26 protein-coding genes and 1 pseudogene are annotated in these 43,328 nt (G+C 70.7%); 17 read left to right on the top strand and 10 right to left on the bottom strand.

The window, feature by feature from the left end:
- Positions 1–696 precede the first annotated feature (696 nt).
- The 3 genes from AC07FA_RS33760 (at position 697) to AC07FA_RS33750 (ending at position 7,082) form a co-directional block, all read left to right on the top strand.
- The gene (locus AC07FA_RS33760) at positions 697–4,581 is read left to right on the top strand and encodes a GDSL-type esterase/lipase family protein (RefSeq protein WP_479080165.1); all 3,885 of its coding nucleotides are present in this window, start codon (positions 697–699) and stop codon (positions 4,579–4,581) included.
- Positions 4,582–4,680: 99 nt separating this feature from the next.
- A complete protein-coding gene (locus tag AC07FA_RS33755) occupies positions 4,681–5,100 on the top strand; it encodes a hypothetical protein (RefSeq protein WP_479080164.1) in 420 nt (139 codons plus the stop codon).
- Between the two features lie 167 nt (positions 5,101–5,267).
- The gene (locus tag AC07FA_RS33750) at positions 5,268–7,082 is read left to right on the top strand and encodes an ABC transporter ATP-binding protein (protein ID WP_479080163.1); all 1,815 of its coding nucleotides are present in this window, start codon (positions 5,268–5,270) and stop codon (positions 7,080–7,082) included.
- A 47-nt stretch (positions 7,083–7,129) separates the two neighbouring features.
- On the opposite strand, the gene AC07FA_RS33745 is transcribed toward AC07FA_RS33750, so the two are convergent.
- From AC07FA_RS33745 to AC07FA_RS33735, 3 genes are all read right to left on the bottom strand, one after another.
- Positions 7,130–7,897: a hypothetical protein gene (locus tag AC07FA_RS33745; protein ID WP_479080162.1), complete on the bottom strand. Its 768-nt coding sequence runs from the start codon at positions 7,895–7,897 to the stop codon at positions 7,130–7,132.
- A 169-nt stretch (positions 7,898–8,066) separates the two neighbouring features.
- The gene (locus AC07FA_RS33740; RefSeq protein WP_479080166.1) at positions 8,067–9,212 is read right to left on the bottom strand and encodes an RNA polymerase sigma factor; all 1,146 of its coding nucleotides are present in this window, start codon (positions 9,210–9,212) and stop codon (positions 8,067–8,069) included.
- 8 nt (positions 9,213–9,220) lie between these two features.
- Positions 9,221–9,628: a YciI family protein gene (locus AC07FA_RS33735; RefSeq protein ID WP_479080161.1), complete on the bottom strand. Its 408-nt coding sequence runs from the start codon at positions 9,626–9,628 to the stop codon at positions 9,221–9,223.
- Between the two features lie 137 nt (positions 9,629–9,765).
- Here AC07FA_RS33735 and AC07FA_RS33730 point away from each other — a divergent pair.
- Positions 9,766–10,191: pseudogene (locus tag AC07FA_RS33730) on the top strand (transposase family protein); the annotation flags it as partial.
- A 98-nt stretch (positions 10,192–10,289) separates the two neighbouring features.
- Here AC07FA_RS33730 and AC07FA_RS33725 read toward each other — a convergent pair.
- The 3 genes from AC07FA_RS33725 to AC07FA_RS33715 form a co-directional block, all read right to left on the bottom strand.
- Entirely contained in the window at positions 10,290–10,673 is a 384-nt protein-coding gene (locus AC07FA_RS33725; protein ID WP_479080160.1) for an SH3 domain-containing protein, read from the bottom strand.
- Positions 10,674–10,953: 280 nt separating this feature from the next.
- Entirely contained in the window at positions 10,954–12,336 is a 1,383-nt protein-coding gene (locus tag AC07FA_RS33720) for a cellulase family glycosylhydrolase (protein WP_479080159.1), read from the bottom strand.
- Between the two features lie 55 nt (positions 12,337–12,391).
- The gene (locus AC07FA_RS33715; RefSeq protein ID WP_479080158.1) at positions 12,392–14,980 is read right to left on the bottom strand and encodes a glycoside hydrolase family 9 protein; all 2,589 of its coding nucleotides are present in this window, start codon (positions 14,978–14,980) and stop codon (positions 12,392–12,394) included.
- A 364-nt stretch (positions 14,981–15,344) separates the two neighbouring features.
- Between AC07FA_RS33715 and AC07FA_RS33710 the strand changes: the two genes are divergently transcribed.
- The 11 genes from AC07FA_RS33710 to AC07FA_RS33660 all read left to right on the top strand — a co-directional run bounded on the left by AC07FA_RS33710 (position 15,345) and on the right by AC07FA_RS33660 (position 28,169).
- A complete protein-coding gene (locus AC07FA_RS33710) occupies positions 15,345–16,367 on the top strand; it encodes a LacI family DNA-binding transcriptional regulator (protein ID WP_479080157.1) in 1,023 nt (340 codons plus the stop codon).
- Positions 16,368–16,829: 462 nt separating this feature from the next.
- Entirely contained in the window at positions 16,830–17,930 is a 1,101-nt protein-coding gene (locus AC07FA_RS33705) for a lytic polysaccharide monooxygenase (protein ID WP_479080156.1), read from the top strand.
- 386 nt (positions 17,931–18,316) lie between these two features.
- Positions 18,317–18,571 carry an acyl carrier protein gene (locus AC07FA_RS33700; protein WP_479080155.1) on the top strand — a complete coding sequence of 85 codons (255 nt, stop codon included), beginning with the start codon at positions 18,317–18,319 and terminating at the stop codon, positions 18,569–18,571.
- Entirely contained in the window at positions 18,568–19,770 is a 1,203-nt protein-coding gene (locus AC07FA_RS33695) for a beta-ketoacyl-[acyl-carrier-protein] synthase family protein (protein ID WP_479080154.1), read from the top strand. The genes AC07FA_RS33700 and AC07FA_RS33695 overlap by 4 nt, the downstream gene beginning before the upstream one ends.
- 35 nt (positions 19,771–19,805) lie before the next feature.
- Positions 19,806–20,840: an AfsA-related hotdog domain-containing protein gene (locus AC07FA_RS33690; protein WP_479080153.1), complete on the top strand. Its 1,035-nt coding sequence runs from the start codon at positions 19,806–19,808 to the stop codon at positions 20,838–20,840.
- A gap of 31 nt (positions 20,841–20,871) precedes the next feature.
- Positions 20,872–22,374 carry a coproporphyrinogen-III oxidase family protein gene (locus AC07FA_RS33685; RefSeq protein ID WP_479080152.1) on the top strand — a complete coding sequence of 501 codons (1,503 nt, stop codon included), beginning with the start codon at positions 20,872–20,874 and terminating at the stop codon, positions 22,372–22,374.
- 99 nt (positions 22,375–22,473) lie between these two features.
- Positions 22,474–23,511, top strand: coding sequence for an alpha/beta hydrolase family protein (locus AC07FA_RS33680; RefSeq protein ID WP_479080151.1), 1,038 nt, complete (start codon positions 22,474–22,476; stop codon positions 23,509–23,511).
- Position 23,512: 1 nt separating this feature from the next.
- Positions 23,513–24,880: a protoporphyrinogen/coproporphyrinogen oxidase gene (locus AC07FA_RS33675; RefSeq protein WP_479080150.1), complete on the top strand. Its 1,368-nt coding sequence runs from the start codon at positions 23,513–23,515 to the stop codon at positions 24,878–24,880.
- Entirely contained in the window at positions 24,880–25,677 is a 798-nt protein-coding gene (locus AC07FA_RS33670) for an enoyl-CoA hydratase/isomerase family protein (RefSeq protein WP_479080149.1), read from the top strand. The genes AC07FA_RS33675 and AC07FA_RS33670 overlap by 1 nt, the downstream gene beginning before the upstream one ends.
- 25 nt (positions 25,678–25,702) lie before the next feature.
- On the top strand, positions 25,703–26,431 hold the full coding sequence (locus AC07FA_RS33665) for a 4'-phosphopantetheinyl transferase family protein (RefSeq protein WP_479080148.1): 729 nt from the start codon (positions 25,703–25,705) through the stop codon (positions 26,429–26,431).
- Positions 26,415–28,169: a beta-ketoacyl synthase N-terminal-like domain-containing protein gene (locus AC07FA_RS33660; protein ID WP_479080147.1), complete on the top strand. Its 1,755-nt coding sequence runs from the start codon at positions 26,415–26,417 to the stop codon at positions 28,167–28,169. Before AC07FA_RS33665 ends, AC07FA_RS33660 begins: the two co-directional genes overlap by 17 nt.
- A gap of 102 nt (positions 28,170–28,271) precedes the next feature.
- Here the strand turns inward: AC07FA_RS33660 and AC07FA_RS33655 are convergent, their stop codons facing one another.
- Complete coding sequence (locus AC07FA_RS33655) at positions 28,272–34,301, bottom strand: type I polyketide synthase (RefSeq protein ID WP_479080146.1); 6,030 nt, start codon at positions 34,299–34,301, stop codon at positions 28,272–28,274.
- A gap of 215 nt (positions 34,302–34,516) precedes the next feature.
- On the opposite strand from AC07FA_RS33655, the gene AC07FA_RS33650 reads away from it, so the two are divergent.
- Positions 34,517–36,124 (top strand): succinic semialdehyde dehydrogenase, encoded by a 1,608-nt coding sequence (locus AC07FA_RS33650; protein WP_479080145.1) that lies wholly within the window; start codon positions 34,517–34,519, stop codon positions 36,122–36,124.
- A gap of 23 nt (positions 36,125–36,147) precedes the next feature.
- Here AC07FA_RS33650 and AC07FA_RS33645 read toward each other — a convergent pair whose 3' ends face one another.
- Both AC07FA_RS33645 and AC07FA_RS33640 read right to left on the bottom strand, forming a co-directional pair.
- Positions 36,148–37,341, bottom strand: coding sequence for a cytochrome P450 family protein (locus AC07FA_RS33645; RefSeq protein WP_479080144.1), 1,194 nt, complete (start codon positions 37,339–37,341; stop codon positions 36,148–36,150).
- A gap of 128 nt (positions 37,342–37,469) precedes the next feature.
- Positions 37,470–38,228 (bottom strand): AfsR/SARP family transcriptional regulator, encoded by a 759-nt coding sequence (locus AC07FA_RS33640; RefSeq protein ID WP_479080143.1) that lies wholly within the window; start codon positions 38,226–38,228, stop codon positions 37,470–37,472.
- Between the two features lie 518 nt (positions 38,229–38,746).
- On the opposite strand from AC07FA_RS33640, the gene AC07FA_RS33635 reads away from it, so the two are divergent.
- Complete coding sequence (locus AC07FA_RS33635) at positions 38,747–41,404, top strand: helix-turn-helix transcriptional regulator (RefSeq protein WP_479080142.1); 2,658 nt, start codon at positions 38,747–38,749, stop codon at positions 41,402–41,404.
- 44 nt (positions 41,405–41,448) lie between these two features.
- Here AC07FA_RS33635 and AC07FA_RS33630 read toward each other — a convergent pair whose 3' ends face one another.
- The gene (locus tag AC07FA_RS33630; protein WP_479080141.1) at positions 41,449–43,194 is read right to left on the bottom strand and encodes a 3-hydroxyacyl-CoA dehydrogenase family protein; all 1,746 of its coding nucleotides are present in this window, start codon (positions 43,192–43,194) and stop codon (positions 41,449–41,451) included.
- Positions 43,195–43,328 lie beyond the last annotated feature (134 nt).

Raw genomic sequence — 43,328 nt, 5'->3', positions numbered from 1 at the left:
CCCCCCCCCCCCCCCCCCCCCCCCCCTCCCCCCCCCCCCCCCCCCCCCCCCCCCCGCCCCCCCCCCCCCCCCCCCTTTTTTCCCCCCCCCCCGCCCTGGGGCGGGATGCGAACAGGGCCGTGCTGTGAACTGGTTCAGGCCAAAGAATCAGTCGCGATCCGTCCTTGTGTCGTGGATCACAGACACCGCATTCCTGTGTGAATACTTTGTGGATCAACCGAGAGGCGTCCAGGATTCCTGACGCTTCCTCGCGCACGGGGGATCAGGGGGGTCATTCCGCATGTCCAAAAAGGGCTATGAAGCGTGTCGGCCGGTGCCGCATCCGATGAGAACTGCTTGCCGGTCAGGCCTGCCGTCTTTGTCGTGAAGGCCGTCCGCGGTCAGCTTCTCATCCGTGGTCCAGTGCCCCGACCCACCCTTTCCGGGCGCTAATTCTCTCGTTCCCTCTCCTGCGCGCGTGGGGCGAGCTGGGTCTCCGTTGTGGCCACGCTCGAACATTCCGATGCCCCATCCCATATATATGGAGGCAACATCTTGAAACGGGCCAACAGATTAAAGTCTGTTCGTCTTGCGGTCAGTTGTGCCGTCGTCACCGCGATATCCGTAGGTTCCGTGACGCAGGCGCAATCCGTACAGCAACAACCGTCGCCACCTCCCAATGCGGCCGAAGGCTGGTCCGACCCCTCCGCTGCCCGCGTGCGCGCGGACAAGGAGGGTCACAAGGACCGTGTTCCGGCCAAGGAACGCAGCGAGGTCCTCGGCGCCGGCTATACCAAGTCGTCCGATACCGCCTGGACCACCATCGGTGACGCCACCGGCTTCCACCTGATGACCGCCGACGAGGCCGACGGCTACCGTTGGAAGACCGCCGCGACCCTCATCGAGCCGGGCTTCTTCGACACCGACACCTGGATCGGCAACGCCTGCGTCACCGCCTCGGGTGACCGGGCCGTCGTCGCCTACGCGCCCCGTACCTTCACCAACAAGCCCGACATGATGGCCCGGGGCGCGTTCACGGCCGCCGTCGACCTGAACACGGGCAAGGTCACCAAGCTGCCGTACCAGGCGAGCCTCGCCTACTTCTCGCCCGGCTGCGGCGACGGCGAGCAGGCCGTTCTGTCGCAGTTCACCGATGAGAGAACATCGAGCAAGAACGAGACGCGTCTCATCACCGTCGACGCCCGTACAGGCAAGACGGGTACCCCGGTCACGGTGAAGGGGCAGATCACCTCCGCCGTTCCGACCCGCAAGGGTATCGCCGCCGCGCAAGGCAACGCGATCGTACGGATCGGCGCGGACGGCAAGTCCAAGCTGATCACTCGTACGGACAACACCCCCTTCAACCTGTCCGTGACGAAGGACGGCGGCCTCGCCTTCCTGGATCACCGGAGCGGTGCCAAGGCGGCCAGGGCCGCCAAGGGCGTGAAGCCCGGCACCGCCGTCGAGGCCGCGTCCGCGGGCCAGACGTCCAAGGTCAAGTACCTGACCGGCGGGCAGCTCAGGAGCAAGGGAGCAAAGGCCCGGACCGTCGCCGAGGGCAGCCTCACCGGTCTCGACCTCGTCCGCGCCGCCGACGGAACCGCCGTCATCACCGGTGGAGCCAAGAGCCTCGGTGCCCTTCCCAAGAACGTGCGGAACCCGGGCGGGCTCGACAAGGACGCCACTGTCTCCACCAAGGCCCGCGCCTTCGTGAACGTCGCGTGGGCCGACGGCAAGGACACCCGTATCCGCGCCTCGGAGTACGACACGGCGCGCACGGCCCGTATCGAGATGCGGCACCTGCCCTCCGGCAGCACTCCCGTCTTCGAGGCCAACCCGGCCGCCTCCCCGGTCAGTCGTGACACGGCTCAGGGACAGGACCGCTCGCCGGCCCTCGGCACCGTTCCCGCCGGGAGTGGTAGCAGTGCGGGCAGCGGCAAGGTGACGACGATGCTGAACATCGCCGAGCCGGAGTCGGAGCGCACCTGTTCCGTGGAGCGGGGCAACCCGCAGAAGCAGGCGTTCCAGCCGAAGCCGCGCCAGGTCGAGTGGGCCGTGGACCGTGCCATCGAAGGCACCATGGACGGTCATGTGTCCCGGCCCGCCAACTGGAAGAACATGGGCATGGGTGCCTACACGCCCCAGTCCCTGGTCGGCGGCCTCACTCCCCTCGCCGGCGGCGGGCGTATCCCGGCACAGGTGTTCCTCGGCATCACCGCCCAGGAGTCCAACATGTGGCAGGCCACCCGCTTCGCCGCACCGGGCACCACCGCCAACAGCCTCATCGGCAATTACTACGGTCTCAAGCACGATGAGCACGGCCAGGTCAATGACCCCTGGGCCATCAACTGGAAGGCCGCGGACTGCGGTTACGGGATCACCCAGGTGACCGACGGCATGCGGCTGCCCAACAAGCCGTACGAGGACGGGGAGATCCGGCCGTCCAAGCCGCGCCTGTACCAGGAGGCTGTCGCGCTGGACTACACCGCGAACGTCGCGGCAGGCGTGAACATCCTCGCCGAGAAGTGGAACCAGACCCGCAACGACGGCCTCACCGTCAACAACGGTGACCCGAAGGGTATCGAGAACTGGTTCTTCGCCCTGTGGGCCTACAACTCCGGCTTCTACCCCAAGGCGGCCGCGGGCACGAACGGCGGCAAGTGGGGCGTGGGCTGGGCCAACAACCCCGCCAACCCCACCTACAAGCCCAACCGCACCCCGTTCCTGGAGAACGCGCTCGGCGGGGACGACTACTCGCACGCCGCCAACCCGCAGTTCTGGCCCTACCCGGAGAAGGTCATCGGCTGGGCCGCGCGCCCGCTGGAGGCCCTTGAGGAGCCGGGCAAGCTCGTCCACGGCTACCGGCCCGCATGGTGGACCGAGCCCATCTACCGCACCATGGCCAAGCCGCCGGTCAACCTGTTCTGCAACAGCTCCAACGAGTGCGACCCGTCGAAGATCAAGGAAGGCGCGTCGAACGACTCCCCCCAGCTCGGCCCGTGCCAGCGTACGGACTGGAAGTGCTGGTGGAACGGCAAGGTCGAGTGGAAGCGGTGCGAGAGCTCGCAGTGCGGATTCGAGCTCTTCCGCTTCAACAACACCTATCCGGAAGAGGCGGACGGCAACTCGCACCCGCCCCGGTGCAACTCCGGACTCCCGATCGGCACGCCGATCGTGGACAACGTGAACACCGGCCAGCGCATCGCGGGCGCCGATTTCAGGCGATGCTCGGACACCGCGCAGTCGTCGGGATCGTTCAAGTTCGACTTCGCCTCGCCTTCCGCCAAGATGGACACCCATCAGCTCGGCGTGGGATACGGAAACCACGTCTGGTTCGCCACTACCCACAAGGCGGCCTCTGCCGAGGCTCCGCGTCTGAAGGTCACGGGCACCTGGACCGCCGCCAGCACCGTCAAGGGCTGGACCCGTGTTCTGGTCCACATGCCGAACGTGGCAGCCAGGTCCCAGCAGGCCAAGTACACCGTGTCGGGCAGCGACGCCGGCACTGCTCCGTTCCGTGTCTCGCCGCAGCGCATCCGGAGCAACGAGTGGCGTTCGCTCGGCGTCTTCAACTTCACCGGAACCGCGTCGGTCGCCCTTTCCAACATCACCGAAGAGGGAGTGGGGGTGGACATCGCCTGGGACGCCGTCGCTTTCCAGAAGCTGGCCGCCAAGCCCACGCAGGTCGTCGCCATGGGCGACTCCTTCGCCTCCGGTGAAGGCGCCGACGCCGGGGACGGAAAGGACTACTTCCGCGAGTCGGACTACAAGGAGGACATCGGCAAGGAACAGGTGGTCAACAAGTGCCACCGCTCCAAGTACGCCTGGATCCGTCAGGCGACCCTGCCGGGCAAGACGAAATCCATCGGTGAGATCTCCGACACCTACGGGGATGTCGATCTGAGCTTCCTCGCCTGTTCGGGCGCCCGGACGTTCAACATCTGGACAGGCGGCTCCAAACAGGAAAATCAGCTTCCGCAGATGGATCTCGGCTACCTCGACAAGAACACGGATCTCGTCACCATCGCCATCGGCGGCAATGACTCCCTGTTCACCGATGTGATCGAGGAGTGCATCTACAAGGCGGGCCTGAAACTCTGTCAGGACGCCGAGTTCGAGAAGCGGGACCCGGACACGGGGAACAAGACCGGTGAAATGACCGGCCCGCTCAAGGACTTCATTCCGAAGTGGATCACTGAGCAGACCAAGCCGCGTATCGTCAAGGTCCTCAGCCAGATCAAGACCCGTGCTCCCTCGGCCAAGATCGTGCTCGTCGGCTACCCCAAGCTCCTCACCGGAAGCGGGGGTTGCATCCCGGGCATCGGCACCGAGGAGGCGCCGTGGCTGAACGACGTGGTCGCCACTCACCTGGCCAAGGAGATGGGCGCCGCCGCCGCGTCGGTGGGGGCCACGTTCGTCGACCCCGAGCCTGACTTCGCGGGCAAGGCGATCTGTGGTGACCCCGAGTCGATCAACGGGATCGTCCTCAGCGGCTACGCCGAGGCGGACAACGCCTCACCGCAGCCCTCGATGAAGTCGTTCCACCCGAAGATCACGGGCGCCCGGCTCTACGCCAACGCTCTGGAGCGCGCCCTGAAGTAACTTCGGGCGCACCACTCGGTAGTCATCGTCCACACATGGCCGGTGGGCCCCAACGAACCTGTTGGGGCCCACCGGCGTGTCCAGGGAAGGGTCCTGCACATGAAGCACGTACGTCACGCCAAAGGAGCTCTCGCGGTCGTCGTCGCCACCGCTGCCTGCCACACCCTCATGTCCGCCGGCTACGGGTGGGCCCGGGATTCCGAATCGAGCAGCGGCGACACGATGTTCGCCGGAACGGTCGAGTTCCTCCTCACCACAGCCGCCTCCTGGGCCCTCATGCCGCTCCTGCTGTGGGCCGGGATGCGCCTGATGCGGGAATCCGGCAACACCCTCCTCGTTCTCGCCGGCGGGTTCGCCTGGATCATGCTCTCCGGGTACTTCATCGACGACATCGACCGCGAGGGCGGCCACATGCCGGTCCCCGCCCTCATCGCGTACGTCCTTCTCGGTACGGCGTTGGCAGGCATCGGGCCCGGAAGCCGACGCGGCCGGGGAACCGCCGGGGGCGGTCTGGCGTGACGCGGAGGCTGACGCGATCACGGTGTTGCCGTTGGCCGAGAAAAACGCGTGGACCGCCTGGACGCCGTCGCAGGACACTGTGCTTCCTGACCTCTCGTACGCGCGTGGGCACGGCGCCTCCCCGGAGACGCGTGAGCGGGCTCGCCGCACGACCACACGGGGTGGAAATGGGATTGTCCGAAGCACACAGGGAACCACCGGGCAAGGGGTCGGTGCTCCTGGCCTTGCGTTACTACGGACGGGAGCTGGTCCGGCTCCGGTGGCTGACGGCGCCCGCCATGCTGTCGCCGGCGCTGGGCAACATCGGCATCAACTACATCGCCCCGCTGATCGTCGCCAAGCTCGTCGGCCACATCGCCGACGGCGGGGACACCACGCTCGGTTCGATGATGCCCTACGTGCTCGGCTTCGCCGGTGTCCTGCTGCTCGCGGAGGCGCTGTGGCGCATCGGCCTGCACTTCCTGAACCGCCTCGACGCGCGGGGCATCGAGCACCTGTACGTGATCGGCATGGACGAGCTGTTCGCCAAGGACGCCACGTTCTTCCACGACAACTTCGCCGGGTCGCTGACCAAGAGAGTCCTGAGTTTCGCCTCCCGCTTCGAGGAGTGCGTCGACACCCTGACCTTCTCGGTCGTGGGCAGCTTCGTGCCGCTGCTGTTCGGGTCGATCGTGCTGTGGAGTTACGAACCACTCCTGGTCGTAGGTCTCCTGGCGATGATCGCACTGACCGCGCTGTGTGTGATGCCCCTCATCCGCCGCCGCCAGGCACTCGTCGACCAGCGCGAAGAGGCGATCGCCAAGGTGTCGGGCCACGTCGCCGACAGCCTGATGAACATGGACACGGTCCGGGCGTTCGGCGCCGAGGCACGCGAGGCCGCCGAGCACCGGTCGCGCGTCGCGGAGTCGCGGCGCCTCACGCTCCGGTCCTGGGACTACGGGAATCTGCGCATCGACACGCTGGTCGCTCCGATGTCCGTGCTGACCAACGCCATGGGCCTGCTGCTCGCGGTCACGCTCGGCGGGGGCGGGCACGGCGTGGAGGCGGTCGTCGTCGCCTTCACGTACTACACCAACGCGACGCGGATCATGTTCGAGTTCAACCAGATCTACCGCCGCCTGGAAAGCTCGATGACGGAGGCCGCGCAGTTCACCGAACTGCTGCTGACACAGCCGACCGTGCTCGACCCGGCGTCGCCGGAGCCGCTGTCGTCCAAGGCGGCCGACGTCCGCTTCGAGCAGGTGACCTTCGCCCACGCGGGCGGGAAGCCGCTCTTCGAGTGCCTGGACCTCGACGTGAGCAGTGGCGCGAAGATCGGGCTCGTCGGCCGGTCCGGCGGCGGGAAGACCACGCTCAGCCGACTGCTGCTGCGGATGACGGACATCGACGCCGGCCGGATCCTGATCGGCGGGCAGGACATCAGCAAGCTGCGCCAGGCCGATCTGCGCAGCCTGATCGCGTACGTACCGCAGGACCCGGCGATGTTCCACCGCACGCTGCGGGACAACATCGCGTTCGCCCGGCCCGACGCCACCGACGCCGAGATCCGCCGCGCGGCGGATGCCGCCCATGTCACGGAGTTCGCCGACGGGCTGACGGACGGCTTCGACACCATGGTGGGGGAGCGGGGCGTCAAGCTGTCCGGCGGACAGCGCCAGCGGGTCGCCCTCGCCCGGGCGATTCTGCGCGACGCGCCCATCCTGCTGCTCGACGAGGCGACCAGCGCCCTGGACTCCGAGAGCGAGGTCCTCGTCCAGAAGGCGTTGTGGCACCTCATGGAGGGGCGGACGGCACTGGTGGTGGCCCATCGGCTCAGCACCGTCGCCACCATGGACCGGCTCGTCGTCCTGGACCGCGGGCGGATCGTCGAACAGGGCACGCACCACCAACTGCTCGCAGCGGAGGGCGCCTACGCGAAGTTGTGGCAGCACCAGTCAGGTGGCTTCCTGAACGAAACCCCCGCGCGGGCCGACCTGGCCTGAACCGGACGGCCGGAGCCGCGGAACCGACGGAGCCGCGGGGGAGGGCGTCAGCCCGGCGGCGCTTGCGAGGCGCCGCCCGGCGGCGCTTCCGAGGAGCGCCAAGCGGTCGCGAGTCCTTCCAGCCAGGCCGGGGGCAGTTCCGCGTGCTCCCATTCCGCCCGGAGCGCTGACGGAGCGGCGGTGAGACGTTCGAGTACGGCGATGCTCGTGGGGGAGTGGAGGAGGGAGTAGCGGCTGTGGACGGCGATGCGGCTGCGGGGCCCGTACTGGGCGTACAACCGAGTCAGCCGCTCACGGTGGGACTCGGTGAACTGCTCCAGTTGTCCCGCGTACCCGACCCGCCCCACGACGCTCATCGTGCCGAGTACCGCCGTGAGGACCTCGCCCGACTCCTCGGGGTCGAGGTCCGAGGCGTCACTGAAGGCGAGATAGAGCGGCATCACGGCGACCTTCGCACGCTCCACGTCCACCCTCCCGACGTGATGGCCTTGAACGGTGTCCCCCGAGCCGGACGTCGCCGGGCCGATGGCGCGCTCAAGGGCGCGCTCGGCGATGCGCAGGAGCTCGTCACCGACGGCCCGGGCGCCGTCGTGCCAGCCGATGCCGTACGGCCCCCCGTGCTCGTCCGGGACGCGCTCCGCCTTCCCGGCCTCGCTGTGCGCGTCCGCGATCGCACCGGCCTCGACGAGCGCGATCAGCTCTTCGGCCTCGCCCCGGAACACTCCCGCGCGGCCCAGAAGCTCCAAGAGGGTCTTCTTCGCGTTCATGACGCTGGCGGAGTCCAGCGGGTGCCTGTCCGTCTCGGCGGTGCTCATGGTGTCCTCCTCGTCGGCCTTGGTCTGGTGCGTCCGCAGCTGCTCCAGCAGGACGTGAGTCTCTCGCCCCCAGCTTCCAAGTCTCCACGACACGACGGGCCGTCGCCGCGCCCGGGGCTTTTCCGGTCCTCCCGGACGAGCCCCGGGTGACTCGCCCCGAGGTGACCGGTCAGCGGGAGCGGCGGGCGTTCAGCCGGGCGGCCTGGCGTATCAGATGGTCGCGCTCGGCGAGATCGGGTGCCTTCCGGGCCGCCTCGGCGTACAGCCGTGCCGCCGTCGCGAGGTCCCCGTCCCGCTCGTGGAGGTACGCCGCCACCGCGGCGTGGCGGGGCAGCGAGTCGTCCAGTTCCCCGAGCGCCGCCAGGCCGGCACGCGGTCCGTCGGCCTCGCCGACGGCCACCGCGCGGTTGAGCCGCACGACCGGGCTGTCGGTCAGGAGCGCGAGCTCGTCGTACCACTCGACGATCTGCACCCAGTCGGTCTCCTCGGCGGTGGGCGCGTCGGCGTGGAGTGCCGCGATGGCGGCCTGGGCCTGGAACTCGCCCAGCCGGTCGCGGGCGAGGGCCGCCTGCAGAATCTCCACGCCCTCCGCGATCGACTCGGTGTCCCACCGGCCGCGGTCCTGCTCGGCGAGCGGCACCAGGCTGCCCTCGGGCGTGGTCCGGGAGGCGCGCCGGGCGTGGTGGAGCAGCATGAGGGCGAGCAGCCCCGCCACCTCGGGGTGGTCGATCGCGGCGGCGAGCTGCCGGGTGAGCCGGATGGCCTCCGCGACGAGGTCGACGTCGCCGGAGTAGCCCTCGTTGAAGACCAGGTAGAGGACGCGCAGCACGGTGGCGACGTCGCCCGGCCGGTCGAACCTCACGGCGGAGACAGTGCGCTTGGCCCGGCTGATGCGCTGCGCCATGGTCGCCTCGGGTACCAGGTACGCCTGGGCGATCTGGCGGGTGGTCAGCCCGCCCACGGCGCGCAGCGTGAGCGCGACCGCGGACGACGGCGTCAGCGAAGGGTGGGCACACAGGAAGTAGAGCTGGAGCGTGTCGTCCACCGCGGACGCGGGCCCGGGCGCGGGCTCCTCGTCGACGAGGTCCTCGCGCCGGCGACGTGAGGTGTCCGCCCGGGTCGCGTCGAGGAACTTGCGCCAGGCTACGGTGACCAGCCAGCCCTTCGGGTCCCGCGGAGGGTCGGCCGGCCAGACGCGGACCGCCTCGACCAGCGCGTCCTGGACGGCGTCCTCGGCCGCCGCGAAGTCGGCTCCGCGGCGGACGAGGATACCGAGCACGCTCGGTGTGAGGCTCCGGAGCAGGACCTCGTTCACCTGTGAGGTCACTCCGTGATGGTGTGCGCCGCGGTCAGGAACGGCCGCACTTCGAGCCACTCGTGGATCGGCTTCCCGCCCGCCCCGGGGGCGGCCGACAGTTCCCCGGCCAGCTCGATGGCACGCTCGTAGCTGTCGACGTCGATCACCATCCAGCCGGCGATGAGGTCCTTGGTCTCGGCGAACGGGCCGTCGGTGACCGGCGCGCGGCCCTCGCCGTCGTACCGCACGAACGTCCCCTCGGGGGCGAGCGCCTGGCTGCCGACGAACTCACCGGTCTCCTCGAGCCGGGCCGCGAAGTCGTTCATGTACTGCACGTGGGCCGAGATCTCCTCCGGCGTCCACTCGCCCATGGGCACGTCGTTGACCGATGCCGGGGCGCCGCGGTAGTGCTTGAGCAGCAGGTACTTGGCCATCGTGGTTCTCCTCGGTGTGCTGGTGCGACCCATTCTGGCCGCGTTCACTGCGGGGACGGAGCCGGACACGGGTTCTCGACATCCCCATCCGCGAACCCGGCCCGGTCAGCCGGACGAGCCGGCCCGCCCGGCCCGGGCTCGCCGCGCGTGCGCCGGGTCTGCTGAGGACGCTGCGCGAGCATGATCCCGACTTCGTCCTGCTCGACGGAACCCACGCCGAGTGCGACCGGGTCGGCGACGGCCGGGCCGACCACTCCCACAAGCACCGGCGCCACGGCGTGAACGTGCAGGTCGTCACCGATCCCGGCGGCCGGCTGCTGTGACTCTCGCCCGCCCTGCCGGGCCGCACTCACGACCTGACCGCCGCCCGCACCCACCGGATCATCCGCATCTGCGGACCCCCACTGAGAAGACCCGCAACCGTGCCCTGGCCGCCACACGGGCACCCGTCGAACGCGGCGTCGCCCACCTGAAGTCCTGCGGATCTTCCGCAGGTCCCGATGCAGTCCCCACCGCATGACGTCAATCGCCAAGGCCGCCTCACACTGGAGCTGCAACGCTGAAGAAGCTCAGTGATGAGTTCGGAGGCCGGTCGGAGGCAGCGGACAGGCCGCCGGCCCGTTGAAGGGCTGGGGAACGGTGTCCTCGGCGCGGGTCCCTGTCACTCGCAGGGATAGCTGGTGATGCGGACGAGGTACGCCGCGGAGACCCAGCGGTTGGTGCCCACCTTGCGGAAGCCGTTGGTGGTGGATGCCGACGCGAGGATCGTGGAGCCGTTGGGGTAGGACCCGACGACCGGGTAGCTGGTGCCGGGACCGCTGCGGACCAGCAGACCGCCGCTGGCGTTGACCCTGTAGTAGCACTGGGTGGCGAGCACAGCGGCCGGCGCGAGCTCCACGGCCGCGCCCGTCGTGCGGGCGAGTGCGGCGGCCTGGGCTGTGAGACCGCCGCCGAGGAGCGCGGCGGCGGACAGGGCCGCCACGGCCGCCGTGCGGGCGGCGGAGCGACGCGGTGACATGGTGCGGCGTGCTGCTGTGACGGTCATGGAATCGATTCCCCTTGCGTCGTCGGTTCTGGGTGCGGAACACGTACGTAGGAGCAGCCCGGGCCGGCCGAGCCGTGTCACCGCTCAAAGACACCGGAGCCGCGCACGACGTTAGCGCCATCAGGCGAAATCAGCCGCCTGAAACACGAGAACTCCCCAACCGGAACGGGGGGAGTGGCCCGTTCCGGTTGGGGAGTCCGTAAGACGCTGCGGAAGAACGGACGGGGCTCCGGCGGTGCGCCCGAACCCCGTCCCTGGTCAGCGGTCAGCGGTCAGCCGCTCAACTGGTGGGGAAGCTGTCGGGGGTGCTGATGCGGCTCTTGAGCAGCGCACCCGATTCGGTCAGCACGCCGCCGCTGCTGTAGTCGCTGCCGTTGCAGGTGCCGGGCTTGAACGCCGCGCTGCTCTCATTGGCGTCGGAGTAGGTCCAGTTCGCGTAGCCGATCTTGAACTGGTCGAGCAGGTCCAGCCAGGCAGTGGTGCTCGCCCGGTCCATCGCTCCCCCGCCGGTGGCGCTCACCGTGCCGAACTCGGTGACGAACAGCGGTAGCTTCGAGGCCGCCCGGCTCAGCGTGGCGCGGTAGGAGTCCTTGTGGCTCGCGGCGTAGAAGTGGAACGCGTACATGATGTTGGCGGCATTGACGGGGTTGTTGACGACCTCGCTCTCGTTGGAGCCGTCCGAGACTCCCAGCGAGGACCAGCCACGGGTGCCGACGATGACGACGGCGTCCGGGTCGGCGGCCCGGATCACCGGGATGACCTGCTCGGCGTAGCTCTTGATGGCCGTCCAGCTCACGCCGTTGGGCTCGTTGGCGATCTCGTAGATCACGTGCTTCTTGTCCGCGTTGCGGGCCGCGACGGACGCGAAGAACGTCTTCGCGCGCTCCAGGTTGTAGTTCGGGTCACCGGGCGTCAGGGTGTGGAAATCGATCAGCGCGTACATGCCGCGCGCCTCGGCCATGTCGACGAGGCTGTTCACACGGCTGGTGAAGCCCGCCGGGTCGGTCTCGTAACCGCTCTCCTGCACGTACATGGCGACGCGCAGCAGGTCAGACTTCCAGTCCTTGGCCAGCGCGTCCACGGACGCGGCGTTGTAGCACTTGCTGAACCACTGGATGCCGTGCGTGCTCATCCCCCGCAGCTGTACGGGTCGGTTGTACTGGTTGCACAGGTGCACGCCACAGACGTGGAGCTTTCCGTTGATGTCCACGGGGGTGCCGGTGCCCGGGACGGGCGGGTCGACGGGCGGGGGCTCTTCTACGGAGCCCGTACAGGCGACGCCGTTGAGCGTGAACGCCGTGGGCTTCGGGTTGGCGCCCGTGAAGGAACCCACCATCCCCAGATCGGCCGACGCGCCGGTGGCCAGTGTGCGGTTCCAGTCGAGGTTGACGGCGGCGGCCGTGGAACCGGACTGGGACCAGGTGGCGTTCCAGCCCTGGACGACCTTCTGCCCCGCGTCGGGCATCGTGAACTTCAACGTCCATCCGTTGACGGGTTCACCCAGGTTGGTGACCTTCACTCCGGCCTGGAAGCCACCCTGCCACTGGCTGGTGACCGTGTAGTCGACCTTGCATCCGGTGGCGGCCATCGCCGGGGGACTGGACAGGGCCGAGAGGCCGAGGACCGTCGCGCCGGTCGCCAGTAAGGCCAAAAAGCGTTTCACGGCATTCCTCCTGGTACGAGTACGGAGTGGGAACGACACGGGGGAAGCCGGCCGCTCATCGTCGCGAGGCCGTCCCGCAGACCTGGTCGTTCAGCCTGAAGACCTGAGGGTCGTGCACGAGACCGGTGGGCCGGCCGTTGAAGCCGAACCGCACGGTGCCGCCGGGCGCGAGCGTGGCATTCCAGCTCAGGGCCTCCGCGGTGACCCTCGGGCCGGCCTGCCGGATGGCGGCGCCCCAGGTGTCGGTCACCCGCTGCTGGTCGGCGAACGTCCAGTCGAGCCGCCAGGGCTGGACGGGCTGGGGACCGGTGTTCTTCACCACGACCTGCGTGGTGAAGCCGCCGCTCCAGCGCTGCGAGGTGTACGTGACCTCGCACCGCGTCTTCACGGGCGCGCCGCTGCCCAGATCGTCCACGTAGGACGCGACCCAGGCGAGCGGGGCGTTCCAGTTGATGGTGATCTCGTTCGTGGCCCAGGACTCGATGTCGTCGATGTAGCACATCGCCGGTGCGCAGCCCTTCAGCTTGGCCTGCGCGACCGGGTCCTGGATGGAGGCGTTCGGACCACCGGCCAGGGAGCCGGGTGCGGGGTTCGGCAGGGCCGGGTCGAGCTGGTCGGCCCAGAACCGGTGGTGCTGGTTGTGCGAGTCCCGCTCGCCGTATCCGGTGACGTAGGACTGGTTCAGCGCGTTGCGGCCCAGCAGGTAGTCCAGTCCGCGCAGTACGGCGTCACGGTAGGCGGTCTTTCCGGTCAGGTCGTGCGCCGAGCCCAGGACGACCATGTTGTTGGCCACCTGGCTGTTCGAACCCCACACGAAGTGCCCGTTGTCGGGCGCGTACGGAAGGCCGTACGCGCCCCCGGCCGAGTCGGCCGCGTACCCGTCGGCGGCTTCGGTCACCATGCCCCGCACCGTGGCGAGCAGGTCGGTGGAGAGCTTGCTCGGCACGGCCGCGAGGTTCAGGGCGCCGAGACCGGCGACCGACCCCCAGGACATGCCGCCGCGCGGGAAGACGGCGTCGGTGTCGCCGTGGAGCGGGGAGCGCAGGACTTCCTGGAGATACGCGTCCTCGCCGGTGGTGAGGAAGAGTTCCGCCGCCGCCCAGTAGAACTCGTCGCGCACGTCGTTGTCGCTGTAGGCGCCGCCACCCGTGCCGTCCTGGGGATCGGCGAGGATGTCCGGGTGGGCCTTTGCCGCCGTCCATGCCGTCCGCGCGGCTTCCCCGCACCGGGCGGCGAAGTCCGCGTCGTAGACCCGGAAGAGGCGGGCGCACTGGGCCGCGGTGGCCGCCAGGTTGAGGGTGGCCGCCGTGGTCGGCGGGTGCAGTTCCCGGGGCTGGGGGTCACGGTCCGGCCGGGTCGGCAGTCCGGTCCACGCCTTGTCGTGCAGCTTGTGATGGGCCATGCCGGCCAGCGGCTCCCCTGCGGGCACCTGCATCCTCATGAGGAACTCCAGCTCCCAGCGGGCCTCGTCGAGGATGTCGGGAGTCGCGTTCCCGTGCTCGGGCAGCCGGAGCGCGCCGTCACCGAGTGGCCCGGCGTCCGCCGTCTCCTCGGTCAGGGTCCGCTCGAAGGTGGACATCAACTGGGCGACGGAGATGCCACCGTTGACGACGTACTTGCCGTGGTCACCGGCGTCGTACCAGCCGCCCGCCGCGTCCAGGCGGTAGTCGCATACGCCGGGCTGGCAGGGCACGTCGTTGTCGCCCTGATTGGGGCTCACTCCCACATGACCGGCCGGCCGCGCGTACTGCTCGCCCACGATGTCCGCGTCGATCTCGATGCCGCTGCGGTTGTGGTAGAAGTACGCGAGCGCGTCAGTGCGCAGTGAGTCGTAGAGGTCGTCGCCGATGGCGAAGGGCTCACTCCTCTCTCCCGCGACCGTGACGGTGTACCCCTCCCCGGCGGTGGTCACCGCGCTGAAGTCGAAGGTGTGGACGTGTCGCCGCGAGGCGGTGTCCACGCCCGCCGGAGTGGTGGTGCCCCCGGCCAGGCGTGTCCCGTCCGCCGAGTCGAGCGTCCAGGGCAGCTCGTCGGTCACGTCGGTGACGACGGTTCCGCCCTTGGGGCCGTGGGTGAGGTATCCGACCTGGTTGACCCGGACCGGGGACCCGGTGTCCGGTTCGTACGGCGGCGGCGCGGTGCCGCCCCGCAGCGATACGTCGTCGACGCAGAAGGTGAACGCCTGGGCGCTGCCCCCGATCTGGAAGGCGAGTTGGGCGGCCTCGTGGTCGGCTCCGGCGGTGAAGGTCTCGGTGACGCGTTCGGCGGTGGTGCCGACCGGCTGCGCGGTGGAGAGTTCCGTGCTCCACGGTTCGGTCGCCATCTGCACGTTTGTGCGGATGGTGACCGGCACGGTGGAGGTCGCCGTGTAGCTCAGGATGTATCCCTCGCCGGCGGTGAGTGCGAGCCCGTTCTGCCCGACGATGGCGTCCCACGGGTTGGCCGTGCCCGCGGGGACGTCGGCGCAGAGGCGTCCGTCCGAGACGGCGACGGGGCTGTTGGCCGTCGACCACCAGGGGGCGGTGCCCGCGGAGAAGTCCCCGTTGACGATGACCTCGAGTGCCTCGGAGGCTTCATCGACGGGTTCGGCCGCACCGGCGGGTGCGACGAGGCTGACCGCCAGCAGCCCGGCGGTGGCCGTCACGCCCGCTAACACGCTGACCAGTCCGGAGCGGCCCGGTCGGCGGAACGTACGGGACGGGAGGGAAGGGAGAGGCTGATGTCGCGGCACACTGAAGTCCTTACGGGAGGGGGGAAAGGCACGCAGTGACTGGAGCACCGACATTGCGTCCGGTGGGGGCGCAACAGAAGTGGGAGCGCTCCCAATCTCGTGGGTCACGAGACGCGCCGTCAAGCCGTTGGACAGGATTCGCCGCCGCCGCGGCGCCAAGGGGCTACGGCCGGGGCGCACAGCGGCACTCCGCGACCGCGCGCTTCCTGACGGCCCATCGGAACCCTCGGCCGGGCACCCGCCGGGCCGTAGGATCGGGGGCTCTTGGGGGTGGGACATGTTGAAGCGAAGTTCCGGCACACCGACGCTGGAGGAAGTGGCCGCCCTTGCCGGAGTGGGGCGGGGCACGGTCTCCCGGGTGATCAACAACGCGACGGGCGTCAAGGCGTCCACGCGCCGCGCCGTGCAGCGCGCCATCGAGGAACTCGACTACGTGCCCAATCTGGCCGCCCGTTCACTGGCCGGGCGGCGCGCGGGCGCCGTCGCGCTGGTGATGACGAAGACGGACTGGCGGCTGTTCGGGGAGCCCTTCTTCTCGGAGATCGTGCGGGCGGTCGGGGACGCCCTGACCGAGGCGGACGTGCAGCTGCTGCTCACCCTCGTGCGCACCGACGCCGAGCGGAAGCGGCTCGTGGAGTACGTGCGCGGCGGCCGGGTCGACGGAGCACTGCTGATGTCCGTGCGGGCCGAGGACCGGCTGCCGGACATGCTCGCCGACGCCGGGCTGCCCACGGTGCTGCTGGGCAGGCGCTCGGGTGACGAGCGGGTGACCTACGTGGACGCGGACAACGTGGGCGGCGCGCGGGCCGCGGTCGCCCATCTGGTGGCTGGCGGACGGAAGGCCATCGCCGCGATCACGGGCCCGCCCGACATGTACGTCGCCCAGTGCAGGCTGCGCGGTTACCGGGAGGCGCTAGGCGACGCCGGGCTCGACGTGGTGCCGTCCCTGGTCGTACAGGGCGACTTCACCGAGACCAGCGGACGGCGGGCGATGGACGGGCTCATCGCGCGGCACCCGGAGGTCGACGCCGTCTTCGCCGCGTCGGACAGCATGGCCGCCGGGGCACTGGACGCCCTGCACGCGGCGGGGCGGCGGGTACCGCAGGACGTGGCGGTGGTCGGCTTCGACGACTTCGAGCTGGCCGAGCGGACCGAGCCGCCGCTCACGACCGTCCGCCAGCCGATGGAGGAGATAGGCCGGACCATGGTGCGGCTGCTGCTGGAGGAGATGGAACAGCCGGAGGTGGCCTGGCGCCATGTGATCCTGCGAACGCGTCTGGTGGTACGCGAGTCGGCCTGACGCTGTTCGTACGCCGCGCCGGCCGCCGTGACAGCCGGGCCACCGCCGGCGCGCACCGGTGCGCCGCCGCATCCCCGCACCGTCCCTGACCCACGCCTCCGAGATCCACTCGACCTGTTTCGTCCCGATGGGTTGTCAGGACTCGGCGACGCTCCTACAGTCCCCTACGAACCAGCTACTGGGAGCGCTCCCATAGATGGGACGGTCGCACAGCCCCGATTCCGCGCCCGCCCTGCCAGCTCCCACGTTCAGGACGCGGGCCGCGCGCCCCCGCCCGCGCCGCATTTTCCCACTCCTCCGGCCCCCACCCGGAAAGGCGCCACCGCCACGAGCCCGAACCTCGCCCCATCGCGCCTCGCCCCGTCGCGCCACCGCCTGGCGAACGACGCCGCGCCGCGCAACGGACCGCAGGAGAGAACGACCCCGACCGGAAGCCATCCCCACATAGGCACAGGAGACATCATGGCTCGACGCAAGAAACAACTTGCCTCTCTGGCGGCGGTGCTCGCGACGCTGCTCGCCGGAATCGGCCTGACGTTAATGGGCCAGGGCAACGCGCAGGCGCACGGCGTCACGATGACGCCGGGATCGCGTACCTACCTCTGCTGGGTCGACGCCAAGACCAGCACCGGCGCCCTGGACCCGACCAACCCCGCGTGCAAGGCCGCGCTCGCCGAGAGCGGCGCGACCGCGCTGTACAACTGGTTCGCCGTACTCGACTCCAACGCCGGCGGCCGGGGCGCGGGTTACGTGCCGGACGGAAAGCTGTGCAGCGCCGGTGACCGGTCGCCGTACAACTTCACCGGGTACAACGCCGCCCGCTCCGACTGGCCCCGGACGCACCTGACGTCCGGGAGGACGATCCAGGTCAAACACAGCAACTGGGCGGCGCACCCGGGTTCGTTCAAGGTGTACCTGTCCAAGCCCGGCTACTCACCCAGCACCGAACTGGGCTGGGACGACCTGGAGCTGGTCGAGACCGTCACCAACCCGCCGCAGACGGGCTCACCGGGCACGGACGGCGGACACTACTACTGGAATCTGGACCTGCCCTCGGGCCGCTCGGGTGACGCGGTGATGTTCATCCAGTGGGTGCGCTCGGACAGCCAGGAGAACTTCTTCTCCTGCTCCGACGTCGTCTTCGACGGCGGCAACGGCGAGGTGACCGGCATCCGGGGCTCGGGCGGCACTCCGACGCCGACACCCACGCCGACTCCGACTCCGACTCCGACTCCGACGCCCACCGACCCGCACTCCGGGTGCATGGCCGTCTACAACGTGACCAACTCCTGGAACGGCGGCTTCCAGGGTTCCGTCGAGGTCATGAACCACGCCACGACGGCGCGCGAGGGCTGGGCCGTGAGGTGGACGCCCGGCGCGGGCGCCAAGGTCAGCAGTGTGTGGAACGGTGCGTTGACCACGGGATCCGATGGGGCGCTCACGGTCAAGAACCTCGACTACAACCGGACCATCCCGCCGGAGGGCAGCGTCACCTTCGGGTTCACGGCGACATCGACCGGCAACAACTTCCCCGTCGGCTCGATCGGCTGCGTCAGCCCGTAGCCGCTGACCCAGGCAGTGCCGGTTCCCGCATCGTGCGGGAACCGGCGCTCTCGTGTCTTCAGGCTCCGTTACGGCCCGGCCCGGGACGCCCTTGGTCCGGGCCGTTTGCCTCAACTCGGCTGTCAGTCCCAGAGGTTCACCGAAAGCTCAGAAGCGTTCAGACGTTCGCGGCGATCACGCAATTTCGGCGATGACCGTGTCTTACCTCGTACGGTGACCCTCTGGTCAGGACTGACGCGCCCCGCGCCCTCCCGCCGATGAGCCGGCAACGATGCGTGAATCCGATCGATTAACGGTTCAGTGGCGCTTTAGCGGGGTGTAGTCGGCCCTTTAGCCGAATCTGTTTCCATGGAGCGGACCGTTGCCCTTGTGAGCAGGAGGATGCTGTGCCTACGCAGGCCACACGTGATCTGGTCGAGGAATTCGTCATCGAAACCCTGGTGGACTGCGGGGCCGATAGAGAGCTCATCAACCCGAGTGCCACCTTCGAGAATCTGGAAATAGATTCCCTCGACATGGTGGATCTCGGCCAGTCCGTGAACAAGGAATTCCGGATACGGCTGCACCCCAAGGATCTCGACGGCGTCAAGACCGTAGGCGAAGCCCTCGACGTCATCTGTGCCACCGCGGGTCTGAAGTGACCCGACGGCGGGTCGTGGTCACCGGTGTCGGTGCCGTGACGGCACTGGGCACCGGTGCGGCACTGCTGCACGACCGGGCCGTCGCGGGGGAGTCGGGCATCGAGGAGGGCGAGGGGCGCTGCCGTGATTTCGCGCCCGAGGAGACGCTGACGCGCCGGGAACGGCGCCGTATGGACCGGTGCTGCCAACTGGCCATGGTGGCCGGCAAGGAAGCGCTGGACCAGGCCGGATGGGGCGACACCCCGCCGTATCCGGGAGAGCGCGTCGGCTGCGTCATCGGCACCGGGATCGGCGGTCTGGAAAGCCTCGAACAGCAGCTGGAGGTGCTGCGCACCGAGGGCGCGCAGGACGTCTCCGCTCTCACCGTTCCCATGATGATGGCCAATTCCATACCGGCGCAGCTCGCCATCAGGTTCGGTCTCAGGGGAGAGACCTACAGCGTGATGTCGGCGTGCGCCGCCGGTACGCAGGCGATCGGCGCCGGAGTGCGGCTCATCAGGAGCGGTGAGGCGGACGCCGCCGTGGTGGGGGGAGCGGAGGCAGGGCTCTCCGACTTCATCAGAGCGGCCTTCCTGAACGCCGGAGCGCTCTCGCCGACCGGTACGTCCGTGCCGTTCTCCCGCGACCGCGACGGTTTCCTGCTGGGTGAGGGCGCGGGCGTGCTCGTCCTGGAGGACGCCGCCTCGGCGGCCGGGCGCGGAGCGCGGGTGCTCGCCGAGATCACCGGGTACGGCTCCACCACCGACGCCCACCACCTGACCGCGCCCGAACCCGCCGGGACCGCCGCCGCGCAGGCCGTACGGCGCGCCCTGGAGGATGCCGGGGCCTCTGGCGACGCGGTCACGTACATCAACGCGCACGGCACCGGCACCGAACTCAACGACCTGGCCGAGGCCTCCGCGCTGGCACAGGCGCTGGGGGACCGGCTGGCGAAGGTGCCGATCTCGTCCACCAAGTCGGCCGTGGGCCACCTGCTGGGCGCGGCAGGCGCGGTCGAGGCGATCGCCACGCTGCTGGCGCTGCGCCACCGCGTCGCGCCGCCCACGGCCGGGCTGCTCGACCCCGACCCGCGCCTCGACGGCCTCCGTCATCTCATGCGCGCGTGTCCTCTCGGGGAGGGGACCGACGGCCCGTTGGTGGGGCTCTCCACCTCCTTCGGCTTCGGCGGCCACAACGCGGCCCTCGTGCTCCAGGCATGACCGGGGCGGCCGCCCCCGATCGACGAGGGAGTTCCATGACACAGACACAAGCACAGACGCAGACACAGGCACAGGAACGGAGCCCGCAGGCCGGCGTACCCGCGACCGGGCTCGAAGCCGCGGAAGCGCAGCTCTCGGCCGAACGGACGGTGCCCTGCGGCTGGGTGCACAAGCACGCCGTGGAGCAGGTGCTCGTCACCGACGTCCGGGAGATCGACGGCCGGCTCTTCGCGCTGGCCCAACTCCCGCGCACGCACCGGCTCTACAACGACTCGCACGACTTCGGCTACGACGTTCTCCTGCTCGGCGAGGTGGCACGTCAGGCCTCCGAGGCGATGGTGCACCGACTGCTGGGCGTCCCGCTCGACCGGCCGTTCGTCATCGGCACCATGCGGGTGGAAGTGCTGAACCGGGAGGCGGTCGCGGTCACCCGCACCTCCGCCGCGGTGCTGGCCGAATTCGTGGTGAAGAAGGCGAAGCGGTGGCCCGACGGTACCCCCCGCCATCTGCTGAGCTCCACGATCCTGTACCGGAACGGCGTCCCGGCGGCCGAGTTCAGCGGAACCCTGATGATGCTGAAGGCGGACTCCTACCGTGCCCTGCGGGACAGCGCCGCGCCGGTGGCCGACGCGGCGGCGCACCGGACGCGCGGGCCGCGCGCCGCGCCGGAGCAGGTCGGCAGGAGCGACCCGCGCAACGTGGTCGTCGGCGGCCTGCGCGAGGAGAACGGCGGAATCACCGCGGACCTCGTGGTGGACCTCGACGACCCCGTCTTCTTCGACCACGAACTGGACCATCTGCCCGCCATGCTCCTGCTGGAGGGGGCGCGGCAGAGCGCGGTGGCGGCCCGCGCGCGACGGGACGGCGTTCCCGCGCGCTCGCTGGGCGCCGTCGACTGCGCCGTGAACTTCCAGCAGTTCGCCGAACTCGGTGCCCCGGTGACGTGCACGGCGGTACCGGACGGCGCCGACACCGTCGCGGTCCGGCTCGTACAGGACGACGCCGTGATCGCGGAGGGGGACATCACGCTGGTCGCTGACAGTGGACCGGCCGCCAGAGCAGCTGACTGACCGCAGGACCGTACCGACCGAGGGAGCAGCAGTGTCGCATTCGAGGCCCACCGAGCCGTACTACCTGGGTGAGAACCCTTCGCAGCCCGTTCCGTTCGACGGCGTGATAACCGCGTCGCACTACATCATGCCGCTCTTCGCGACGATGGACTGGAACCAGGTCCCGCGCGAGAAAGTGATCGAGAACATCCACAGCCTGCAGAACCCGGGCGGGAACATCAATGACGAGATCATGATGTACATCCATGTCCCGTACTGCAAATCGTTCTGCCATTACTGCAACTTCAACCGGTTCCACTATCCGAAGCAGGACTCGGAGCGCCTGGAGACGTACACCGATTACCTGATCAAGGAAATCGACTGGTACATGCGCCAGCCGTACGTACAGGAGCGCACGTTCACCGGCATCTACATCGGCGGCGGCAGCCCCTCCACGCTGCCCACCTCCGCGGTGGAGCGACTGAGCGAGCACCTGAGCAAGGTCGTGCCGAACTACGACTCGATCGAGAAGAGCTTCACCGGCGAGCCGCGCACCCTGCGCAGGCCGGGGCTGCTGGACGTCCTCAAGGACCACGGCTGGGACCGGATCACCTTCGGCGTCGAGACCCTCGACCCGGTGATCCACAAGAAGATCGGCCGGCACGACACCCGCGAGGACGTCGACGCGGTCTTCGACCGCATGCGCAGCATCGGCTTCGACGCCGACACCTGCGTCGACATGATGTACGACCTCCCCGGTCAGTCCCTGGTCGGCTTCCAGGACGAGCTGGCGGAGCTGGTCAGCTGCTACGACCCGAGCGAGATCGACCTCTTCACCACGATCTACCTGCCGTACCGGCCGCTTCACAAGATGATCCTGGACGGCCGGGTCGCGCAGCCCGGAAGCCCCTGGCAGCTGCTCTCCATGCGTGAGCACCTGTACGACTTCCTCACGGAGAAGGGCTACCACAACACCATCGCCGAGACCTGGTCGAAGAGCCCGGAGCCGTCGCAGTACCAGACGGCGCACTGTGCCCGCCAGGACATCATCGGCATCGGCTGCGCCGCGCGCGGCAACCTGCGGGACATGGTCTCGGTCAACCCGGAGAAGGTCGACGACTGGCAGAAGAACGTCGACGAGCACGGTGCCTCGACCGAGACCCTGCAGTCCATCGGGTACGACGGGGTCCTGGACCGGGTCATGGTGATGTTCCCCCGCTTCAAGCAGCTGGACAAGAGCTACCTGGCCGACTTCGGCGAGAAGGTCGAGCCGGAGGTGTTCGAGCGGGTCCTGAACGTCATCGACGGCCACCTCGAACGGAACGTGATCGAGGACGAGGGCGACAAGTTCAGCGTCACCAAGCTGGGCGTGATCTGGCACGGAAACCTGCAGACCGACTACCTGCGCCACGCCCTCAACACCCAGGGCGAGGTCCTCATCGAGCATCTGACCGAGACGAAGGAGAACTTCGACCGGGAGGACCGCTTCCAGGTCAACGAGGAGACCGTTTTCATCAAGGAGAACGACGTGCTGTACCCCAAGCTGATGAAGTGACATCGGTCCACGGACACCCGCTCCTTCCCCACCGGCCACGGAGGGGCCCCGGGTTCCCCGGGGCCCGGCGTCGGCATCGATGAGAGGACGAGCACGAACATGACGGATCAGGAGCGACACACCGCACCGGACGAGGCGATCCCGGAGCAGGCGCGGGCGGACGGTGCGGGACCGGCGACGGCGGGCCCGGAGCAGGACTGGGAGTCCGAGGAGTCCGTACGCGTACGGTCGTCGGGCGGCGCCGAGTTCGTGGTCCGGCTGCTGCGTGCGGAGCGGCCGGACGCCCCGGTGGCGCTCGTGGTCCCGGCGATGGGGGCGCGGGCACGGTTCTACGCCCCCTTCGCCCGCCGTCTGCACCGGGCGGGGCTGCACGTGGCGGTCACGGATCTGCGTGGCCAGGGCGACAGCACCCCGGTGGCGCGCCGCGGAGTGGCGTACGGCTACCGGGAGACGGTCGAGGACGACCTCCCCGCGGTCGTCCGTGCGGTCTCCGCGGAGCTCCCGCGTTCGCCGGTGGTGCTCGTCGGACACAGCCTCGGCGGCCAGCTCGCGCTGCTCAGCAGCGCGACCGGGCTCGCCGGGGTGCACGCCGTCGTGCTGACGGCAGCCGGGTCCGTCTGGTGGCGGGGATTCGGCTCGGTGCGCGGGCTCCGCAACCTGGTCGGCAGTCAGCTGTTCGCGGCGCTCGCGCTGGTGCTCGGCTACTGGCCGGGGGAACGGCTCGGCTTCGGTGGCACCCAGGCCACGGCGGTGATGCGGGACTGGGCGCGGCAGGGCCGCACCGGCCGATACACGCTGCGGGGGAGCGGCACCGATTACGAGGCGGCGCTCGCGCGGCTGAAGCTTCCCGTCCTCGCGGTCGGCGTGGACAACGACATTCTGGCGCCGCAGGGCGCGACGGACCATCTGCTGCGGAAGATCCCGGCCGCTCCGGTGAGCCGGTGGCACTACACCGAGGCCCTCGCCGGCGGACGCCGGCTGGACCACTTCCGCTGGGTCCGGCACAGCGACGGCCTGAGCGCGTACATCGCGGAGTGGATCTCCGGCACGCTCACCACCCCGCAGGGCGGCGCAGCCCGGCAGAACACACGGCAGGACCCGGCCGGCAACGGCCGCCCCGACGAAGGAGGACACTGAGGTGACCGCAGGCACCACACCGGCGCCCGGAGCAGAGCCGGTCGACGAGCGCAAGGGCCACGGGCCCGACATAGCCGTGGTCGGAGGTGGCTGGTCCGGCATCGCCGCGGCATGGCGTCTGCACTCCGCCGGCGCCTCGGTCACCCTCTACGACGACCAGGAGGAGCTGGGCGGCCGCTCGGCCGGCGTACCCGTCGGCCCCCGCACGCTCACCGCGGGCGGCAAGAACATCGGCCGCAAGTACGCGAACTTCCGCGACTTCACCCATGCCCTGGGCGCCGACGACTACGAGTTCTTCGGCATCAACTCCGCGCGCAGCGAGGGCGGCAAGCTGCGCACCATCGACAGCACCCGCCGCTTCTCCAGCATCTTCCAGCTGCTGCGCAAGCTGCCCGCCCGGGACATCTACCGGATGCTGCGGCTCGTACGAGTCATCCGCAGCCGCCGCGAGAACAGCTTCTGCGGCGGCCCGGACCTGGTGCGGATCGCCCGGAAGGCCGGCGACCCGCCGCTGTCCGAGTACTTCGGCAAGGGCATCCAGGAGAAGCTGGTCCGCTCGCTGACGGTCCGGATGAACGGCGCCGAGGCCGACGAAGTGCACCTGGAGTGCTTCGGTACGCACCTGGGGATGGTGCTGGACACCTTCGAGCAACTGAGCAGCGGCTTCGAGGAGTTGTTCGCCCAGCTCGCCAAGCAGATCACGGTACGCAGCAGCACCAGGGTGACCGCGTTGGACGTGGACGGCGGGCGGGTGACCGGTGTGGTCGCGCGGGAGCGCGGCGGCGAGGAGGTCCGGACCGGCCACGACGCCGTCGTGGTGGCCCTGCCCGGGCCTGCCGCCTCGGCGCTGCTCGAACCGCTGTCGGCGGGGCTGGCCGCGGAGCTGAGAGGCATCAACTACTTCCCCGCGGCGGTGGTGCTCGCGGAGTACGACCGGCCGGTCTTCGGCGAGCAGGTGCGGGCCGTCGTCCAGCCCGCGGACAGCCCGCTGAGCAACGCCGGTGCGTACGGGATCAACGACCGCCACATCATCCGCTACACCTTCAGCGGGCGTGCCTACCGTGCGGCCCACCGGGAGGACGCCGAACTGCTGGACCTCGCCGAGGAGCAGCTGGCGAAACACCTCGACCTCGACGGCGTCAACCGGGTCCGGGCGGTGACCAAGCGCTGGGAGCACGCCTATGTCGGCTACAGCCGGTACCACAGCGCCACCGTCCGGCGGATCGACCAGGAGCTGAAGCCCTTCGAGGGCCTCGCGCTGACCGGCGACTATCTGCGCGGCGCCTCCATCGAGGCGTGCTTCCGCGCGGCCTACGAGCGCACCGACGTGCTGCTGGCCCGGCTGGGCGCCCGGTCCGGGGGACGCTGATGGCTGATCTGGTGCTGCTGGAGACCCGGGGCACCGTCGCGGTGGTGACGCTCAACCGGCCGGACGCGGGCAACGCGATGGACCACGCGCTGCTCATCGAGCTGCGCGCGGTGACCGAACAGCTGCTGGAGACACCCGGGTTGGGCGGGGTTCTGCTCACCGGCGCGGGGAAGGACTTCTGCCGGGGCGGTGACCTGCGAGAGATGCGGGAGCGGCTCGACGATCCGGCGATCGACTCGGCGGCCTACAGCGACGAGCTGACCGGAATGCTCTCCGCCGCCGTACGGAACCTGCGCGCGCTCCCGTGCCCCGTGCTCGGCGCGGTCAACGGACAGGCGGCGGGTGCCGGGATGTCCCTGGCCCTCGCCTGCGATCTGCGGATCGTCTCCCGCAAGGCCGTGTTCCACTTCGCGTACGGGGCGATCGGCGCCTCCACGGACGGCGGGATGGCCTGGTTCCTGCCCCGGATCGTGGGCTACGCACGTGCCCTCGAACTCCTCCTCGAACAGCCGGTGATCCGGCCCCGGGCGGCCGCCGGGATGGGGCTGGTGTCCGCCGTCACCGAGCCCGACGAACTGCTGGACACCGCGCTGCACCGGCTCACGGTGCTGGCGGACGCCGCCCCGCACAGCATCCGCAGTGCCAAGCACCTGCTCGACTCCAGCCTCAGCTCCTCGCTGGAGGAGCATCTGACGGCGGAGAGCAGGGCGTTCGCGGCCGGGGCGGTCTCCGCCGACCTGCGGACCGGCATCGGCGCCCTGTTCGCGGGAGAGTCCCCTGAGTTCGTCGGCCGGTGACGGCCGGCACGGCCCTCTGGTGCAGGTGTGGTTCACCCGCCTGTGCGCCGACCCGCCGGGCCGGATGCCGCAGGAGACCAAACGCCGGGTGCGCGAGGCCACCCGGCGCTGGGTGCACGGTGTGGTCGCCCGTCGGCTCGCCGTGCCGCCCCGCGCGTTGCGCTGGGAACGGGACGACGGGGGCAAGCCGTTCGTCACCGCTCGCGGCCGCACCGTGCACCTCAGCTACAGCCACTCGGACGGCGTCGCCGGACTGGCCGTGTCGGAGGCCGCCCCGGTCGGCCTGGACGTGGAGCGGGTGCGGGAGCGCACGCACCTGGAGGCGCTGGCACAGGGGTGTCTGTCCGCCACCGAGTTCGCACAGTGGCGACGGCTTCCGGAGCGGATTGGGCCGGAGGCCTTCTGCCGGCTGTGGACGCGCAAGGAGGCCGTGCTCAAGGCGTGGGGGAGCGGGGTCCCCGCCCTGCTGGACCGGGTCGGCACGGCACTCGGGCCCGCGGGCGCCCCGGAGCCCGGGGGCGACGTGGGCGCCCCGGGGCCTCGCGGCGGCGGCGTGGTACCGATCGTGCACCTCCCCGCGGAACTCGGCCCGGCCGCCGGCTGGACGGTGCACGACGTGCCGGCGCCCCCGGGCCACCTCGCCGCCGTGGCCGTACGCGCGGCGGGGGCCCGCGTACGCATGGTTCCCACGCCGCTGAGTCCGACCGAGCACGACCACAGGGAAAGGCCATCCTCCGATGTCGCCCACCGATGAGAACGCTACCGAGAACGCCCCCGGGAGGGCTTCCGCGAACGCCTCCGGGAGCGCCGCGCAAGCCGCCGCTCCGTTGCGCCGGGCCATGGAGACGATCCGCTCGCTCCGCGCCCAGCTGGACGCCGCGCGCAGCACGCAGCGGGTGGCCGTCGTCGGCGCGGGGCTGCGCGCACCCGGCGGCATCGCCGACCGCGAGACGTACTGGCAGGCCCTGCTGGAGGCCCGCGACCTGACCGGTGAACTCCCGGACCAGCGGCGGGTCGCCGGCTCCTGGGACGGCCTGCTCTCCCGGGGCGGCTACCTGGACGACGTCCTCGGCTTCGACGCGGACTTCTTCGGCATCTCCCCCCGGGAGGCGCGCAACATGGACCCGCAGCACCGGCTGCTGCTGGAAGTGACGTGGGAGGCGTTCGAGGACGCGGCCATCGCGCCGGCGGCGGTCGCCGCGAGGACCGGGGTGTTCGTCGGCATCACCGGCCAGGACTACCGGACCTGGGCGACGGACGACCCGAGCCCTTCGTGGCTGATCGGCAACGGGCACTGCTTCTCGGCCGGCCGGATCGCCCACACGCTGGGCCTCCAGGGCCCGGCGCTGGCGATCGACACGGCCTGTTCCTCCTCGCTCGTCGCCGTGCATCAGGCATGCCGTGCGCTGGCCGCGGGCGACTGCGACGTGGCCGCCGCCGGGGGCGTGAACCTGGTGCTCGCCCCCCGCTCGACGACGGAGATCCAGCTCACCTCGGCGCTCTCCCCGGACGGCCGCTGCCGTCCGTTCGACGCGCGGGCCAACGGGTTCGTACGAGGTGAGGGCTGCGGGGTGCTGGTGCTGAAGCGGCTGGCCGACGCCGAGCGGGACGGGGACCGGATTCTCGCCGTACTTGAAGGCACCGGCGTCAACCACGACGGCGGCTCCACAGGCTTCACCGCGCCCAACATGCTGGCGCAGGCCCGGCTCATCGAGTCCGTGCTGGAGAGCGCCGGACTCACCGCATCCGACATCGGCTACCTGGAGGCCCACGGCACCGGGACCCCGCTGGGCGACCCGATCGAGCTGGCGGCCGCCCGGATGGCGCTGGGCACGACCGGCCGTACCTGGCACGTCGGTTCGGTGAAGTCCAACCTCGGGCACACCGAGGCGGCCGCGGGTGTGCTGGGGCTCCTCAAGGCGCTGCTGTGCCTTGAGCACCGGCGGATTCCGCCGCAGGCCGGGTTCGGGACGCTGAACCCGAGGATCGAGCTGGGCGACGGGCTGACCGTGCCACGGGAGGCGGTCCCCTGGGATCCGTCCGCGGGCCGGTGCGCGGGCGTCAGCTCGTTCGGCATGAGCGGGACCAACGCCCATGCGGTGCTCTCGCCGTACGAGCACACCCCGCCCCCGCACACCGGGGCTCCGAGCGGCTTCCTGGTGTCCGCGCACACGGAATCGGCACTGCGCACCCTGGCGGCCCACTACGAGGACCGGCTCCCGGACGTCGGCTACCCGGCGTTCGCACACACCGCGACCCACGGCCGCACCCGCCTCCGGCACGCCGTGTGGATCACCGCGGACGGTGTACGCGAGGCCCGCGAGGCGCTGACCGCGCTGGCCGCGGGCGCGGAACACGGCCGGATACAGCAGCTCAAGCCGGACGACCCGCTGCCGGAGCCGGTCGCGGACACCGGTCGCGCGGTGGTCTCGCTGCCGGGGTACCCCTGGGAGCGGCGTACCCACTCCATCCGCCCGCTCCCCACGGCCTGAGGCATGTGACGCGGGGTCACCACCGGCCTTCCGGGGGCCCGTCAACAGGTGCGAGCCCCGGGAGGGGCTCGCACCTGTTGACGTGTCCGGACGGCTACCGGATCACGCCGGTGCCGGCTCGGCCGGAACCGTGCTCGCGGGGGCCGGTTCCTGCGGGGCGGGCCCCGCCGGCCCCTCACTCGCCTGGTCCAGCAGCTCCGACAGCGCCGTGCCGAGGCGCGCGAGGCTGCCGTACTTCCACAGCAGCGTCGGGCTCAGCCGCAGGCCGAGAGCGGCCTCCAGCCGGTTGCGCAGCTCCAGCGACATCAGCGAGTCCATGCCGAGCGACCTCAGCGGTACGTCCCGGGCCAGCCGGTCCGAGGAGATGCGCAGCACCTGCGAGGCCTCGGCGCGCACCAGCTCCTCCACCAACTCGCGCCGGTGCTCCGGGGGCACGTTCCACAGGCCGGTCTCCGCGGCGGGCCCGTCCGTCTCCGCGAGCTGCTGCCAGCTCGCCAGCGCGGCGGCGGCCGGATAGGTCTCCAGCCAGCGCTGTACGTCGAGTGCCACGTACGCGACCACGTCCTCGTCGGTCTCGATGAACCGGCGCAGCGCCAGCCAGCACTCCTCGGCGGTCACGCTGCCCATGCCACGGTCCGCGAGCCGGCCGCCGCGCGCCGCGTCGAGGGCCGCGAGGCCGATCCCGGAGACCGGCCCCCACTGCACACTCAGGCCGGGCAGCCCGGCCCTGCGGCGCTCCCGAGCCAGCGCGTCCAGGCTGCTGTTGGCCGCGGCGTAGGCGGCCTGGCCCGCGGTGCCGACGAAGGCCGCGGCGGAGGAGAACAGCACGAACAGATCCAGTCCGTCCGCGGCGGTCAGCTCGTGCAGCACCCGGGCGCCGTCGGCCTTGGGGCGAAGGACCCGGTCGGTACGCGCGGGGTCGAGCCGCTCCACGGTGGCGTCGTCGAGGATGCCCGCCGCGTGGAAGACCCCGCGCAGCGGCGGCATCGTCGCCCGGATCTGCGTCAGCACGGTCCGCATCCGCTGGGCGTCCGTGACGTCCGCGGACCACACCTCGACCTGGGTGCCGGTCGCACGCAGCGCCTCGATCCGCTCCGGCTCACCCGGCTCCGAACGGCTCAGCAGGGCGATCGCACCCGCGCCGGAGGCGGCCAGGAACTCCGCCAGCGACATGCCGAGGGCGCCCGTCCCGCCGGTGATCAGATACGTGCCCCCCGCGCGGAACCGGCCACCGGGCAGCGGCTCGGGCCTCACCGCGATGCCGTCCGACGGGTGGGTGAGCACGAGCTTCCCGATGTGTTCACCCCGCGACATCGTGCGGAAGGCAGCCGCCGCCTCGGCGAACGGCGACGTCCGTACGGGGAGCGGCGCGAGCTCCCCGGTCCGCACCAGCTCCCAGACCGTGCCGAGCGCCCGCGCGAACCGTTCGGGGCGCCGCCGCAGCAGACCGGCGATGTCCACCGCGCTGACGGAGACCGACTTCTTGAACGCGCCGAGCTCGACGGAGGTCCCGTCGTGGATGTCCCGCTTGCCGACCTCGATGAACCGGCCGTCCTCGGCCAGTACCTCCAGGCCGAGCGGGATGGCCGCGCCCGACAGCGAGTTGAGCACGACGTCCACACCGCGGCCGCCGGTCGCCTCGCGCACACCCTCGGCCCAGTCCAGTCCACGCGAGTCGAAGACGTGCCGCACCCCGAGCTCGCGCAGCCGGTGCCGCTTCTCCGGGGTGCCCGCGGTGGCGATCACCTCGGCCCCGGCCCGCCGCGCGATCTGGAGCGCCGCCAGGCCGAGACCGCCGGTGGCGGAGTGGATGAGTACTGTCTCGCCCGGCTCCAGCCGTGCCAGGTGGACGAGCGAGTACCAGGCGGTGACCAGCACCATGGGCAGCGCGGCCGCCTCCGGCAGGCTGAGCCCCGCGGGTACCGGCAGCACGTGCCGGGCGTCCACCGTGACCTGCGTGGCGAGCGCCCCGAAGCCGCACGCCACCACCTGGTCGCCCACGGCGAGACCGGTCACCCCGGGGCCCACGGCCGCCACGGTGCCCGCGCATTCGAGCCCCAGGACGTCGCGGTCCGGCGAGGTGTCCGGGTACACGCCCAGCGCCTTCATCACATCGATGAAGTTGAGCGAGGCGGCCGCCACGTCCACCGCCACCTGCCCATCGGCGAGCGGTGCCCGGTCCAGCGGCAGGGCACACAGCGAGTCGAGGCTGCCCGCCCGGGAGATGCCCAGCCGGTACGGCTGTACTCCCGCACCCGTGCGGTGCGGCGCGGGAGCGGCCGGCGCCCCGCCGCGGACGCGCCGCCCGACGAGGCGCTCACCGCCCCGCAGCGCGACCCGGTCCTCGGTGGCACCGAGCTCCTCCAGCACCTCCGGGGAAAAGGCGTCGACCGTGATCAGCCGGGTGCCGAGCTGCGGGTGTTCCGCCTGCAGCACGGCCACGTATCCGTCGTAGAGCCCGGCTCCGGGGTCGCCGTCCCGGACCACCACCGCCAGCCGAACCGAGGGGTTCTCGGTGAGACAGCGGCGTACCAGATCCGTCAGTTCGGCGAGTCCCTGCCGGCCGTCCTCGGGAGCGACGAAGACCACCGTGCCGGCCGCGGCCAGATTCTCCGGGCCGGTCACCTCCGGGAGGGCCTCCGCCCGCCCGCGTACGACCACCGGGCCGGGGTCACCCGTCTCCCTCGGCCGCGGTGCGAACCGTGTGCGGAACACGTTCCGGACCAGGTCGTCGTCGTCCCCGCGGACCGGCAGATCCGCGAGGACCACGCCGTCGAAGTGGCCGACCTGGTGGTGCGCGGTGTCGAACACCGTCAGCTCGAAGCCCCGCTCCCCACGCCGGGCATGGACCAACAAGGCGGGTGCGTCGACCGCGTCGAGGACCGCCGAGCGGATCGCGACCGGCAGCGAGGGGCCGTCGCTCACCACGAGGGCGGCCTGCAGAACCGCGTCCCAGAGCACCGGGTGGAGCGCCCCCGCCAGCCGCCCCGAGGGACTTCCGCCCGGCAGCTCCACCGAGACCAGGGCCTCGCCGTCGCCGAGCCGGGCGCCGGTCACCGAGCGGAAGGCCGGACCGTAGGCCAGGCTCCGTTCCGTACAGCGCCGGTAGAACTCCTCCGCCGAGAGGTGGTCACCGTCGAGCAGATGTCCGGGGAAGGCATGGGCAACCGGCGGTCCGCCCCAGGAGGCCACCGCCCGGCAGTGCCGGGTCCAGCCGGTCTCGCCGCCGGAGGCCGCCGTCAGGATGCCCGCCGAGCCCGCGCCCGGGCGCCAGGTCACGCCGAGCCGCACCGGCTCCTCACCCACCGTCAGCGCCGCCGACAGGTCGACGTTCCGCAGCAGGAGAGGGCCCTCCGCCCGGTCGCGCAGCGCGTGCTGCATCAGCGCCAGATAGCCGCCCGCCGGGAAGAGCGCGGCGTCGTGCACCTGGTGGTCGGCCAGCCAGGGATGGTCCTGGACGGTGAGCCCGACGGCGTCCTCCCAGAGGCCGTTCGCCGTGGAGGGGGCCAGCCGCAGTTCCAGCCGCCCGTCGCGCGAGGAGGGCTGCAGCCCCTGTCGTACCCAGTAGCGCTCGCGCTGGAACGGGTAGGGCGGAGGCACCGCGGACGGCCGCCGGGCAGGGCGCGGACCGCAGGCCGGCAACCCGGACACGTACGCCTCGGCGAACGCCCGGACCAGGTCCTCGGGCCGTCCCTCGCCGCGGCGCAGCGTGCCCAGCACCACCGGCGGCTCCTCGCGGCCGGAGCCGAGCTGCCGCAGCGCGGTGCCGAGCCCCGGGTGCGGGCTGATTTCGACGAGGTGGCTGACGCCGTCGTCGAGAAGCTGGTCCACGGCCTCGGCGAACCGCACCCTGCTGCGCAGGTTGGCCGCCCAGTACCCGGCGCCGGTCTCGGTGCCGTCGAGCCATTTCAGGCCGACGGTGGACAGCATCGGCGTATGCGCGGCGCGCGGGACCACCGGGGCCAGCGCCTCGTGGATGGCCGGTCCGATCGCGTCGATCTGCGGGCTGTGCGACCCGTAGTCGACGTCGACCAGCCGGCAGAACACGTCGTCGGCCTCCAGGATCTCCTTCAGCAGCAGCACCGAGTCGGTGTCACCCGCCAGCACACAGGACCGCGGTCCGTTGTGCACCGCCAGCTCCACCAGCCCCTCGAAGCCCGCGAGGGCCTGCTGCGCACCGGCCGGGTCCAGGTCCACGGCGAGCATCCGGCCCTGACCGGCGACCTGCCGCAGCAGGGTGCTGCGTCTGCTCACCACCAGAGCGCCGTCCGCCAGCGAGAGAGCTCCGGAGACGGTGGCGGCGGCGATCTCGCCCTGGCTGTGGCCGACGATGACATCGGGGCGTACGCCCGCCCGCTCCCACGCCGCCGCCAGTGACACCGAGGTGGCCCACAACGCGGGCTGCACCCGGTCCACGCCCGTCAGGTCCGCGCGGCCGGTCACCAGGTCGCGCACGTCCCAGGAGACATGGCGGGAGAGCGCCTCCGCGCACAGGTCCATGGTCTCGGTGAAGGCGGCGTCGTGCCCGTACAGGCCGGCGCCCATGCCCGCCCACTGCGCACCCTGGCCCGGAAAGACGAACGCGACCTTGCCCTGTTCCCGGGCCCGGCCCGTCACCGCCTCCGTCAGCCCGGGGCCGAGCAGCGCACGGCGCTCCGGAAAGTGGTCGCGGTGCCAGGCGAGCGCCTGCGCCGTCTCCCGGGCGGACGCGCCGGACTTCAGCCGCGCCTCGACCTGCTCGGTGCGGCGGGCCAGCGCCTGGGCGTTGTGACCGCTCAGCGGTACGAGGAAGGGCGCGGCGGAGGGCTCCGTGGCCGGCTTCGCGGGCTCCGTCACCGGCTCGGCCGAGGGCGGGAGCGCGACGACGGCATGCGCGTTCGTGCCGCCCCAGCCGAAGGAGTTGACGCCGATCAGGCTGTCCGGCTCCAGGGGCAGCGGCTCCCTCGCCACGGCCAGGTTCAGCCCGTCGAAGTCGATGTCGGGGTTGAGTTCCTCGGCGTGCAGACTCGCCGGGACGGTGCCGTGCTCCAGTGCGAGCACCGCCTTGAAGAGCCCGGCCAGCCCCGCGGCCGGCTCCAGGTGGCCGATGTTGGTCTTGACGGAGCCGATGTGCAGCCGACCGCCGGTGCGGGCCGTTCCCAGCACCTCCCCGAGCGCGCCCGCCTCCGCGGCGTCACCGCGCACGGTGCCCGTGCCGTGCGCCTCGACGTAGGCGAGCCGCTCCGCCGGTACGCCGTCGGTGCCGTAGACCCGCCGCAGCAGCTCGCGCTGCGCCTGCGGGTTGGGGGTGACCAGGCTCTCCCCGCCACCGTCGTTGTTGACCGCGCTGGCGGCGATCACCGCGCGCACCCGGTCGCCGTCGCGCAGGGCGCGCTCGTACGACTTGAGGTAGACCGCGGCGACCCCCTCACCGCGTACGAAGCCGTCGGCGCCCGCGCCGAAGGCGTGGCAGCGGCCGGTCGGTGACAGACCGCCGAAGTGCGTGAGCCCGACGGTGACTTCGGGGGTCAGCATGAGGTTCGATCCGCCGACCAGCGCCGCCTCCACCTCACCGGACCGCAACGCCTGGCAGGCCTGGTGGAGCGCCACGAGTGAGGAGGAGCAGCTGCTCTCGATGGTCAGGCTGGGGCCGGTCAGCCCCAGGAAGTACGAGAGCCGGGCGGAGAGGATGTCGAGCGAGTTGCCGACGATGCTGTGCTGGGTCGCGCCGCCGGCGCTGTCCTTGCGGAGCAGCTCGTAGTCGTGCCAGAGCCCGCCCACGTACACCCCGGTGCGCGAGCCGCGGATTCCCGCGGCCACCTCGCCGGCGTCCTCCAGGGTGTGCCAGACGGTCTCCAGCATCAGCCGCTGCTGCGGGTCAAGGACCTCGGCCTCGCGCGGTGAGATCCCGAAGAACTCGGCGTCGAATTCAGCGACCCCGTCGATGAATCCGCCGACCCCCTGGATTTCCCGTGTCGGGTCGATTACCCGGTCCGGGTCCCAGCGTTCCCGCGGAACCGGGATCACCGCGTCGCCACCCTTGATGAGCAGTTCCCAGAACGCTTCCAGATCCGGTGCCTGTGGGAATCTTCCTGCCATTCCGACAATGGCGACCAGGTCGGCGGCGACCAGCTCGGACGGGGTGGTGCTCACAAAGCCCTCCTCTGTACCGCACTGCGGGCGTGCCCAGCCCTCAGGTTAGGAGCGCAGGCCAAAGCGTCACTAAAGCCTGACTAACGGTCCGCCAGGAACCCGATGCCGTATGGCATTTCGGCGGTCGGTCCGCTGACCTGCCGGCCTTTCGTGCGGTAGGGTTTTCGGTTGCGCAGGGAGCATTTCCGGGATCAGGCACGGCCGATCGGAGAGCGATGATTCACCGCACGAGCAGTTCTTCCGAACCCCTCTCCGAGCGGACCGGCGTGGGGGATTGGGTGTGTGACCGGGCATTGGTGAACCGTCTCGTCCGGGACGTGTATGGAACGGGTTCCACATTCAGCCGCAGCCCCTTCGACGAGCGGAAACTCGCCGATATACCGGAGTCCTCGGCAGAGGACGTCGGCCGTGCCTTCGCCGGTGTGCGGGAGGCACAGGAAAAGTGGGCGGCCGTCCCGGTACGGCGCCGCGCCCAGGTGCTGCTGAGGTTCCACGACCTCCTGCTCGCACGCCAGGAGGAGATCCTCGACCTCGTCCAGCTGGAGACCGGGAAGACGCGGCTGCACGCTCTGGAGGAGGTCCTCGCGTCCGTCGTGGTGGCCCGCCACTACGGCCGGGCGGCGCACTCCTATCTCAGGCCACGGCGCCGGGGCGGGGCGATCCCCGGGGTCACCAGGACGGCGGAGGTGCGTCACCCGGTGGGGGTGGTCGGCCAGATCGTCCCGTGGAACTACCCGCTCGCGCTCACCGTCAGCGACGCGCTGCCGGCGCTCGCGGCCGGCAACGGCGTGGTGACCAAGCCCGATACGCAGTCGGCGCTGAGCACGCTCTGGGTCCGGGAGCTGCTGGTGGAGGCGGGTCTGCCCCGGGAGGTGTGGGCCACCGTCATCGGCGAGGGGCCGGTCGTCGGCCGGGCCGTGGTGGAGCACGCGGACTACGCCTGCTTCACCGGCTCCACCCGTACGGGGCGCGAGGTCGGCCGGCAGGCGGCCGGCCGGCTCGTCGGCTGCTCGCTCGAACTCGGCGGCAAGAATGCCATGATCGTGTTCGAGGACGCCGATCTCGACCGGGCGGTGGACGGAGCGCTCCGGGGCTGCTTCGCCTCCGCCGGGCAGCTGTGCATGTCCATCGAGCGGCTCTATCTGCACGAGGCTGTGGCGGGGGAGTTCCTCGCCGCCTTCGCGGAGCGTACGGCAGCGCTGCGGCTCGGCGCGGGTCTCTCCTACGGTCCGGACATGGGCTCGCTCGTGTCCAGGCAGCAGCTGGGGACCGTGCGGGAGCACGTGGCGGACGCGGTGGCGAAGGGGGCCGAGGTGGTCGTCGGCGGGCGTCCGCGGCCGGACATAGGACCGCTGTTCCACGAACCCACCGTCCTGTCGGGGGTGGACGCCTCCATGCGGGTCTTCGCGGAGGAGACGTTCGGTCCCGTCGTCTCGGTCTACCGGTTCGCCGACGAGGGCGAGGCCGCCGAGCTCGCCAACGGCACCGACTACGGCCTCAACGCGAGCGTCTGGACCAGGGACGGGGCCCGCGGACGGGCCTTCGCGGCCCGGATGCGGACCGGCATGGTGAACGTGAACGAGAGCTATGCCTCCGCCTTCGGAAGCGTCGGGTCCCCGATGGGCGGCCGGAAGAACTCGGGTCTGGGCCGCCGGCACGGGGCAGAGGGCATCCAGCGTTTCACCGAGTCGCAGACCATCGCCCAGCAGCGGCTCCTGCCCATGGCGCCGTTCGCCCTCGGCCCGGTCAAGGTCGAGGGCGCCGGCTACGCCGCTTTCATGACGAGGAGCTTGCGGCTGCTGAAGCAGCTCCGGCTGCGCTGACGGCAGCGCGGCGCCCTGGATGCCTACCAGCGCACCGGCAGCCGCCGCACCCCCCGGATCAGCAGTCCGGGACGCCAGTCGAGCGCCGCCGGGTCGGTGTCCAGGGTCAGCCCGGGGCAGCGCTCCAGCAGCGTACGGATGGCGATCTGGGCCTCCAGCCGTCCCAGCGGGGCGCCGATGCAGTAGTGGACGCCATGGCCGAACGCGAGGTGGGACTGGGGGGAACGGTGGATGTCGAAGCTGTCGGGCAGCGGGAAGCGGGACGGATCGCGGTCGGCGGCCGCGAGCACCACCCGTACGATCGCACCCGCGGGAATCACCGTCCCGGCGAAGTCGATGTCCACCTCGGTGAAGCGGAAGGTCGACGTCTCGACCGGGCCGTCGTAGCGGAGCATCTCCTCCACGGCGCCGTCGAGAAGCGAGAAGTCGGCCTGGAGCGCCGCCTGTTGTGCCGGATTGCGGAGCAGCGAGAGCAGGCCGCCGGATATCAGGTTGGCGGTGGTCTCCTGCCCGGCGACCAGCAACAGGAAGGCCATGGCGATCAGCTCGTTGTGGGAGAGCCGGTCACCGTCCTCGGCGCGGGTCCTGATCAGGGCGCTGAGCAGGTCGTCGGCCAGTGCCGAGGATCGTTTCTCCTCGATCAGCTCGTCGAGGTACGTCTCCATGGCGGCGACCGCGGCCGCCGCGGACGCCGGGGAGGTCGGGGCGACGAAGTCGTTCGACCATCCGCGGAAGGCCTCGCGGTCCAGCTCGGGGACGCCGAGCAGCTCGCAGATCACGGTCATCGGGAGCGGGAACGCGAGGGAGTCCACCAGGTCCGCCCGGCGGTCCGGCCTCGCCGCCAGCTCGTCGACCAGCTCGTCGGTGAGCTCCTGGATGCGTGGCTGGAGCGAGGCCATCCTCCGCGCGGTGAACGCCTTGGCCACCAGCTTCCGCAGCCGGGTGTGGTCCGGCGGGTCGGTCTCCAGCAGGTTGGCGTCGATCGGTGACACCCGGTCGTTGTCCGAGTTGGGACGGGACTTGCGCCGCCAGTCCTTGTGCAGTCGGGGATCGGTGAGCGCGGCCCGGACGGCGTCGTACCCGACGATGAGCCACTGCTCGCCCTCGTCCGTCAGCACACGGTGCACGGGGCCGAGTTCACGTAACTTCGCGTAGAGCGGATAGGGGTCGGCGGTGAACTCGGCACCGTGCGCGGTGAGATCCACGATCTTGGTCATGCGGAGCACTCTAGACACGTGAGTGAGAAGCTGCGACCGCTTATAAGAGCCCTGTTTCCCGGAATTAAGGATTCCGGGAATTCGCAGGTTCTGGCACCGCTGAACCCCGACCGGCGGACGGGAGTTCGTCAGCCGGTCGGTGAAAGCACGGGCCTCGCGTCGAGATACGGATCGCGGACCAGGATCGACTGATGGAGCCGTTGAATGCGCTCACCGGGCTCCAGGCCGAGTTCCCGGACGAGCGCGTCGCGAACCGTGTGATAGGTCTGGAGCGATTCCGCCACCCGGCCGCTCCGGTACAGCGAGAGCATGAGCTGGGAATGGACGTCCTCCCACAGGGGGTATTCGGCGACCAGACCGCGGAGTTCACTGATGATGCCGGCATGCCGGCCCAGACTCAGCTCCAGGGTGATCCGCTGCTCCAGGGCGTCGATACGCTGCTCGTCCAGCTGCCGGGCGAAGTTCTCGAACACCGGAAGCCCCCGCAGATCGGCCAGGGCGGGGCCCCGCCAGAGGTCGCACGCGGACCTCCAGTTCGCCAGCGCCTCGTCCGTACGACCGGCGGCGGCAGCCGACTTGGCCAGGCCGGCCAGCGACTCGAAGGCATGGAGGTCCAGTTCCGAGGCCCCCAGCTCCAGCACGTAGCCGTGCGGTCTGGTGATCAGCCGGCCGGCGAGTCCCGCGTGCGTGTCGAGGTGCTTGCGGAGTTTGGAGACGTAGACCTGGAGCGCTGTACGCGCCGTGCGCGGAGGGTTTCCCGACCAGAGGGCGTTGATGATGAAGTCCCTGGAGACGGCGGTCCCGGACTTCACGCAGAGTAACGCCACAAGGGATCTGATCTTCGCGGGCTGCGGGGTGATCGAGTGGATGCCTTTGGTGATTTCCACCGGTCCTAATATGTGGAACTGAACGTTCACAGTGCCTATTTCCCCCCGTGTCGTTCGGCTGCTGACAGCTGACCGGGATCGCATGCTGCCAGAGGCCAGTGGCCCGAACAACCCCGAAGGGGCGATTTCAGGGTCGTGAGTCCTCCCGCTTTGTCCGAAGACTTCCGGTCTTCTTGGCGGTGAGGAGTCGTGGATTCACCGACGGAGCGCCCGGCCGGAGGGGGCAGGGGACGAACGCGACGTCCTATGGCCAAAGTTGTCTGAAATCGTTGATTCGGCCGAACTGTGTCCGTGACGTTTCGATGGCGGATCGAGCTCAAGGTTTCCTCAAGTGCATTGTGGCCGCGAAGCGCGGTAGGTAGGTTTTGCATGCCGACTCGTCCACATGTTCGATTTTGGATGCAGTCCCACCGGCCGTTGCAGCAACGAAGCTGCGAGCGGGAACCCGGCACTTGCCTTAGCTTCCAAGGTAGGTTGATCAACGGTCCAAGCTTTGCGAATGACACGGGGGCAACTCTATGGATCTGTTGGATCGCACGCGTGCACGGCAAGTCCTCAAGGGCATGGCCGCGCACGCGGCCGGGGGTGAAGGCCGGGCCGTGCTCGTCGCAGGCGCACACGGGATGGGCAAGACCGTTCTGCTCCGTGACGTCCAGGCCCACGCCGAGGCGGCAGGCGCGCTGGTTCTGACCGGTGTCGCCTCGCGTGCGGAGCGCGACGTGCCGATGGGCGTGATAGGCCAGTTGACGGGCGCCGGCGGTCTGCCGCCCAGTCAGGCCGCCGAACTGGCACGGTTGGTGGAGGCCGCTCAGCGGTTTCCCGCCGAGTACTGGGACTCCTCCCGGCTGCCGCCCTCCGAGGCCATCGCGGTGATCGACTCGATCCACGGGGTGATACGGCGGCTGGCCGAGCGCCAACCCGTCGTCATCACGGTCGATGACACCCACGAGATCGACCCGGCCTCCTTACATTGTCTGCTGTACGGGATACGACGGGTGGGACTCTCGCGCGTCCTCATCGTTCTCGGTGAGTGCGCCGAGGTCCCGGAGGCCGCCTCCACCCTGACGGCCGAGTTCGTCCGGAACCCCCGGTGCGCTCTGGTCCATCTGACGCCGCTGTCGCAGGAGTGCGTCGGGTCCTCGATCGCACGGCAGGCGGCCCGGCCGGAGGGCGCCCTCGGGATGCTGTCCGCCTGGCAGCGCGCCTCGGGAGGCAGCCCGCTGTTGCTGCAGGCGCTGCTGACGGACCGGCAGACGGCCACAGCGGACGGGTTCGGGTCCACGCCGGTCGCGGGAAAGGCGTTCGGACTGGCGGTCCGGTACCTGGTCAGCCAGGTGAGCGACTCAGTACGCCACATAGGCCACGGTCTCGCGCTGCTCGGCGAGGCGGCGACACCGGCCCGCGTCGAGCGGCTGATGAACCTGGCCGGCGGTGGTGCCACACCCGCGATCGCCGTCCTGGACACCATCGGGCTGACCAGCCAGGGGCGTTACAACCTGGAGGCGGCCCGGACGACCGTGCTGGCCGACGTGGCCCCCGCCCACCGCGCCGCGCTGCACCGCGAGGCCGCGCGCCTGCTGTACGAGGACGGGGCGGCGTCGGCGGTGGTCGCCAATCATCTGGCGGCGGGCGGCCCGGTGGACGACAGCTGGGCGCTCCCGACGCTCCTGCACGCGGCCGAGCAGGCCCTTCGCGACAACGACGCGCAAGGGGCCGTGACACTGCTGCGGGCGGCGCACGACGCGTGCAGGGACGATCGGCAACTGGCCGCGATCCGCTCCGAACTCGCTCAGGCGGAATGGGAGATGGACCCTGGCGCCGTCCGTCACCAGCTCGGCAGGATGCTGGACGACCACCGCTGCGGCCTTCTGGAGCCGCGCCACAGCATGCGGCTGGTCGGCCACCTCCTGTGGCACGGGCAGCCCCAGGAGGCGGCGGAGGTGTTCGCGGATCTCGACGTCGTCGAGGATCAGCTGGTGAGCGAGTCCAGGACCCGGCTGGAGACCCTGCGGATCTGGTTCGCCTATGTCTATCCGGCTCTGGGAGCGCGCTACGCCGGTTCCAGCGCACTCGGCAGTGCGATGTCGGACCCGTTTCCGAGGTCCGTCGACCCGGAGTCGGAAGGGGCGCTGCTTCTGCGCACCCTGCGGTCCGAGGGTCCTGTCAGCAGCGTCGCGGAGACCGCCGCGCGGCTCCTCCAGGGCATGGCCCTCCAGGACCCGCCCGTGGCGGCCGCCGGCGCGGCCCTGACCTCGCTGTTCGACGCCGCGTGGCTCGACGAGGCCGCCGAGTGGTGCGACGTGCTCTACCGGGACGCCGACCACCGGTCACCCACCGTCCGGGCGATCCTCGCCGCGGCCGGCGCCGCGGTGGAGACCCGGCTCGGAAACTTCGATGTGGCCAGGCGGCGGGCCGACGAGGCGCTGAACCTGCTGAGCCCGGCGGCATGGGGCATCGCGCTGTGCATCCCCCTGTCCGCCAAGGTGCTCGCGTGCACGGCGCAGGGCGACCGCGAGGGCGCGGCGGAGTGCTTCAGAATCCCTTTGCCCGACGCGATGTTCGAGACGGTGCCGGGGTTGCAGTACCTACAGGCGCGCGGCAGGTACCTCCTGTCGGTCGGGCGGTACCAGGCCGCCCTCGGCGACTTCTACGCCTGCCGTGACCTGATGGCCGCGTGGGATCTGAACTCCTCGGTGTCGCTGAGCTGGCAGGTGTACGCCGCTGAGGCGTTGATCGGGCTCGGGCACGAGAGGGAGGCCGACCAGTTGCTCGTCGCGTCGGGCGCGAAGCCGAGGACGGACGGCCGGCCTCCGCGCGAGCAGCCGGTGCCGCGGTTCGAACGGCTCGGCGGCACGCGGGTGCCGGTCCAGGCGAGGCGGGTGTTGCAGGACCGGACCAGGTGGCCCGGGACGGTACTGCGGGATGCCCGGGACGGCACGCAGAGGCTGGGCTCCAGGCGCGTCGAAGTCCTCAGCCGGGCCGAGCAGCGGGTCGCCATGCTGGCGTCCCAGGGGTGCACCAACCGGGAGATCGCCGAGGAACTGTTCGTCACGACGAGCACGGTCGAGCAGCATCTGACACGGACGTACCAGAAGCTCGAGATCCGGGGGAGGTCGGACCTTCCCGTGATCATGGGACTGCTGACGAGCGGGAAACCGGCCCGGAGCGGCAAGTAGCCCGGGCGGGGTTCCGTGGGCCGGGGCCACGGAACCCCGTTCCCCTACGCCCAGCAGCGGAACCCCTGACCACTCTTGCGGCCCAGCAGACCACCGGCGACCAGCTCTTCGAGGACGGGCGGCACGGCGAAGTCCGGTCCGGGGAACTCCGCGCGCAGGCGCCGCATGATGGCCAGCGAGACGTCGAGGCCGATGGTGTCCAGCAGGGTGAACGGCCCCATCGGATATCCGAATCCCCGCTCCACGGCGGCATCGGTCTCCTCGATCGAGCTGCCGTGGCGGTCCAGCGATCGGACGGCGTCACCGAGATAGGGGAAGAGCAGGTGATTCACGATGAAGCCGGCCCTGTCCTCGCACTCGACCGCGGTCCTGCCGAGCCGAGCACAGAAGGCCCGCGCGGCCGTGACCGCCTCGTCCCCGGTCGTGGCCGTGCGGGACAGCTCGACCAGCTTCATCGCGGGCGCCGGGTTGAAGAAGTGCAGACCCAGTACGTCCTGGGGCCGCCCTGAGGCGTCCGCGCAGGCCGCGACGGACAGGCTGGAGGTCGTGGTCGCCAGCAGAGCACCCGGCCGGCACACGGCGCCCAGCCGCGCGAACACGGACTGCTTCAGGGGGAGTTGCTCCGCAGTCGCCTCGATCACGAGGTCGCAGTCACCCAGCGCCGAGAAGCTGTCAGTGCCCTCGACCAGCCCGAGCGCTGCCGCCTTCTGCCCGGGTGTGACCCTGCCCCGTCGTACGGCGCGGGTCAGCGATGCGGCGATCGCCTCCACCGCCGCGTCCGCCTTCCCCGGGCTGCGGGCCACGAGGACCGTGCGCAGCCCGGCGACCGAGGCGACTTCCGCGATCCCCCGGGCCATCGTGCCCGAGCCCACGACGCCGACAAGTCCGATGCCCGTGGTGCCGGAGCCACCGCCCTCCCGGAGAGCGCCGGGCACGGACGGAGCACGCACCGTGCCGTCGGGCGCGCCGGTCTCGTCGTACCGGTAGAAGCCCTGTCCGGTCTTCCTGCCCAGCGCCCCGCTCCCCACCATGGAGCCGAGCAGCGGCGCGGGACGGTACGTGGCGTCGCCGGTGCGCTCCCACCGGTCCGTGAGCGTGGAATGCACGTGGTCCAGGCCCAGTTCGTCCAGGAGCCGCAGGGGTCCGAGCGGCTGACCGCAGCCCAGCCGCATCGCGGTGTCGATGGCGTCCCGGTCGGCGTATCCGTCCTCGATCATGGCCACGGCGCGGTTGAGGAAGCGGTACACCGAGGTGATCGCGTCGTCGCCCGCGCGTGCCCCGACCGTCGCCGGAGTCAGCCCGAGCGATGCCGTCAGGCCGTTGACCACGGCGACGGCCTCGGCGCGGTTCATGGCCGTGGTCACCACCTCGACAGCGGTCCCCGAGGCAGGGGGCCGCAGGAGGAGCAGTGCCAGGGTCCGGTCCGGCCTGCCGGATGCGGCGGCGAGCCGTACGAGGGGAAGCGCGGCGGTGGTGCTGACGAGGACCGTGTGCCGCGCGCACAGGGCGCCGATCCGGCGGAGCGTCTCCGTCTTGGCCGCCAGGTCCTCGGGCACGGCCTCGATGACGACGTCGGCCCTGGCCGTCGCCGCCAGGTCGGTCGTGAGGAAACAGCGGCCGCCACCGGGCTCTTCGACCGCCGCTGCGGCCTTCATCCGCCGGTCCACCCGTGCCACGACGTCCGGGTCGGTGTCGACACCGACGACATCATGGCCGGCCGCGTACAGCGCGCGCAGCAGGGGCTCTCCGACCGATCCCAGTCCCACGACGCCTACCACTGACGGGTTCATCGCCCTGCCTCCTGTGCCTTCGGCTCCGTCGGTGCCGGGCGGAAGCGGTTGATCGCGTCGATGTGCTGCTCGCGGAGTTCGTGGTCGCGGACGCCCAGGCCTTCGCGGGGGGCGAGGGCGAGGACGCCGACCTT

The organism is Streptomyces sp. NPDC045968 (genome assembly GCF_056430475.1).
The sequence above is the reverse complement of the archived record's forward strand: the minus strand, read 5'-3'. Positions and strand labels throughout refer to the sequence as shown.

Bases quoted from the DNA above. Each gene is read 5' to 3' on its own strand.
- AC07FA_RS33755 (WP_479080164.1), top strand. From the start codon at position 4,681: ATGAAGCACGTACGTCACGCCAAAGGAGCTCTCGCGGTCGTCGTCGCC.
- AC07FA_RS33750 (WP_479080163.1), top strand. From the start codon at position 5,268: ATGGGATTGTCCGAAGCACACAGGGAACCACCGGGCAAGGGGTCGGTG.
- AC07FA_RS33680 (WP_479080151.1), top strand. From the start codon at position 22,474: ATGACGGATCAGGAGCGACACACCGCACCGGACGAGGCGATCCCGGAG.
- AC07FA_RS33660 (WP_479080147.1), top strand. From the start codon at position 26,415: ATGTCGCCCACCGATGAGAACGCTACCGAGAACGCCCCCGGGAGGGCT.
- AC07FA_RS33725 (WP_479080160.1), bottom strand. From the start codon at position 10,673: ATGACCGTCACAGCAGCACGCCGCACCATGTCACCGCGTCGCTCCGCC.
- AC07FA_RS33710 (WP_479080157.1), top strand. From the start codon at position 15,345: ATGTTGAAGCGAAGTTCCGGCACACCGACGCTGGAGGAAGTGGCCGCC.
- AC07FA_RS33630 (WP_479080141.1), bottom strand. From the start codon at position 43,194: ATGAACCCGTCAGTGGTAGGCGTCGTGGGACTGGGATCGGTCGGAGAG.
- AC07FA_RS33635 (WP_479080142.1), top strand. From the start codon at position 38,747: ATGGATCTGTTGGATCGCACGCGTGCACGGCAAGTCCTCAAGGGCATG.
- AC07FA_RS33705 (WP_479080156.1), top strand. From the start codon at position 16,830: ATGGCTCGACGCAAGAAACAACTTGCCTCTCTGGCGGCGGTGCTCGCG.
- AC07FA_RS33745 (WP_479080162.1), bottom strand. From the start codon at position 7,897: ATGAGCACCGCCGAGACGGACAGGCACCCGCTGGACTCCGCCAGCGTC.
- AC07FA_RS33690 (WP_479080153.1), top strand. From the start codon at position 19,806: ATGACACAGACACAAGCACAGACGCAGACACAGGCACAGGAACGGAGC.
- AC07FA_RS33645 (WP_479080144.1), bottom strand. From the start codon at position 37,341: ATGACCAAGATCGTGGATCTCACCGCGCACGGTGCCGAGTTCACCGCC.
- AC07FA_RS33670 (WP_479080149.1), top strand. From the start codon at position 24,880: ATGGCTGATCTGGTGCTGCTGGAGACCCGGGGCACCGTCGCGGTGGTG.
- AC07FA_RS33735 (WP_479080161.1), bottom strand. From the start codon at position 9,628: ATGGCCAAGTACCTGCTGCTCAAGCACTACCGCGGCGCCCCGGCATCG.
- AC07FA_RS33650 (WP_479080145.1), top strand. From the start codon at position 34,517: ATGATTCACCGCACGAGCAGTTCTTCCGAACCCCTCTCCGAGCGGACC.